The organism is Pseudoalteromonas sp. EB27 (assembly GCF_001974875.1).
In the GTDB taxonomy this organism is placed as follows: Bacteria; Pseudomonadota; Gammaproteobacteria; order Enterobacterales; family Alteromonadaceae; genus Pseudoalteromonas.
The window spans coordinates 1-57671 of the sequence record NZ_MTQD01000002.1 but is presented as its reverse complement, the minus strand read 5'-3'; the positions used below and the strand labels follow the sequence as shown (position 1 = coordinate 57671).

Sequence of the window (57671 nt, the reverse complement as noted above, 5' to 3'; positions counted from 1 at the left end):
ACTTTTTAACACCTAAGTTAAGTGTAAAATCACCAAGCGCCATTGAATCTTGCGCATACCATTTTAGAGTGTCAGTTTCAAAAGTGTTTTTGTATTGTGTCCAGTATGGAGTGCTATCAAAGTGATGATAAATACGCGCATCAATTACCTTGTGCCAATCACGAGATTCTTCACGGTCACTTTGTTCATACCATAAACCTGCTTCTATATCATGCATACCAAAAGTGGCTTGGTAGTTTGCCGTTAAACCAAGGCGGTCTTTTTTGTAATGCGTATGGCGATACGACATAACAGGTGTTGCTGTATCGTCGTAACACGCAGGGTTTAAACCAGGACCCGATTCCCATGGCCAGCTTAAACTTGCCGTACATTCTTCGTTTGGTGCAAGCGGATTCCCTTCACTATCAGCAAATCCGTAAGAGCCGGCATTTGTTCCGCCCTCAGTTGTTGGATTACCATTTTCATCAACAGGGGTTGTTAAATACGGTGGGATCCAATCCCCACGCCCTGAATTTTTATGATAATACGGGCTAACGGTAATAAGTGATGTTGGAGAAAGTGCATATTCCAATTTTAAATACGCTAGAGTGTTTTCGCGAAGCGTACCCCAGCCTTCTGCAAACATTTGGTCAAAATGTGGGACCCCAGTCCAATTCCATGTCAGCTGATCCCAATCTGGTGTTTGCTCAAACTGCTCAATACTTACACTATTGTAGTTTGTCTCGCTTACATCATCATAAGATAAACGACCAGTAATGGTTAAATCCGTAAGCGTAGTTACAAATTTAAGCTCAGCGTGTTGGTTATCTTTCCCGCCATTACTACCTGAGCCAATCCAACGGCTTGTATCGGTTTGCGAGTAACTTACATACGCTTGTGTATTATCAAAAATCGTACCTGTTTCGTGCTTAACGTAATAGCGTGTGGCATCGTGACTGCCTGAGGTATAAGCAAAAGTGGTGCTTTTATCTAAACTTGGTGCTTTACTTACAAAATTAAATGTACCGCCAAGCGCTTCAAGTGAAGCCGATTTAATGTCAGACGTCCCTTGACCAACCTCTACCGTTGCTAAATTTTCGCTCTCCAAGTAACGATTAGCTTTAGCACCGCCACCATAATTAGAACCACCATTGGGAATACCATCAACAGTCATACCTAATTGTTGTTGGTTTGAGTCAATACTAAAACCACGCATTGTAATAGTCGTTGACCAATCATCGCCACCAAATGCATCACCTTCGTTAATACTAATACCCGGTAAGTTATCAATAACCGATAATATGCTCGATACCGAACTTTGTTGCTCAAGCATTGCAGGCTCAATAACATTGTTTGCGTAACTTGTTGGTTTTGCCGTTACTGTAATTTCTTCAATTTCGTTATCGTTTGCGTAAGCGGATGTTGATACAGCCATGGCAATAGCAATGCTCAAAAGTGATTTGTTTTTTAAAGCGTACATTGTTGTCCCGTTTGATTTTAATTATGAAATATGAAAACGGACACAGTATGAATTTTAAATATGACAACGAGGATGAACTTTATTTACATAAAAGTTAAACAAATATGGGAGATTTATGGCGGGGATATGTACAAAAAAAGACACTCAAAGGTTTTATCTTGAGTGTCTTAATTATTTTCTAAACTTTTTACAAATAGTACTTTATTTTAGTTCGGCAAGCATTTCATCACTGTACGGAACTAGTTCTTCACCGTTTGCAATTTTGTTAACGTAATCAGGATTCGCAATAAGTGGACGACCAATCGCTATTAAATCAAACTTAGCGTCGTTAATGGCCTCTTTTGCTGTCTCAAAACTATAACTGCCTACACCTACTAATGTACCTTTGTAGCCTGCACGTAAAAATTCAGATGTAGTTTTACCCTCAAGTGACTCAAACGCTGTACTGTCGTCAAAAATACCGCCGTGTAAGTACGCTAAATCTCTTTTTTCTAGTTCTGGTAGTAAGTAGTCAAATACCGCTTTATCACGGTTGTCTTCACTCATATTAAAGTAAGCACCCGGTGTTAATCTAAGTGCAGTACGCTCGTTGCCAACAGCTGCAATAACCGCATCTGTTACTTCTAATGCAAAGCGCGACATATTTTCAGGCGTTTGACCGTATTCGTCGCTGCGTGTATTTGCAGCATAATGTAAAAACTGGTCAATTAAATAACCGTTAGCGCCGTGAATTTCTACACCATCAAAACCTGCTTCAATTGCGTTTTCTGCCGCTTTTGCGTAATCAGCTACTAAAGATTTAATGTCATCTGTAGTGGCTGCTTTTGGAGTGATGTAGGTAAGCTCACGCATGCGCGGTACAGAACCTTCAACACCAATTGCAGATGGTGCCAGTACATCGCCATCAAAAAAGTGAGGATGTGCAACACGACCAACATGCCAAAGCTGTGCAAACATTTTGCCGCCGTTAGCGTGTACTGCATCTGTTACTTTTTTCCAACCTTGAATTTGCTCACTGGTAAATAAACCCGGAGTATTTGGGTAACCTTGCGCGTCTGGGCGAATAATAGTTGCTTCACTAATAATTAAACCGGTTTCGGCACGGCGAGCATAATATTCAACCATATCTTGTGTTGGCACTAAGTTATCGTCAGCCATGCAACGAGTTAGTGGCGCCATAAGTACACGGTTTTTAAGCTCAATTGTGTTATTTAGTTTAAACGGAGCAAGTAAATCAGTAGTCATTTTTCAATCCTTCATTAAGTATATGCTTAATACAATGTGGCCTTTTTACAAACATTCAAGCTTATTTTGAATGATCGCTCAAATTAGTGAGGAGTTATACTGCTCAATATGTGAATTAGATCTGCATTAATGAAATTAAATAATAACTTTTCAACACTCTGTCATATAACTCGATATACTTGTACGCTATATATTAAATATCGATAGCAACGAGAGTGAGCCAATCATGACGAGCGAAAATGCAACCGAACAACAAGCAGTAATTTTAGGCCTTGGGGCAAAAAAACGCTTAGCTTACATGTTCGAAACCGTGCAAAAATTTAAGCAAGTATGGATTTTAAACGACGACGATGGCTGCGTTATGCTTGCCAATGAAGACGACGATTGCGTGCCTGTTTGGCCAACTCGTGAATTTGCAGAAGCGTGGGCTACTGGCGAATGGGCTGGCTGTAGCGCTAAAGCAATACCACTTGCAGATTGGTTTAGTCGCTGGACGCCAGGTCTTGAAGAAGATGATTTACTTATTGCCGCATTTCCTACTGAGGAAGACGACGGTACAATATTGTTTTCAGATGAATTTGAAAAACAGTTAAAAGCGCCAAAGAAAAAGTACTAAGGTGTAAAGCCTAAATACTCAGAGTTCTTTAATTTATAAGCGCGGCACTTAATTTAGTAGCCGCGTTTTTATTACCCGTTTCTAAAACTCAAATACGCCTGCGTTATAGCATTTGCATCTTCTACTTGTGGATAATGGCCAAGCTCTGAGAACTCTTTAACACTCGCGTTTGGTATTAACCGTTTGTAATGCTCAATCATGTGCTTACCAGAAATCGGATCTACTGCACCTGCTATAAACGTAAGTGGTATATGGCTATTTACAATAGCACCAACCCAGCGTTCTCGGTTTTGCTGCCTCTGCATTATATAACTAATGAGTTTAGGCATAACGGCTAAGCCATCTTTGTAAATCAGCAGTTCCCAAAGTGTGTCTATTACCTGTGTTGTAGGCTGTGTATTTTTGCCAAAAATAGTCACTAGATTATTGGTAAATTTTTGTTTATTCATTAATTTTGGCACTATCCAACCAAGCCTTGAGAGCAAAAGCTTTTGTATAAACAATGGTTTATGCACCTCAGGAAATAACCCACCGTTTAAAAAGCACACGCTGTTAATTTGTATCTCACTTTGCGAAGCTACTTGCCTTGCTAATAACTCTTGAGCGACTGTATCGCCATAATCATGGGCTAGTATATGCACATCATTAATATTTAAACGCTTTAAAAATTGTGTGTATAAATCAGCTTGTTCTGTAATTTTATAGTCTGCATTTTTTGGTTTATCTGATAAACCAAAACCTAGCATATCGAGTGTGATCACAAAATAATGATCGCTAAGCGTTTGCCACATACCTTCCCAGTCCCAACTGGCGCTAGGAAAGCCATGTATTAAAAGCAGCGCGGGGTTTGTTACATCCCCGGCTATTTTAGTAAAAATTTGATGGCCATTAATTTTGGTGAATGAACCCTGAGAACGCCAATGCTGTAGAGAAAACATGTATTAACTTAATTGTTATTATTTATTTGTCAGTTTTATCATAGTAATCAGAAAAAAAACCAGTGCATAAAAATAGCATTGGTTTTTAAAAGTCATTTAAAATTTAATAGTGTAATCCATATATACTCGATGGTCTGCTCTGTCACCTTTAACACCGTCAACACTGCCTGTTTTATCGGTTATATAATCTAAAAACAACCAGCGTAAGCTTAAACCTTTTATTGCCTCAACCTTATAACGTGTATCTAAAGCCCAGTACTTTTCTTCGGCTTCACCGCCTATTTGACCTAAAGCTGAATTTTCGGCGCCCGTACCGCTAGTGTAATAAAACTTAGTACTGAGCCCTGGCGATACAGCTTTTAAGTTAATACCCAAGCGTGCCTGCCATGATGTTTCATTTTGGTTTGTTAAATCGGCACCAATCAGGGAGCGCGTCGGGAATGGATTTGTTCCATGATCGCCACTAAAGTTATCTTCAATCCAAGCATCACTTACTTTCGTAAATGCAGCACCTGCGCTCCAAATATCTTTTTTCCAATCAGCATCTAAGTAATAAGCAAATCCATCGTTTTCACTTTTAGTTAAGCCTGTTAATGCTCCAGGTGTATCTTCATCATCTAAATCGCCGCCCTCTGCGCCTGTTACAAATAAATCACCATCATCTTGTGAGGTAAATATACCACTTGAAAGTGTTAACTTACTTTGTTTAAGTTTAATATCATAACTGATTTTTAATCCCATTTTACTTAGATAATTCTGGGACTTTAAATATTCAGCCTCTAATGTTAGATCGTCTTTTTTGTGCGTAGCACCTACGCCCCAAATTACACTAATAGCGCCAGTTGCCGATTGATCGGTAGAAAAATCTTCCCATCTATCATCGTGTCGTCGGCTCCATTTATCATATACATAACCATATACCTTAGTGTTGCCAATTTTATAGTCGCCAAAAACACCTCTAAAGGTATTAGGAATAGCCCGACTCCCAGAGCTTTTAAGCAACATACTTTTAGTTTTTTGCCCGCCCACTTTAACGTGACCGTTGTTACCCAATTTAAAATCTAAAAAATATTGACCAAATTTAGAAAAGCTATCGTCAACTCCACCGCTCTCATTACCTGCTGGTAAAATATTACCTGCGGCTGAACCTGTAGAATTAATATTCATCACGGTGTAGGTCGATACACCCACACTAACTAAGTCGTTTATATAACCAGAGGTGTAATTGAGTTCTATACCTTGAGCGAAGGTTGAATCGTCGCTTGCATCGTTATCGTAGTCACGATCAAAATAGATTGACCTGAGTTTTATATTAAACACATCTTGTTCTGTCAGTCCATTAACAGCGGCATACGAAGGAATAGAAAAACATATTAATACTGCGCTTGTTGCCACAAGTGATTTAGAGAACCGTTGAGCCATAGTTGTCTCCGTTACCTTGTTTTGTTTAAATTTTGACTGTGTAGTGCTTAACAGCGTGTATATTTTGCGACCTACACGGCAAACATGTAATAAGGTAATTAAATTTCACGCAATGACTTTTCTTTCATGCACTAAATATAGAACAATATGAGTTTTTAATGATTTAATTTTCATATTATAAAATATTAAATATTTTTTTGTGTCGGATGAATACAAAAATGACAGAGAAATTGGTTATACAACTCCTACTAGTTGTATAACCAATTTACTTTCAGAATATCATGACTACGATTTCATCTGACTCAGCTTACACTTACCAAATTTATATTATAAAGAACTGCTTAAGCTATTAGGTTGAAGCGTGCATACAGAAATATATGGTTTATGGTTTTATTATGGCCCTGAAGAAAGCTATATTTATTAGATACATACTTAAGTCATTTAAATATCGTAATATATCGGCAGTGTAATCTTCAAATATTATTGCACTGTAATAAAAAGCTAACCGACATTGTTATGTGGATCGCAATTATCAGTAAAAGATTAAAAAGCATGGAAGGTTTAACACCTTAAACCAATACTTTTTCGCTAGTTCTAAAATAATAGAAAGCATATAAATCATTAGCTTTATATACACTCTCTATTTACTCATAAAACTCAGAATTAAATTTCCTTTCACTCTCGAGCTCTAAACCTCTATAAAATATATATATTCTAATTATGAACAAAGTTGTATCCTGAATAATAAGTGCTATATTTATTTTGATAATAGAGGTAGATACGCACTCAGCATATTAATAATAAAGGATGAGTTAATGTTCTCAGGACGACTGGTTAGGAAAGGGTTTTTAGTCTCTATACTTGCTCATGCCATTTTTCTTATCAGCGGTATTGTCTTAACTTTCTTCGCTCACATTAAACACCAAAACGCACTTAACTATAAAATAAACGAAGCACTTAACAACCGCCTTTCTACGCTCTCAACAGGCGTAACGAATAGAATCGACTTATATAAATATGGGCTCTTCGGTTTAAAAGGGTTTATACACGGTATAGGCGTTAATAATTTAAACTACCAAACATTTGCTAATTACTCTAATAGTCGTAACTATGGCCAAGAGTTCCCCGGTGCAAACGGGATTGGTTTCATTCGAAAGGTAACATCTAAGAATCTAACCCAGTTTTTACATACTGCAAAATATGATAGACCCACACAAACATTTAACTTTAATCAGCTTAATAATGGTAATAATGAACATTTTATTATTCAGTATATTTTTCCTGAACATAAAAATTTACAAGCAATAGGTTTAGATATTGGCTCAGAGAGCATGCGTAAACAAGCAGCATTAAATGCAGCTTCTCACAATAAGGCTCAACTCACGGGCCCTATAACTTTAGTACAGGCTAATGAGCAATCACTGCAAGGGTTTTTAATTTTACTGCCAATTTATAAAAGCATTACGATTGCGGATAATAAAGAGCAACGCATTAATGAGATCTTAGGCTGGGCATACGCTCCATTATTAATAAATAAAATTTTAGACTCTCTCTCGCTAGTTGATGAGAATAAGCTAGTCATTAGCGATATAGCTAACAACGCTAAAACTGACTTTTTTAGCTACGGTATTCAAAGTAATTCAGCTAATTACCAGTTAACTAAAATAATTAAAGTGATGGGAAGAACATGGGAACTCACGCTTAGTGCTTCAGACGCATTTATTGAAACATTGCATTTGCCGGGTAAATATCAAGCTATTGTCAATGGTATTTTTTATACTCTTATTTGCATGTTTATAATTTTATTACTACAGCTATTTTTTTACCGTAGGGCACAACGAACGCAGCGAAGAATTGTCAAAGCTAAACAAAATAAGCATATGCTTCAGCAAACAAATTTAAAATTAGAAAAAGAAGTAAAACTACGCACTAAGGAAATTGCCGATATTAGTATGCTTCAACGAAGTATTTTAAATAGTGCCAGTTATTCAATTATTGCAACCGACATAAACGGCTTAATTACTTTATTTAACCCCGCCTCTGAAAAGTTATTAGGTTATAAAGCGCAAGATGTTATTGGAATTGAAAACCCTGCAATTTTTCATTTAAAAGAAGAAATAATAAAAAAAGCGAACCAGCTTAGTACTGAATTAAATAAAGCTGTACCGCCTAGTTTTGAAGTCTTGATTTTAAAAGCAACGGCTACAGAGCCTGATATCAATCAGTGGACATACATTTCCTCTACAGGCGAGCACATACAAGTTAATATAAGCGTCACCTCTTTATTAAATAATGAAAATGAAATCGTTGGCTATTTAGGTATTGCTTATGATTTAACAGAGCAAATTAATCACGAACAAGCTCTAGGACACGCTAAAGAACTAGCTGAACAAGCATCTCAGGCTAAATCTGAGTTTTTAGCAAATATGAGCCACGAAATACGAACCCCAATGAATGGCATACTTGGCACATTACAGTTATTGCAAGAGCAGCCCCTCAATGAAAAGTCAAAAGAGTATTTAAAAAAATCACTTTATTCGACCCGCTCACTCACAACTATTATTAATGATATTCTCGATTTTTCTAAAATTGAGGCCGGTAAGCTTTCATTAGAGCATAAACCTTTTGATCTTTTTGAACTTATTCATCACCTAGAGTCCGATCTTGGTCTGCAAGCTAGCGATAAAAACATATACCTTAAATTTGTTATTAATATTAAGCATAAGCATTGGGTGGGCGACCCTGTTAGGCTCAGACAGGTGTTTTTAAACTTAATATCTAATGCGATTAAGTTTACATCGAAAGGTGGCGTTACAGTAACGTTTAGACTAACTGATGAAAACAAAATATGTTGCAGTATATCAGACACCGGAATTGGAATTTCTGAGAAGGCAATAGAGCGATTGTTTGAGCGCTTTGAACAAGCTGAGCAATCAACTACGCGTGAATACGGTGGTACAGGGCTAGGCTTACCTATCACTAAATCATTAATAGGCTTAATGAATGGTGAAATAAAAGTAACAAGTCAATTAGGTTCAGGCAGCCAGTTTTATGTTTACTTACCACTAGATCAAGCACAGATTGATGAAAATATATTAACAGCAAAAAATGTTGAGTTTCCTGATTTAACTGGCAAAACCATTTTATTAGCAGAAGACAACAAAATAAATCAACTGGTGGCTTCTGCAATGCTTGAACCAACTAAAGCCACCATTATTATTGCAAATAATGGGTTGGAAGCAGTTTCGTTATATGAGTCACACAAGCCAGACATTATTTTTATGGACATTCAAATGCCAAAAATGGATGGCCTTCAGGCATGTAAACAAATTAAGGCGCTTGATAGCGAGCAAATTATTATCGCGTTAACCGCTAATGTTTTTACGGAACAAAAAGAAATATACAGGCAGTTATTTGATGGTTACGTTTCAAAGCCAATTGAAAAACATGAGCTTATAGGCATGTTATCAACACTCTATTTAGTTAATACCTAATTTAGGCATTAAAAAACCCAGTTACTAATACCTTTCAATATTAGTAACTGGGTTCTAAGAATAATGGTGGAGGGAGAGGGATTCGAACCCTCGTTAGGGATAAACCTAAACACACTTTCCAGGCGTGCGCCTTCAGCCACTCAGCCATCCCTCCACAGTGCTGCGATTGTGTAATGCAACAGCGCGCTATAGTATGAAATAGACCCTTAAGGTGCAAGGCATTTTTAAATATGAGCCTTTAAATGCTTACTTATCAAGCAATAGTTTATCTATAGGCACAAAAAACGGCTAAATCTAAGACTTAACCGTTTTAATTTATACTTTTTAAAATTACTTAGACATGCTCGCAGTAAATTCAAGCATGCGATTAAGTGACTTAAGTGCGCCTTCGCGTAAATCCATATCAACGAATACTTCTTTACCTTTAGGGCTTATGAGGGCTTCCTCAATCGCTTTTAAGCCATTCATCGCCATCCAAGGGCAATGAGCGCAACTTTTACATGAAGCGCCCTCACCTGCCGTTGGAGCCGCAAAAAACTCTTTATCTGGACATAGTTGCTGCATTTTATAAAAGATGCCGCGATCGGTTGCTACAATAAACTTTTTATTGTCCATTGTTTGCGCAGCTTTAATTAATTGGCTCGTAGATCCAACCGAATCGGCAAGTGCAACAATTTCTGCTGGTGACTCAGGATGAACTAATACGCCTGCATCTGGGTGTAGCGCCTTCATATCTTTTAAGGCTTTAGTTTTAAATTCGTCATGTACGATACATGCACCATTCCACATAAGCATATCAGCACCGGTATTTTTTTGAATATAGCTACCAAGGTGCTTATCTGGGCCCCAAATGATTTTTTCGCCTTGCTCATCAAGGTGCTCTACTATTTCAAGTGCACATGATGAAGTTACAATCCAATCTGCACGCGCCTTAACTGCGGTAGAGGTGTTTGCATACACAACCACTTTACGGTCAGGGTGCTCATCACAAAACGCTGAGAACTCGTCTATCGGACAACCAATATCTAGCGAACACGTCGCTTCAAGTGTTGGCATTACAACCGTTTTATTTGGCGTTAAAATTTTGGCTGTTTCGCCCATAAATTTCACGCCCGCGACGATGATCATATCTGCATCATGACGTGCACCAAAACGCGCCATTTCTAGCGAGTCGGCAACGCAGCCGCCAGTTTCTTCAGCAAGTGCTTGAATTTCAGGATCGGTATAATAATGTGCAACAAGTACTGCATTTTTATCTTTTAGTAATTGTTTTATACGCGCTTTATATTCGCCTTGCTCGTCATTTGTTAACGGTGCTGGCTTAGGGGGGAAAATATAACCTTCAGGCATAATAGTTTGAGCTAGACTCATGTTCTCGACCACTTATCTACAGTGCATTAATTAGGGCGAATTATACGAGAATATAAACACAAATAACAGCAAACTAGTAAAGCTGTTTATAAAAAATAGAATGGGAATTTAAAAAAGAATATAAAGGAAAGTATTAGAGAGTGGTGGGTCATGATGGATTTGAACCATCGACCAATTGATTAAAAGTCAACTGCTCTACCAACTGAGCTAATGACCCGCTCTAATGTAAATCTGCTTTGAAAAAGCTACGTAAATCCGCCGATTAAAACTTTCATAGAATGGTGGGTTATGATGGATTTGAACCATCGACCAATTGATTAAAAGTCAACTGCTCTACCAACTGAGCTAATAACCCGCTCTATGCACTTATTCAATTAAGAATGCAGCTTACGTAAATCCGCCGATTGATGCCATACACTATTCACAAGGAATAAAGAATGGTGGGTCATGATGGATTTGAACCATCGACCAATTGATTAAAAGTCAACTGCTCTACCAACTGAGCTAATGACCCGCTCATGCGCTTATTCATTTTGAATAAACTTACGTAAATCCGCCGATTAAAACTACTCATAGAATGGTGGGTTATGATGGATTTGAACCATCGACCAATTGATTAAAAGTCAACTGCTCTACCAACTGAGCTAATAACCCGCTCTATGCACTTATCCAATTAAGAATGAAGCTTACGTAAATCCGCCGATTGATGCCAAACGCTATTCACGAGGAATAAAGAATGGTGGGTTATGATGGATTTGAACCATCGACCAATTGATTAAAAGTCAACTGCTCTACCAACTGAGCTAATAACCCGCTCTATTGTTGCGTTTAAATGCAACTAACTACTTTACGTAAATCCGTCGATTGGAACCAATCACTATTCAAAGGAATAAAGAATGGTGGGTTATGATGGATTTGAACCATCGACCAATTGATTAAAAGTCAACTGCTCTACCAACTGAGCTAATAACCCGTTCCAGTTGCTAACTTATTTCTAAGTTAAAGCCTGCGTAAATCCGCCGATTGATGCCAAACACTATTCACAAGGAATAAAGAATGGTGGGTCATGATGGATTTGAACCATCGACCAATTGATTAAAAGTCAACTGCTCTACCAACTGAGCTAATGACCCGCTCTGACGTTGCGTTTTATAACAACTTAGTATTCTACGTAAATCCGCCGATAAAAGACCATTCAAAGAATGGTGGGTTATGATGGATTTGAACCATCGACCAATTGATTAAAAGTCAACTGCTCTACCAACTGAGCTAATAACCCGCTCTTTTTGTCGCATTTCGAGTGGGGTAACCATTCGTTTGCTGCGGGCGCTTATAATACTTATTTATAAAATGAGTGCAACCGAAATTGTCTCTTTTTTTAAGTTTTTATGTCTAGATGCACAAAATTAAACCGTTTGTGCTCAAACTACATGCAAATCCAAGATTCTTCGAGAGTTTCCATGTAGTTTGCTCGCCTTAACTAAAATTTAGTCGCTAGTTACCTAAACGATCAGTCGCTAGTTTTGCAGCGGTTGTACTTGGGTATTGATTGATAAGATCACTCAATATTTTTTGTGCTTGCTCCGCCGAACCTTGATCTTGTAAAAGTGTACCTAACTTTAGCATTGCATCTGGACGTTTGTTAGAATTTGGAAATTCGTTAACGACGACTTTAAAGTGCTCTACCGCTTTTACACCATCATTCTTAATTGTAAGCAACTGCCCTAACCAATAATGCGCATTAGATGCATATACAGAGTTTGGATACGTAGTTAAAAACGTTTGAAATTCAGGGATCGCTTGATCGTAGCGTTTATCTTTCATTATTAACGCAACAGCGCGCTCATACGCTTCGTTTTCAGATAAGTCACTGCTATAGGTCTGTGCGTCGTTTGGCTGTGCCTGATCGGCTACCGGAGCTGCTGGCTGTGTATAAGCCTGGCTAACGCGGTTTTCGATTTCTTGGTACAACTCACGCTGACGCTGCAGTACTTTTTCAAGCTTGTAGCTTTGCTCTTCTGTTACACCTCGAATTTGGCTTACTTCGTCTTGTAATAAGTTGAGCTGTTGTTGTAACTCTACTTGCAAAAAGTTACGCGACTGCATCATATTTTCAAGTGACGCTAATCGCTTCTCAATACTTGATTGTGAACTCGCAGCTTCTGAAACAGGAGCGGGAGCAGCCATTAACTGGGTGCTCCCGCTCAATATCATGGCTGCCAAAATAATTTTCGGCTTCATAATATCTCTTATCTTAGTAAACTAGTACCGCACGGCGGTTTTTAGCGAAAGCTGATTCAGTGCGAGACTTAACCATTGGCTTCTCTTCACCGTAGCTTACCACTGACATTTGGCTAGCTGAAACACCTAAGCTTAATAAGTATTTTTCAACTGCTTGGCCACGGTGCTCACCTAGTGCAATATTGTACTCTGGAGTACCGCGTTCATCTGCGTGGCCTTCAATTAGTACTTTAACTGATGAATTTTGAACTAAAAACTCAGCATGTGCACGAAGTAAATCAGCGTATTTGCCTTCAACTGTCGCTTTATCAAAATCAAAGTAGATTACCTGCTCTTGGCGAAGTGCTTCGTACTTTTGACGAAGTTGCTCTTCTGCTTGTTGCTCAGGAGAGATTGTAGCTACTTCAACTGTATCAGTGTTAGTTGATTGCTCAACAACGCCTTGATTTGATTGGTTTGCAGCACCTTCATCAATATCTGAAGATGAGCTACAAGCTGCTAATGTCATTACTGGCACAGCAATTAGCAGGCCTTTAAGTATTTTGTTAAGTTGCATTGAGTAGATTCCTATTTTGAGTAAACCAGTAATATTACTGTAAGTATGGCGACCAAGCTGGTGCCTTTACTTGTCCGTCTAGCACAGGTAACCGTGCTTTAAAGCGGCCGTCCATCGATACTAGCGCAAGTACCTGTTTATTATTATGAAGCGTGCTATATATAATCATCGAACCGTTTGGCGCTATGCTCGGTGATTCATCTAGGCGTGTTCTCGTTAATACTTGGAACGCACCTGTAGCCAGCTCTTTCTTAGCAAGATGGTACTGCCCGTTGGTACGGTTAACCATCACTAATTCTTTTCCATCTGGTGTTATAGAACCAGCAAGATTCATATCACCATCAAAGGTGAGTCGTTGTGACCTACCTGTTTTTAAATTTAACTTATAAATCTGAGCATTACCACCCCTTTCAGATGTAAACACAATATCTTGACCATTAGGATGCCAAGATGGTTCAGTATCTATGCTACGGTGATTTGTTAAGCGCGTTTCTTTGCGTGTAGCCAGGTCAAGCAAGTAAACTTCTGTTGCACCCGTCTTGTCTTTAGAAAGTACTAATAATAGCTTTTTGCCATCTGGCGAAAACTGCGGTGCGCCATTAATACCACGGTAGCTTGCGATTATTTCGCGCTTACCCGTGTAAATATCTTGAATATAAATTTGGCTTTGGCGGTTTTCAAACGTTACATACGCTAGCTTAGTACCATCTGGTGACCACGCTGGCGACATTAATGGCTCTTTTGAGCGAAGCAAAACTTGCTCATTAAATCCATCATAGTCTGCAACAACTAATTGGTAAGGCTTTTCATCATTATCGCGCACTATTACATAAGCAATTTTAGTCAAAAATGCGCCTTTCTCACCAGTAAGTTTTTCATATATAACGTCACTGATTCGATGAGAGTAACGGCGAAAACCGCTTTCACCAATAACACTTTCACGCGCTTCTAAAATATGATCTTGGCTTTTGATTAACTTACCATTACTCATCATTTGTGTGTTGCCACCAGTAATTTGGCCACGAATCACGTCAACTAACTCATAACGCACTAAGTAACGCCCATCAGTTTGCTGCTCAACTTCGCCCACTAATACAGCCTCCACACCTTTATTAACCCAAGATGCGTAATCAATTTCGCTATCTTTGGTCGGCTGTTGTGGCATTTGCGCTACATCTACAGGTTTAAACTTACCACTGCGCATTAAGTCGGCAGCAATAACACTGCTTAATTTTTCAGGGATTGGACCAACACCTTGGTATTTAAAAGGCACTATAGCAATAGGCCTTGCACCATCTACACCCTCAGTTATTACAATTTCAAGCGCTGCATTAGCAACACCCACAAACCCAAACAGTAAAACTAAACAGGCTATTTTTATTTTGTTGAACATATCATTCCTTTAAAACTCTGGCTTGATTGTTAAATTAATATTCTTAAGTTGTTCGAATACGTCTTTATCTTTAGATACCGGTAATGTGTCAGCCATGCGCACTGCTCTTAATGCAGCTTCACACACTAACTTATCGCCACCTAATGATTTAACTTGCGTTACTAAACCATTAAAGCCTAAACGAATATTGACTCGGCACTGTTGGTTTTTCATTTTTTCATCAATCAATAAGTTTTGTTGAATACGCGCCATAATTAATGCACGGTACTTATCAACTTCGCTCACCACTTGTTGCTGACGTATTTTACTACGGGCAGCCTGCTCTTTTGCAAGTTGCTCTTGTAGCATTTGCTCTTGCATCGCTTGCTGGCGTTTACGTTCTGCCTCGGCTGCACGCTCTTTTGCCTCGATTTCACGTTTTTTACGTTCAGCTTCTGCTTTTTTAAGTGCGTCTTCTTCGGTTTTACGTTTATCAGCAGCAGCTTTAGCTGCACTTTCAGCTTCTTGCTTTTGTTTTTCAGCTTGCTTAGCTTTAGCGCGCTCTTTTTGCTCAATAGCACGTGCTTTTTTAGCTTGTGCTTGAGCCTCGGCTGTTTCTTTTTCTTTAGCTTTGCGTTCTTGCTCTAGCTTTTTAATATGCCTAGATTCAGATTCGCGTTGCTCACGTGCATTTGCCGCCCTGCGTTCTAAATCGCGAATACGTTTGTCTTCAGCACTTTTTTTATCTTTTTCTTTCTTTTGAAGCTCAGCAATTTTTTGCTCAACTTGCTTTTGATCAACTGTAACAGCCGATACCGCATTATCTGGGGTGGGTATAGCCGAATTAAGCGTTACTTCCATTACTTTAGGCGCAGGTGGGTGAATGTTTGCAGACGCATACAAAAAACCACCTATGCCTAAATGAAGTACTATCGATTTTACTACTGAACTATTCATACAGCTACTTCCCCTCAAAGGATTCAGTCATTAATCCTACTGATGGTACGCCTGCATTTTTCAAAAAATCCATTAGTAATAATACTTCTTGATACGACACCTTACCAGAACCTTTAATCATTACTGGTACGTCAGGGTTTTTCATTAATTGTAATTTTATAACCGCAGCAACATCAAGTGCTTCCATAGGCTCTTCAGGATCAGTACCTACGCTCACATAATATTTACCCTCTGCATCAATTGAAGCAATAATGGGCGGAGTATCTTTAGTATCAACTAAATCAGACTCTTCCATTTTAGGTAAATCAACTTTTACACCATGTGTAATCAGCGGTGCTGTAGCCATAAATATAATTAGTAGTACCAACATTACATCAATGTAAGGTACTACATTAATTTCTGCGACCGGACGGCGCTTTTTACGCTGATACATTCGCTTGTGCCTCTATTTGTGTAGCTGCTTGACGGTGTAAAATATTAGCAAACTCTTCCATAAAGTTAATATAGTGAGACTCAAGCTTTTCAACACTGTTTGAAAAGCGGTTATAAGCAATAACGGCCGGAATTGCCGCAAATAAACCCATAGCAGTCGCAATAAGTGCCTCTGCAATACCTGGAGCTACCATTTGTAATGTAGCTTGTTTCACTTCACCAAGTGCAATAAAGGCATTCATAATACCCCACACTGTACCAAACAAACCGATGTACGGACTTATAGAACCTACTGTTGCTAAAAACGATAAGCTAGATTCAATTTTTTCAATTTCACGAGAAAGTGCAACACGCATTGAACGGTGCGTACCCTCCATAACAATACTCGCACTTTGAAATGTATTCTTTTTATGACGAGCAAACTCTTTAAAGCCTGAAGTGAATAGTGCTTCGATACCTTGAGACTGACCGCTGCGTGATGATATTTCGTTATACAATTTGCTTAAATCAATACCAGACCAAAACTTTTGCTCAAATTTCTTAGCATTTGATAGTGCATCTGATATTGCTTTTTTACGCTGAAATATAATTGTCCACGACATTACAGACATGGCAACTAGCCCTAACATTACTAATTGAACAAGCAAACTTGCTTCTAAAATTAGGTCTAAAAAATTAAGCCCTGATCCCACGTTAAACTCCTAAGTAATTTCAAAATACGGCAAATTGATTAATTTGTATAAATATGACCGCTTACAAGGTCAAAAGTTGCATCTAGTGTATCTAGTCCATTTCAAGCTGACAACGGTATTGCTATGAATAGGCAACAAAAAACGTTAAAAAAACAGCTTTAGTTGGCATTTCCCTCTGCCTCAGTATTTTATTTAATCTTTTAACTAAACTTGCTGACTACAAATATGCGTAAATATATAGGTAAAACGTCATAAAATGCGCCGTTTATTCAAAATAAGAGCATAAACACTCAAAACTTATGAGCCTGATCTTCACGTAATAGTAAAACTAATACCGAGTCACAACGAAACTCATTACTTAAGCTATAAATTTCATTAACTTATAAATTTAACGATTAATTAACGCACAAGATTCAAACAACAATAAAATTCACAGAATTAGTTTTTCTAATCTGAAAATACAAATTTTCTAGTTTGAACAAAAAAGTAAACTTACGTATTATTCTCCCATACCGAACTAGCGCACTGAATGAGATAGCTTCATTAAGCCAAGTTCTTAGTAATAGGATATTTTATCGTATTACATTGTTTTACTCTTTCTGGATAAAACCAAATTAAGTAAAACGTAGTTCCCTGGATTACTTCCTTCAACTTGTTGTTTGCCCGCATTTTTTGCGGGCTTTTTTTTGCCTGCAATTTGGTGCGCTACATACTTTATTTATAAACTAATAATTGCCCTACCTATTTTACAATAAGTAATTCGGTTACTAGTTTGAATGGTACGCAGGATAGCTTCGCGAGTCTTAACGCCCTGTGAATTAACAGTTAACTATAAAGCATATAGCTATTTTGAAATAACATATGCAACAGTGTGTTGAGGTTTTGGGTAAAATACCTGCCGGATAAATATGTCAAAGCAAGGGATAACAAGTCAGTTACCTGCTGCGCAATAAACCACAGCAAGTAATGTGTATAGGCTAGTCTTTTTTAGGAAGTAAACCGAAATGATGGTATGCGCTATCAGACACTATTCGCCCGCGTGGGGTTCGCTGAATAAATCCTTGCTGGATCAAAAATGGTTCTATCACATCTTCAATTGTTTCACGCTCTTCACCAATAGCAGCCGCTACATTGTCGAGCCCGACAGGGCCGCCCATAAATTTTTCAATTATGGCGAGTAAATATTTGCGATCCATATAGTCAAAACCACTTTTATCTACGTCAATCATGTCAAGCGCTTGCTTAGCTACTTCGGCGTTTACTGTACCGTCAGATTTTACCTGTGTGTAATCACGAACACGGCGCAATAAGCGGTTAGCTATACGTGGTGTACCGCGCGAACGCTGTGCAATTTCGGTTGCGCCATCGTCGCACATTTCTAAACCTAGATAATGTGCAGAGCGCCCTACTATATGCGACAAATCTTCTACAGAATAAAACTCTAATCGCTGCACAATACCAAAACGGTCACGTAGGGGCGATGTAAGCGAGCCTGCTCGGGTGGTTGCTCCGATAAGTGTAAATGCAGGTAGGTCTAATTTAATAGAACGCGCAGCTGGGCCTTCACCAATCATTATATCAAGCTGGTAGTCTTCCATTGCGGGGTAGAGTATTTCTTCAACTTGCGGGCTGAGTCTGTGTATTTCATCAATAAACAGTACATCGCCTTCCTCTAAATTTGTGAGCAGCGCAGCTAAATCGCCTGCTTTTTCAAGTACAGGGCCTGATGTTGTTTTAATACTTACGTGTAATTCGTTGGCGACAATATTTGCAAGCGTGGTTTTACCAAGCCCTGGTGGGCCAAATATTAATAAATGATCGAGCGCTTCACCACGGGTACGAGCAGCTTCAATAAAAATTTCCATTTGCTGCTTAACATGAGGCTGGCCCCTGTAGTCAGCTAAAAGTTTTGGCCTTATAGCACGATCTATAGAGTCTTCATTTGTTTTTTCAGTCGCGTCAATTAAGCGATCCGCTTCAATCATGGGTTACTCACAACATAGATTTTAAAGATTCTCTAATAAGAACCTCAGTAGACATATCGGGTTTGCTTATCGATTTTACTGCTTTTTGAGCTTGTGGCAATTTATAACCTAATGCAAGCAGTGCTGATACGGCATCATCGGCTGCGTTATTAGCTATTGTCGCATCGCTCATTGGCTCTATTACTGCGCTGTCGCTAAATGGCGTAAATAAATCATTACCCCAATCTTTTAGTCTGTCTTTCATTTCGAGTACTAAACGCTCGGCTGTTTTTTTACCGACACCCGGTAATTTAACTAGCGACGTTGAGTCTTCGTTATTTACACAACTTACAAATTGCTTTGCCGACATGCCCGATAAAATAGCTAAGCCAAGTTTTGGCCCAACACCATTTGCTTTTAATAGCTCTCTAAACAAGGCACGCTCAAGCTTATTATTAAAACCAAATAATAATTGAGCATCTTCACGCACTACAAAGTGGGTGTAAACAATCGCGTTTTCACCAATTTTTGGTAAATCGTAAAAACAGGTCATTGGCATTTGTACTTCGTAACCTACACCACTTACTTCGAGTAATATTTCTGGTGGCTGTTTTTCGACTAAAATACCATTTAAGCGGCCTATCATAGTTATTTCCTTAAACGTCCTCTAACGGTTTTGCTTGCGCTACCCGCTAGTTTAATTAAATTTTGTTCTGAGTGAGCGTGGCAAATCGCAATAGCGAGTGCATCAGCTGCATCGGCTTGTGGCGTGCCAGGCAACTTTAAAATATTTTTTACCATGTGTTGCACTTGTGTTTTATCTGCACCACCGTTGCCGACTACTGCTTGCTTAATTTGCCTAGCTGAGTATTCAAATACGGGTAAGTCGGCCATTGCAGCGCCAACAATAGCCGCGCCTCTAGCTTGGCCTAGTTTTAAAGCAGAATCGGGGTTATGCGCCATAAATACTTTTTCAATCGCAAAGGTTTCTGGCGAAAATTGCTCAATAAGCTGTGTAATGCCTTGGTAGATCATTTTAAGCCTAACCGGAAAAGGATGATCGGCTAACTTAATACAGCCACTGCCTAAGTATGTAAATTTAGAACCTTGGTGGGCAACAACGCCATATCCGGTCAAACGTGAACCAGGATCGATCCCTAAAATAATGGCCAAACTGCATTCTCATTATTGTTATTTTTAAATTACGCTAATAATGCCAGAGCACTGTATAAATTACCAGTACAAAGAAAACAAAAATGCCCACGTGTTAGGTGGGCATTTAATACTTAATCCAATACGTATTAAGTTAGTTTAGGCTTACCCTAGGGCACGCACTAACCCTTGGGTGTTTTGTTTAAGTGTTCGGGCAATCATTAAATAACCTAATCCTGCCACAAATACGCCACCCGCTACCGGCCCAATAACCCATATATGCGGATGCAACTTACCTGCTAGGTCAAACATTTGTTGCTGCACAATTAAAAGCGCTATATCACTAAAAAATGCCGCGACTAAACCGGCTAAACCACCGAGTAATAAAAACTCATACAGGGTCGCATTTTTAATTAATCGGCTTTTAGCGCCAAGCGTTCGCAGTATTACAATTTCTTGCATACGTTCACCCAAGCTAGCTTGCACTTGCGATATAAGTACAAGTGCCCCACACAGCACAACAATAGCCAGTACAAAGCCAATGGCGAGCGATACTTGCGAAATAGTTGTTTGTATTTGCTTAACAAAGTTATCAATGTCAATGGCTGTAATAGTAGGGTAAGTACGCAATAACTGGCTAAAGTCACGCTTTTGCTCTGGGTTTATGCGTACCGACGAAATATACGTCGCCGGAAAATCTGCAAGTACATCTGGGCTTAAAATAATAAAAAAGTTAGGTTTTAGCGTGGCCCAATTAACTTTGCGCACACTGGTGATTTTAGCGTCGAACGACTGCGAACCAATTAAAAATGTAAGCGTATCGCCTATTTCAACATCTAAACGCTCAAGCATCGACTCCTCTACTGAGGCTTCGGCTGTTGCATTTTCACCAAACCACGCGCCTTGTGTTACTTCGTTTTGATCTGGTACATCTTTAAGCCATGTAAGGTTCAGCTCACGGCCAATACCTGCACGGGCTTCTTCGTCTTTTTTCTCGTTGTCTTGCAGCGATACAGAACGTGCTACCAACTCGCCGTTTACCGCATTTACACGCCCACGAATAGTTGGATAAAACTCTGATACCTGAATATTTTTTTGAGCTAAATATTCATTAATTGGCTCAAGCTCATTTTGCGTAATATTCACTAAAAACGCATTAGGTGCATCGTTTGGTAATTGCGATTGCCAATCAGATATCATGTCGTTTTTAAGTACCACTAAAAACAGCAGTAATTTAATCGCTAACGAAAAACTAATTAACTGGACCGCGTTCACATTTGCACGTTTTTGAATAGACGCAATTGCAAGCGACCAACTGTTACCTGGCTTTAAGCCAAGCTTTCGACCGCCACCAAATATTAATTTGGATACTAAAAACAGCACACCAATTAGCGCGAGTGTTGAGATAAACAAAATAAGCGTTATTTTTATGTTGTTACTAAATAACCACATTAATAAAAACACAGTTAGCGCACTCATTGCCAAGTGCACACGACTTACGGCTAATTTATCACCTAAGTTACGGCGCAGCACTCTAAGCGGTGGAATATCAAATAAATCAAATAACGGTTTAATAGAAAACATAACAGCACAAATTACGCCAGTACTAATAGCCACCAGCCACGGCTTAAAACCACCTAAAGGTAGCTCTGTGCCCATACTTTTTGATAAGTAACTTGTTGCTATTTCTTGCAAGCCATAACCAATTAATAGCCCAATACTTACCGCCATTGCACATACAAGCAATAAATGAAGCATGTATATTTTGCGGATCATTGAACGGCTACCGCCTAGTGTTTTCATCATTGCTACTGGGTCGTATTGGCGTTCACAATAACGTTTTGCTGAAACAGCGATAGCCACTGCAGCTAAAATAATACCCAATAAGCCGGCAAGTAATAAAAAGCTCTCTGCGCGGTTTAAGCTATTTGAAATAGGTGATTGGCGGTCTTTAACACCATACCATTGTTGGTTTTCTTTTATTTGTGGTTTAAGCCACTCGTAAAAGCTATTTATATCGGCCTCACTACCGGCATAAAGCTGGCGATAATAAACACGACTACCCGGCTGCACAACTTCGGTTTTTGCCACATCGTCAATATTAATAAGCACACGACGGCTGCTCGAAAACACATTAAATGGCGCATCGGGCTCTTCTACAATAACTTTTGAAACATTAAATAATGCAGCGCCAAGCTCTACTTGCGCGCCTATATCAATATTTAAACTGTAAAATACAGATTCACTTAGCCACACATTACCAGGCGTTGGTCCGCTATTAGCAACCTTAGTTTCACCTGTAAGGGTATCTTTAACTTTTAACTGCCCTTTTAGCGGGTACGCATTAGATGCCGCTTTTACTGAGCTAAACTGCATTTCATCATCGGAAAACAACATAGTGTCGAAGTACACCATTTGAGCCGTTTTTAAATTTTGGCTTTGTGCTTGAGTAATAAAAGCGGTATCGAGAACATGATCGCTTGCAAGAACGCGATCAGCAGCAATAAAAGCACTACTTTTTTGCGCAATACTTTGCCCTATTCGCTCAGTAACCATCGACAGTGTAAGCACGGTTAAAACAGCAAGCGCGATAGCCGCACTTATAACAGTTAGCTCACCACGGCGAAATTCTCGCGAAAATAATTTAAGCGCTAACTTAACCCACATTAGCAACGTCCTCTACTTGGCTTTTTACTAGTAAACCCGCTTCTATTTGAATAATGTGCTCACATTTTTGTGCAAGCCCTTCATCGTGAGTAACCAAAATAAGCGTAGTGCCGTGTTGCGTGTTTAAATCAAATAACAAGGATTCAATCATTTTACCGTTTTTGCTGTCTAAGTTAGCCGAAGGCTCATCAGCAAACAGTATTTTAGGTGTACCAATAAATGCTCGCGCAATAGCCACACGTTGTTGCTCACCGCCAGAAAGTTGCGACGGGTAATGATCAACACGATGGCTCAAACCTACTTTTTCAAGCAAGGCAATTGCTTGCTCTTTCGCATCACTCTCGCCAGCAAGCTCTGCTGGTAGCATAACGTTTTCAAGTGCCGTTAAGCTTTGTACTAACATAAACGATTGAAACACAAACCCAATTTTAGCGGCGCGCAGCGCAGCGCGCTCTTCTTCATCTAAATTGTGTAACGGCTCGCCATCTAAAAATATTTCACCACTGCTTGCGGTATCCAGCCCTGCTAATAAACTGAGTAATGTTGATTTACCAGATCCCGACGTGCCAACAATAGCAACAGACTCGCCATGCTTGACATTAAAGCTGATGTCGCTGAGGATGGGCAGCTCACCTTCAAAGGTAGAGACTACTTTAGACAAACCATTAACCTGAATTATATTTAATTGAGAAAGCGCTGACATATGACTCATTCAATCCTTCGTTTAGTATTCATTTTATTTTTAGTTATCAAACCGCTGAGCGCAGCAGCCAACAACACGATTTTAATACTCGGTGACAGTTTAAGCGCAGCCTACGGACTTCAACAAGAAGAAGGCTGGGTAAAATTGTTACAAGATAAATACGATGACGAACAAGCCGACATTGAACTTATCAACGCCAGTATTAGTGGCGAAACATCTGGTGGAGCCCTACGCCGTTTAGATGCATTGCTTGAGCAATACGAACCCACTCATGTACTTATTGAGCTAGGTGCTAATGACGGTTTACGTGGTTTTCCAGTCAAAAAAATGCAAACTAACTTAACGTCTCTTATTCAAAAAAGCCAAGCAGCTAATGCGATGACCGCCTTAATGGAGATTTACATTCCCCCTAATTACGGCCCGCGTTACAGCAAAATGTTTACAGACACTTTTACACATGTTAGCGAAGAAACAAACGCGCATTTAATGAACTTTTTTATGCTAGATATTGCCAGCCAACCTGAGCTGATGCAAAACGATAGTTTACACCCTAACAAAAAAGCTCAGCCATTAATACGAGATGAGATGTATGACTCGATCAAAAAGTGGTTAAATAAAGACTAGCCAATTAATACACCGCAAGAGTGCTATTTTAGGCCTCTTGCGTAATAAACACCCAAACAAACAATCGCTTATTGATTTTTAAAAAAATACACGTACTATTGCATACAAAGTCGGTATGTGGCGCAGCTTGGTAGCGCACTGTCATGGGGTGGCAGGGGTCGAGAGTTCGAATCTCTCCATACCGACCATTTAATTACCCCTGTATTAATAAGTTAAACTTCTCTTCAAAATGTAGCCAAAATTTACCTGTATTAATTCTACAATTTATCTGTAGCACTACCTTATTTATCAAAGCACACTTAATAAAACAGAATTTACCTAGTAAGTCTTGTAGTTTTTGAGTGGGTTGTATTTAAATGTTATTACCTTGAAGTGGCCTTTGTGGAATCTATATAAAGCCATTTGATTTCAATTTTATTGAAATTAAAATAAAAAAGCGCTCTAAGCGCTTTTTTTATTAAAGTACTAGTGCTTGCGCCCTACACCATTTCGTACCATGTCTTGCCCTGTTTGGAATACGTCTTCTGTAATCATGCGTGCTAAAAGTAGCTTTTGATTATCGTCAAACACAGCAACAAAACGGCTGCCATCTTTGTTATTAGTAGCCATGCCAACACCAGCAACACCTTTAAGTCCAAAGCCACCGTTTTCGACATCTATTAAAAAGCTTTCTAGTGCGGCTAAAGTATCAATTACGTCATTTTCATTATTCATTTTAAAACTCTTTTAGTAAGGCTTTTAAATCATTATGGTGGCTATTTTATAGAGAAGAGCCAAAAACTTAAACCCTTGGCTCAGGTTAGTCACTAAATCGACTTTATAACTAACTCTAAATTGCTTAGCGCACAACCAAACTCTTTGGCATTTACGCGATGATACTGTGTGTCACTCGTTGCTGTAAGGCTAATTATAAACTCGTCTTGTTGAGCGACCGCACTTTGCTCTTGGCTTAGGCACATAGCTTGAGTAAGTGAGCGAAGCTTTGAATTTGTTAAAATTGAGCTAAAACGCTGCACAGGCAGTGGAGGTATTTTTATAGCCGGTAACGCTTGCTCTATGGTGCGCTCGCTTAGAGTAAACGTGTTATTGGTAATATCAATTACGCTACTAGCAGGCCAGTACGAATAACGATAGTTATTACTATCAGCTAGAGGCTTACCTTGCTCAGTTAAGTGCACAACACCACTTTTACCTATTACGGTCATTAAACTACCTTCTGGCGATTTAATAACAACCAAAGCTGTATTTTCATCAATACCAAAACCATGTTGGATCTCTGTTTTAGTATTTTTCACTTCGTTTTTATTTAGCGTTGCTGCAAGCCTAAACGTGCGGTTTTGTTCGCTAAATTGAGTATCTATAACACCAAAATTAAAGCTAGCAAGTCCACCAGCGTTAGCGTTAGCATTAGCGTTAGTTTCACTTTTACGAAGAGCCTCAAGGCTTGTCGTATTTGTCAGCATGCCCGTCACTTTACTCTGGATTGCAGCGCCCGCTCCCTCACCTACAATTACTGGTCGAGTTTGCAATGCTTGCGTCCACGGGTATGGGTTATTGTTTTGATCAAATAATACTTTGTGAGTTAATGCTGCATTACCGCTATTAAACATTACACCGGTACTATTTTTAATAAGTGATACAAGTGCATTAGTGCCACTTTTGCATAAAGCGTATTCGACCTTTGTGTACTCTGGATAAATCACTTCACGGTTATACACATTCATTAATGTATTTCTAAGTGCGGGCAATTCATCGCACGAGTTACTCGTTATAGCTTTAGCAAGCGCTGGGGTTAGTGCTAACCATTGAGTGCTTATATTTGATTGTGCTAAAAGACTCTGCGCTACATCTGCCGACTCATAAGGGTCGCGGCTCGATGCCGTAATAGCAAGCATAGTGGGTTTTGCGTTATTAACCTTTAAACTGCCCGACACAAATTGTAAAATATTATTAGTCGCGACCTCAATATTAAAATCGGTATTTACTTGCTCTTTTAAGCGCTCATCGTTTTTATTAAGTAGCGGCACTTCTAGCATATCAAATACAAAGTTGTATTCTTGCTGAGTCAGGCTTTCTAATTGCTGGTTATTTATATCGCGCCATAGCCATAATAAATCTGTTTTAGATACGCTATTTGACGATTTACCTAGCAAGGTTTTAAGTGTTTTTAATACAGCCGTTTTTGCCTCAACGTTATTATTAGGCCAGTGCTGCGTGATATTTTTTATTTGAGCGTTGCTAACAGCATATAAATTATGTGACTTACCATCAATAGCAGTCTCTTTTTGGCAATTGTTAAGCTTTGCGCTTGTACAGGTAGTTAGCTCTGAGCCCACTAAAATTAAAGTTTGGCTTTGCTCTTGGGCCACTGAATTTATTGAAAAAGCAGCACTAAATAATGAAACTACCATACTCAACAATTTTGGTTTTTGATTGCGTAAAAATGCACACATCGTAGTGTAAACTCTAATAAATTTATAAAAATAATGTGTTGTAGTTTAACAGCTAGCCACTTGAGCCTAAATATATTTTTATAAGTGTTAAATAATTCAAGCCTCTGAAAAGCGATAGCGTTAATAATTTATCAAAATAAGTTGTTTAGTTTGCATGCTTGTCTTTATAAATATTTACTAAACAAATTTAAACAGAGCATTTATTGATCAAACTCATTGTTTAAATTACGGTGGTGCATTGTTTTATGTAACTAGGGTGAAATATGGACTTTTCTAATGAAGAGGTAAATTTTTTAGCTGAGTTATTCAAACCAAATACAAAGCAAAGCTCTCCTCGCGATCATATACTGACAATGAAAAGCTCAGTTCCTGCTAGCATAGCGCGCCTTCTCACTCATGCTAATTTAACTTTGCTTGCTGAAGTTGCTAATTACCAACTTTGGTTTCCCTTGCAATTAAAAATTGATGAGTTAGGTGTAATTAACCCCACTTTAAGCGCACCAGAAGTAATTGATACAAAGGGCACTCAACGTAGTTGGCGCTGGAGTGAGCTAAATATTAAAAGCCAAGGTTTTAATATTGAATCGATTTCCAGTACGGGCATATTTTTAAAACCATTAAAAAGTGGAGAGAGCTTAAAAAAATTACAGCACATGAGCTTTACCTTACCCAACAAAGAAAGCATATCGATAGATGTAGAACCCGTTAGGCAAAGTAGCCTAGGGATTGCAGCAAAAATAACTCAGATTCATAGCGGGCAAGAGCAATTACGCGCCTATCTGTTTGAAGAACATAAACGTCAATATGCTAAGCTGTACGAAGATGGACAACTAATAGAGCAGTTAATTTAGTCTCTTTTAAACACTCACATGCACTTCACTTAGCTTTATTTAACCCCCTCTCAATGTTAATCTGTACCGCTATTAATAAATCATAAGGATATGACAATGCCAGGTGCTTTTGCGCACATCACTGCCGTTAATATTGCAACGCAAACCAAATCACTCGCTAAAATGGATATGCCTAAAAAGGCAAAACTTATTTTAAGCCAACGCCAAGCATATCTCGAACTAGGTTGTGTAGCCCCCGATTATCCTTACTTAGCTGTAGCGCAGCCTAGCCAAAATGCATGGGCCGACCTAATGCATTATGAGCACACAGGCGATTTACTTAAAGCAATGATTGAATACTGCAAAACACTTGAAGGTGAAGCATTTGAAAAGTGTTTTGCTTGGTTATGCGGTTATATGGCCCATGTTGCTGCGGATATAACAGTGCATCCGGTTGTTGAATTAAGAGTAGGCCCGTATGAGCAAAACCAAACGGCGCACCGTGCCTGCGAAATGAACCAAGATGCATTTATTTGGCAGCGTTTAAATTTAGGTGAGTTAGGTTATGCTGACCGCGTGCAACAAAATATTGGATCTTGTACTAACAAAGACGATAATTTTGATACCGATATTGCAAAAATTTGGCGACATGCTTTATTAACGGTTCACCCAAGCTACGCAGCACAACACGCTCCTAACTTTAATTCATGGCATAACGGTTTTCAGCTTGTAGTAAATAATGTTGAAGAAAGCTATCGATTATTTGCCTGTGCACGCCATGTTGCTGCTGATTTAGGCTTGTTTTATCCTCGCCCAAACGAAGTAGACCCCACTTTTATTGAACATCTAAAAACGCCGCACGAGCCTATGCATTACAACGATATTTTTGACTTTGCCGTTAGTAACATTCAGCACTACATAACCATTATTGCCAATGCCGTATTTTTAGAGACTGATTACAGTGCAATTAAAAATTGGAACCTAGATACAGGCTACGATGAACACAACACGATGACGGTATGGAGCAAATAAAATGAAACACTTACTTTATATAAGCCTCATAGTATTACTTAGCGGTTGCTACACTCCTAAAAAAAACAATCCAGAAGTGATGGCCGACTTAGCCTCACAATTAAAAGATATTGCTACAGCCGTTGATGGCACACTAAAATTTAGTGAAACATCCTATTCAACAACTGATGAGTTATTAAAAGCCGCTGTTAATAACGATTTAAGCAAACTTGCACCTTTTGGGGAATACACGCTTATTGTAAACGTACAAGATGATAACGCAGTGCTACTTTTATGTGATGCCAATACGGCTTTAATTGAAGATGCAGGCTGTACTGCTCAATCAGATATACAGCATTGGGGAGCAGGAGTTATTCATCAGTGCGAAATAACTATAAACGCCCAACAGCTCTGTAACTAGGTAATAAAATACCTGCTATACATTTAAAGTTGAGCCGTCATCTCTTTGGGGTTAAACACTAAGCCATGGCGGCTAACATGCTCTGCAAAATTTTCGGCTGACATTGGTTTCGCAAAGTAAAAGCCCTGAAATTCTTTACACCCCATTTGCGCCATTATTGCTACTTGCTCTTGGGTTTCTACTCCTTCGGCTACACACTTAATATCAAGCTCTTCACACATAACGTGCACCGCTTTAACTAAACTTTTTTGACGCGTAGAGCTTGTTACTTGGCTGATTAATGAGCGATCTAACTTGAGCTTGTTAATAGGGTAATCGGCAAGGCGTGCAATATTAGAATACCCCACTCCAAAATCATCAACCGAAATAGTAAAACCCCACGATTGCAGTGTTTGCATAAGCTTTAGCGAATGCGCTTGGTTTGCCTCAAGAGAGGTTTCAGTCAGTTCTAACTCTATTTGAGGTGGCTTTACGTTGAAGTCGGCAAGGTATTTAACCAGTTTTGACATAAAATCGGTTTGGCTAAAATCAATTAGAGATATATTTATTGCCACCGGCACACTCGGTAAACCCGCCTTAGTCCAATTGGAAATTTGAGCGCAGACTTTTTGAATAATCAGATCGGTTAACCTACTGACCATTCTGTATTCTTCGGCAATAGGAATAAATACCACTGGCGACACATTACCTAGTATAGGACTGTTCCAACGCGCTAAGGCTTCAAGCCCTATACATTGACCCGTTGCATCTACTTTAGGTTGATAGTGCACCGACAAATCGCCCTGTAGAAGCGCTTCATCTAATAACATTGAAATTTCGTATTTTTCGATAAAAGCTTGTGATTGCTTTTCGTTATAACCACTAAGGGGCATATTACAATTTGCTAGTTTAAGTGCTTCGCATGCATTGCTAAGTACTGTTGTGCTGTTTTTTCCATGATCAGGATACTTTGCAAAACCAAATAAAAATGATTGCTGACACTTAGTGCCAAATACATTATATGTTTTATCTAATGTATTTTTTATTTGCATTAATAGCTTCTCTTCAAGCTCGTTTTGCGAGTTTGCCCCAATTATAAAAGCAAGCTTTCCTACTCCTATATGAGCACACAAAAGAGGCCCATCTGGCATCGCTTTTAAACGCTTGTACGCGTTAATAAGTAATGCTTGAGAGTCGGCTTTAGTGAGCTTCAAATTTAAGTATTCACTATTTGCACTTTGCGCAACAACGATATAAAAACCTTTTTGGTATTTGCTTGTTAATCTGTCGCATTGCAGCTCAAACCATTCTCTATTAGGTAGTTTTGTTTGCGAGTCTCTAAAGCGCAAACGTTTATTTTCTTGTTCCATCATCGATAAATTTTGTTTAATGAGCTGCTCTTGCGTGCAATCGTAAAAGTCATATACACGGTAGTTTGTACTCATTGTTATTTGCTGATAACTGGCTTTAAAATAACTTTTTTTGTACTTCACAGTTTTATTTTGAGCATTAGAGTCGTCAAAGACTAAAGTAGGAAATAAATGAGAAAGATTAACGCTCCTTTCTTTTAATTCTTTTTTTATACCAAACATATCAATAGCATGTTGATTAAAATCAGTAATGACAAGATTTTCGTCAACAATAATTTTGGCTTTATTTGATTCGGTGAACAGGCTTCGATAAAGTTCATTTTTATCTTTAAGGTGTGTATTAGCGCTTATCATTGTTTTGTTTAAACGCTTAGCAGCCACAATTGTGCGCGCCACAGCAAGGGGAATACAAATGTTAAAAAATAAAAATATAAGCCCTGTAATGTATAAGTCAGCATCGGGAAGTTGTTGAGCTATGCCGGTTAAACCCGAGACATCAACGTTATTGATGATCATATAAAACGGCGCAATATTTAATACGCCATAAGCAAGAGCTGTTCTATAACCAAGTAGCATAAGTGCTATTATCGGGCAAGAATACATATACATAGAGCCCACTTTAGCAAGCTCTAAGTCTGTTAAAAATAAGTTCATTGACACGCTAGCAGCTACAATAGCTATTAAAAGTGCATGAGCGCTAAAGTGATAAAAACGCTTACTTGCTATAAGTAAACCACATGCAGTAGCAAGAAAGCTGCTTGTTAATACAACAATATAAATTAAGTTAAATTCAATAGCGCTTGTGTACGTGTGGCACGCCACAGCAAAACATAACACCATTACTAAAGATAGAATAATGCGCAGTGCACTTATTCGCCAATTAGCAACCTGACCAGGGGCTGAATAATGGTCATTTAATAAAAAGAATTTATTGAAAAAATGCATAATAAACAACAGTTAAAGCTCATTCTTCTATTAGACATTGATAGCTTGTTAAAATCAATCAAATGAATATAATTTCTATTTACATTGTTCTATAAAATAGACAGGTGTAAACCTAATTGTTAGCCGTTAAGCATTTATTTTTCGAGTGTTTTTACAGTTATCTTCTTTAAGAGCGAAACCACTGCACCCTAAAAATTCACCGTGCTTAGATTTGCGTTTACGCATTTCGCGCCCGCACTCCTCACAAATTGGGTGCTGCATTTTACATTCTGTATTCACACATTGTGAGTATGTGTTTTTATCAACCGATGGGCCACTACAGCTTTTACACACTCGTAATTTAGTTTCGCAAATTTGCGTGTTAGTACAACTATAATAATCACCATATTGACCCGTTTTTGGCACAATTAAACCGTCGCTGCACGTACTACACTCTCTTTGCTTTAGTTGCGACTTATTAAATAACGTTGAGCCAATTTGAATGGGATAATTGTCATTTACTAATTCTTTTACAAACGCTGAGCATGCATAAGGGTCTGCAATTAAATACACTTTATGTTTAGCGCGTGTAATACCGACATAAAGCAAACGCCTTTCCTCTGAGTGAGTGAATTCATCTTGCTCTGGTAATAGCGCCTCCACCAGCACATTATTTTGGTTATCGCTAGGAAACCCTAATTTACCTTGTTCAAAACCAATGATAATACAGTAATCGGCTTCAAGCCCTTTGGCACTATGCAATGTCCAAAAATAAAGAGTGTTTGTATGCTTTTTATCTTTTAAATGCTGCTGCACGCTATTTAACATGTATCTATATCGACTAAGTATGGCAATGCTCGCTGATGCATCGTTTTTTTGAATCGTGCTTATGCTCTGCTGTACTTTTATTTCTATCGATTTAGTACCTTGGTATAAATCGTCTAATAAAATAACTTGTGGAGTAGTTACTTTTGTATGTGTGCTGATCTGCTTTTTATATTGCTCAGGGTTTTGCATTACAAAGCGCCCAGCTACATCGCTAATGCTATTATTATATCTGAATGTTTTTTGCAGCATAGTGAGAGAGTGGCTACCCACTAACTCATTAAAGCGCGTAGTAAGCGCTAAATTACCACCCGAGAACCGATAAATTGCTTGCCAGTCGTCACCAACAGCAGTAAAGCGTATTCCTTTGGCATGTTTTAATATGGCACTTAAAAAAGCCATACGCGCGCTTGATATATCTTGAAACTCATCAACTAAAATGTGGCTCCATGGAATATTAAAATCTCCGCTTACTATCGCCTTTGTTGCTTGAATAATCATATCGTCAAAATCAATGGCACTTTGCGCGTTTAATTCATTTATATAAGCATCATGAATTTGCACTAACAAGTTTGCATATTGCTGGTAATTTTTAATACCACTTTGCTTAATGCGCTGTTCTATTTGCTTATTACTTAGTTGCTCGACTCGAATAGCTTGTAAACATTTTATGTACTTATCAATCCCTTGCTGTAACTGCCCTGAGTTATTTAAAGTATGAAATATTTCATCGTTACTTAAAGGTGTTAATTCAACATTATGCTGCTTTAATTGCTTTGCGAGGGTTGGCTCTAGCTTTCCTTCTACCCAGTTGTAATGAAAGGTCTCGAGTAAGGTGGTGCCATTTTGTTTATGCAGTTTGCGCTTAAATGCAACTTGCTCGTTATAGTGTTTTTTATCTATATCGGCACGTGTATTCCCTTGCCTATCAATGCCAAAGTGCTCTAGGTAAATATCATATTGAGGTATATAAAAATCAGGCTTATATTGCCCACTTAGCTCTGCGCCTTGGCTAAAGTGATAATTCACCTCATAACTATGCGGTACGCAATTCAAATGTAGCCAGTTTGAAATTAACACCTCCTGATAACTTTTTACTTTATGACCCGCAAGGCTACGGTATTCGTTATCGCGTACGTACCGCTCGTACTGTGCATTATCTTTAAAGCTAAATATATCAACCGACTCATGGAGTAAATCTATAAATGCTTTTAAAAACTGTGGCTCGGTTTGTATTTTTTTACTTACCCATCCAGTTAACCAACTATTTAATTGAACTGGGTCAGTTGCAAATTTTGACAACTCGATTGGCTTTTTAGCACTTTGTAATAATTTAAGCCCAAGCGCATGAAACGTTAAAATAGTGGGTTCTTTGGTATGCAATTTTGCATGCGTGGCGCGTTTAATAAAGCGCTCTTTAAGCTCATTTGCTGCTGTTTTATTATAGGCCAGCACCAAAATTTGCTCAGGCTTGGCAATATTGCATGCTATTAAATTTAAAGACTTTGCTACCATCACAGATGTTTTACCTGTGCCTGCTGCCGCTAATACTAAATTTTTATCGTTATCGCGTATTACCGCTAAGCGCTGCTCGGTTGTTAATGGATTTGACTCTACTTGATTAAAAAAGTCATTTTTAAGAGTTAGTTGTTTTTTTTCATATTTATGGCGCAACTGTGCAATTGCATCGTGAGTATTGGGTGTGGTGCTTAGTATATTTAAAAATTTAATACTACTTGGCGATAAGTGTTGTTGCCACACACTTGTACTTTTAGCGTACTGCTTGGTAAGCAAAAACACATCATTCTTAAGTGTTTTTATGGAACTATCACGTAAAAACTCATCTAAAGCATAGCGCTTGAGCGAAATCTTTGCGTTATTTACCTTTTGCTCAAGCAGGGCTGAAAACCGCGTGTTAAGGGCTGTGTTTAAAGTGTTCGCTTGTGCTTTGTTTAAAAAACTAATTGATGTATTGCTACTGTCGCACAAATTAATTTTGGCGCTAAATAAACGGTTTTTAAGTATTGAGTAATTATAAAAGTCCTTAATTAAAAATGTCCGCGCGGGAGCACTTCTAAAATGAACAACAAGATGCTCTTGCTCAATAGTTACGTGTTTAATACGGGTAAAAAAACGGCCTAGCCAACTTGGGGTAGCAATATACTGCGCCATAATACTCAATATGAAGATATGCTTTACCTGATTGTAACATACTCTTTTATAATACATTTAGCGCTAATTCGATGCTTACTTAGCAAACAATTTAATTAGTAAGTTAGTTTTTAAAACTTAGCGCTTAATAATTTATTTACAACCGTTAACAAATTTAAACATTTACAGATAGCGTGTTGTGTAACAATGCACACATACAAACTTATACTTCATATAATTGTTAGGTATATCCCCTATTAAACAATTATTTACAGCCTAATTTAGTGGTTTAAAGGAGCTAACATGCTTAAAAAATGCATTACCACAACGGCTTTAATTTTAGCTCTATGCGCTTGCACGTCAGAAACAGAGTCGGATTTAGTAAAAACAAAAGGTATTTGGGCAGGTTTTGAACTGGTTTCTGACGGTAACCGCACGCGTGTTAACGCAGAACTAAATGCAGGCGACGCTAATGGCTCTAACATTGTTTTAAGCGATAGCGACTCATTACAAGCTGTTGTTAATAGCACCGCTATTGTACTTACAAAAGATACCGACTTTTTAGACGTTGATTACCAAGCATATATAAATACCACTGACGACGACCAACAGTTTGATATAAAATTTAAACGGGACGATGGCATAAATGCTAATTCGAGCGTTGAGTTGCCTTTAAATTTTATTATTTTAACCCCAAGTAACGATCAAAATTTTGATATTAATAGTCCCCTTACAGTCCAGTTAGATGGCACTGATCCTAATAGTACTAGCCAAGTAGAACTGAGCAGTAGCTGTACTAACAATAATAATGAAACACTTTTACAATCAACACTTTTTGCGCTTAACACTTCTTACCTTGAAATAGATTTGCAAAGTTTAGATATGTTTAGCAGCTCGCAAGTAGATCAAAGTAAAACGTGTGATTTAACGATTAGTGTAAAACGCGATCGATTCGGTAGTATTTCGGGTGAATACGCAAACCAAAGTTATATTAAATCCCAGCAATCGCGCGCTATAAAAAATATGACATTAACGTTTTAATTTGCACGCTAATTTACTCAGCGTTAAGCTACACCTTTATTAAGTAACTCTACCAATTGTAATTGCCCTCCTTATTTATAGGGGAGTTAATAAAAATTGATATAAAGGTTTATTATGACTAACAGCACATACCCCATTGGCACACCTGGCAAAAAATGGAATAACAACGATAAAGCCCTGTGGTTAGCACGCCAAAACATTAAACGCAGTTACCAAAACGAAGTCGTAACGCTAATTAATGACCTTAAAAACACCTTGGATATAGAGCAATACGGCGAGCTTAATTACGCCGCTGGCACTTACCCATTATATATATTAAAAACGCCTAACTTTAATACTAATAAACCAACTGTTTTAATCACCGGTGGTGTGCATGGCTACGAGACCAGTGGCGTACATGGCGCACTTAGGTTTGCTAAAACATCGGCTATGCAACACTCAGAGCAGTTTAATATTATTGTTGCGCCCTGCATTAGCCCTTGGGGGTATGAAACAATAAACCGTTGGAACCCAGATGCTATTGATCCTAACCGCTCATTTTATGAGGGCAGCCCAGCTCAAGAGTCAGCAGCTATTATGGCGTTTGTAAAATCATTAGGTACTGACTTAATCGCTCATATTGATTTACACGAAACAACAAATAGCGATAACAGTGAATTTAGACCCGCACTCGCTGCGCGTGAAGGCACTACAAATACTAACTGGAACATACCTGACGGGTTTTATTTAGTTGCAGATACCAAAAAGCCTGAGCCGGAGTTTCAAAAGACCATTATAGAAAGCGTTGCAAAGGTGACCCATATTGCACCGAGCGATGAAAATAACCAACTAATCGGCGTACCTCAAGAGCAATTTGGTGTAATTAACTATGCAGCTCGAGAGCTAGGTTTATGTATGGGCTTTACTGATGCACCCTATGTAACCACTACCGAAGTGTACCCAGATAGCCCAACTGCCACCGATGAAGAATGTATTTTGGCACAAGTCGCGGTTATAACTAGCGCGCTAAATTACATTACAACCTCTACAAAAGATTAACCACTATTAAAGAGCGGGTACTCATTAAATTAAGTACCCGCCCAACCAAGAAACAATCTGATAACAAAAAACAACCCAAAAGAACTGGTTTTATTGAATTTAAAGGTATAAGGTTAGCCTTCCCTCAAATTCAAGGAGTATACATTGGGGTTTAAAAACAAATATGGACAGGTAAGCCTTTACACTGAAAATAACGTTGTTATCGCTCACTTTGCGGGATACATCACCTCAGGGCTTCTTCGTGCGTTTAAAATTGAACTATGCGAAAAAATAAAATCACTCAACAATCAGCCTTGGGCCTATATTAGTGATTCTTTTGATGTTTTAGCTGCAACGCCTGAGGCAGAAAAAGAGATGATAGATATTAGCCATTTAATGAAAGCAAATAACTGCCTGAGTAGTGCGTTTGTACTCACTTCAGCTATCGCTATAAATCAAATGAAACGCATTTTAGAGTGCGCAAAAAGAAACGTTAATTTTAGTTAGTGCCTATTTACAGATTTAGATAGCGCTAAACAGTTTATTTCTCACAACTTAAAAAGTAAGCAAGGCCAACTGATATAAAAATCGTTGATCTTGCTTTATCAATCTTAGTTTTTGTAAAACTGACTGTCTTTGGTTATCGTAATGCTGGCGTTTTCTTGCGCTGTTACAATAAATTGTAACTTACTCACTTTACGTTCAATATCGTAACCATCGGCTGTTACAGTAACGGGAACTCTTTTCATCGCACCCGGTTGTACAAGCGTAGATTTCGGACTTGAGAGCGTTGCCCCAGGCAACCCCTCTATGGCAATACTGTAATGCAGTGCTTGCTGCGTTTTATTAATAATAGTAAGTGTGTAAGGGTTTTCTACTAGGCCCTCGTAGTTCACTCTATAAAGCGCATTCCTATCGCGTAGCACAGAGGCTTCTATTGGTGTACGTTGCAGCATCCATGCAAACATCGAAATGATTAACAAAGCCGTTAATGCGCCATACCCTACTAGCTTTAACCTAAATGGATTAGTTTTTTTACCTTCCATTTGTTTCTCACTGGCGTATTTAATCAAGCCTTTCTCGTAACCAAATTTCTCCATGGTATCGTCGCAGGCATCAATACATAAGCCACAATTTATACATTCATATTGCAATCCATTTCGAATGTCTATTCCTGCAGGGCATACCTCTACACACAAGTTACAGTCTACACAGTCACCTAAGTTAAGCTCTTTGGGGTCAGCTTTGCGTTTACGTGGTCCTCGGCTTTCACCTCGCTCGTTATCATATGTAACAAGCAACGTATCTTTATCAAACATAACAGCTTGAAAACGAGAATAAGGGCAAGCAATTGTGCACATTTTTTCGCGTAAAAACCCTGCATTGCCATAAGTACAAAAAGCGAATAAAAACACCCAAAAGCTCGTAATACCTGACCATTCAAACGTAAGCATTTCCATATACAAACTTTTAGCCGGAATAAAATACGCCATAAACGAGGTGGCAGTTAAAATAGAAATAACAATCCACGCACTGTGCTTAGTTATTTTTTTTCGCCAAGTGCTTAGCGTCCACTGTGATTTATCTAATTTAATTCGCTGATTTCGAGTGCCTTCTATGCGTTGCTCTACCCACGAAAACATGAGCATCCATATTGTTTGCGGGCATGTATAACCACACCAAACCCGACCAAGCCAGTTAGTTACAAAAAATAATGCAAAAGCCCCCACCATAAATAGCAGGGCTAAAATCATAAAATCTTGAGGAAGGAGTGTTAAACCAAAAATAGTAAAGGTTTGCGTTGCCACATCAAGCAGCACAGCTTGTTGACCGTTATATTGAATCCACGGTATTGCAATAAAAGTTAGCATTAACAGCCAACCTAAATTACGGCGTATGCGCTGAAAAAATCCTTTTTGCTCGCGGATATAAATTGGCCCTTCGGTGTTATAGGGCTTAATGATCATGTCTTCTTCTTTTATATCAAACTTCATAGTACTTGCTTAATAATGACGGGTATTAAGCAAGTATTTGCAACTTTCAGACCAAGCTGAAACTTTAATTACTTCATTGATATTAAAGAAATTATTTTAAAAAACAAAAACCGAGCTCGCGATATAAAGCGAATATCGCGATATATCACGATTTTTTAGTGATTCCCAACTTTCGCATTTTTGAGCGTAGTGTACTCTCAGGTAAGCCCAACTTAACTGCCGCCCCTTTATCGCCCGATATTTGCCAGTGCGATAACGCAAGAACAGAAGTTATATGCTGTTTTTGCGCTTCATCAAGCGTAAGTGAAGGGTTAATAACTACTTCGCCACCCGCTTGCAAAGGCTGGCTTAGCTGAAGCACAGCCTGATTAGATAAAATAGCTTCGCGTTCCAGTACATTTTGCAGCTCTCTAATGTTGCCTGGCCAATCATAGGCTTGCAGTTGTGTAATTGCTTTTTTACTTAGCCCCTTTAAATGTTTACCCAATCGTTTATTTAGCTGCGCAATCAAATTAGTGCACAAATAAGGAATGTCTTCTTTTCGATCTTTAAGGGACGGGACTTTAATAGGAAATACATTGAGCCGATAATACAAATCAATTCTAAACGTGCCTTTTTGTACCATTTCCCACAGGTCGCGATTAGTCGCTGCAATTACTCTAATATTTACTTTTAGCGTATTGCTGCCACCTACACGTTCAAACTCTTGTTCTTGCAGGACTCTAAGTAGTTTACTTTGCGCCTCAAGTGGAAGCTCTGCTATTTCATCTAAAAACAAGGTGCCTTTATCAGCAAGTTCAAAACGCCCTTTACGGCGTTCATTGGCACCTGTAAATGCGCCTTTTTCATGGCCAAAAAGTTCCGATTCTAGCAAACTTGGGGTAAATGCGGCGCAATTTACTTTTATAAAGGCTTGTTCGCTACGCTTGCTTAGTCGATACAAATTACGGGCTACTAATTCTTTACCCGTGCCATTTTCGCCAAGTATAAGAACTGTGCTGTCGGTTTCACTTACCAATTTTATTTGATCTAACATGGTTTGAAATATATGACTTTGTCCAACTAGCCCTGAGTCTTGCCAATCTTCGTTAAGTTCTGCAATTAAGTAGTTGTTTTCATCTTTTAGCTGCTCACTTAAATGCTTTACTTGCTCAAGTGCCTCTTGCAGTGCATTTTGTGTTTGCTGTTGCAGTGATATATCGCGAAATACCGCTACAGCACCAATTAACTCATCATTTTGATAAACCGGTGTTGAGGTGTATTCCACTGCAAATGAGCTACCGTCTTTACGCCAAAAAACTTCATTTTTAACTTCACGACGTTTGCCGTCAAACATGGTGCAATATATTTGGCATTCATCAGCGGGATAAGGTGTGCCATCAGCATGAGTATGGTGATGATATTGGTGTATTTTTTTACCTAATAACTCGTCTGCTCGCCAACCTGTCATGCGCTCAGCGGCAGGATTAACAAACACCGCATTACCCGACAGGTCAAAACCGTATATGCCCTCACCTACTGCGTTTAGTAATAATTTAGGATCGTTTAAAAATTGTTTTATCATAAATGCGCCTCGCGAAATATCGCGAGCATTATGACAATTTTACACACTAAGTGCACTCATTACTTAAAATGCACTCACGTGCCCATTAAAACGCTATAAATAGTGCTGAAATAGCGTTTTCACATCTATTTTTGCACCTAGCCTTGCGGCTATTAAATAAAGCCCTGCAAGTTTTCGGTGAATAAATAGGGCATCAACGGGCGGTGTGTGCCATTGCTGAGATTGCGAACTAAGGGCAAGCCCTGCATTTTTAATTTTGAGCGCCAGTTCGCTGTTTTTAAAATCAAATTCCCCTTCTGCTCTTAGTGGCTCGCACGCCATTAAGAATAAATCAATGACGTTGTTTTTATACTCATCAACTAAGTCATTTTTAAAATAACCAATATGTGAAGCCGCTTTAAGTACACCTTCTCTGTTGTTTTCACTACCCGCTTTAAATAAAGCTAAATACGCTAAGCTAAGCTCTGTTGATATTTCTCGCGTTGCGCCAAAATCAAATAAAACAATTTTTTGTGTATCAAGCTGATAATGAAAGTTGGCAAAGTTAGGGTCGGTTTGAATTAATTTAAATTCAAACATTTCTTTAAAAAACAAATCGATTAGTTGTGCTGCAACAAAGCTTTTTTGACTATCAGGTAGCTCTGTAATGCTCTCAATGGGCTCTGCTTTTATATATTCCATGGTAAGTACTTGTTGTGTGCTGTGCTCTGGATATACGTTGGGTACTTTAAAATGGGGATTAGTTGCTAATGCATTTTTATAACGTATTAAGTACTGAGCCTCCCGCTTATAATCAGCCTCGGCTAATAACTGTGCTTTAGCCTCACTAATAAGTGGTTTAATATTAAGATCTTTTGGCAATAATCGAGAAATCGTTAATAAAGAAATAACGTTATCTACATCACTTACTACACTTTTTTCAATACTAGGGTATTGAATTTTAACAGCAAGCTGATCGCCATTTTCTTTATAAGCTAAATGAACTTGCCCTATAGAAGCCGCTGCAAAAGGTCTTAATTCAATATGAGAAAAACGCGCTAGCCACTCATCCCCCCATTGCTCTTTTAACACTTCAACAAGCTGCTTATGAGGCATTGGATTCGCATCTGAGCGTAGTAAAGCAAGTAACTGAGCCAATTCAGGACTAAGTAAATCACCGGTATCCATTGAAAGTAATTGCCCGAGCTTCATTGCAGCGCCACGTAAATGAGATAGCTGTATAGCTAGTTTTTCAATGTTTTTAGGTTGTAGCAGTAAGCTTTTATTGTCCCAACCTTTACCTGTTAGCGCGCTCTTAGCGCCATCAACTAACATGTTGGAAGCAACACCTGTGGCAAGTGAGCCTAATTTTGCAAAGCGAGAAAGCCTAGAAGTGGGAACAGTACGAGGAGCCGCCATAATATTAAAACCTAATTAGCCTGAAAGTCAGGCTAATTGATACGTATATTATAAGTAGGTAGATCTACTTATAGACGAGGTACTAGCTTAATTGCACCTTCAACCACTTTCATATCAAGTGGAAGCTTACTAAGTAGCATCATTTTAGGGTCATCCATATTTAGAGTATAAACAGGGTTAACCGCTAAAAAAGCATTAATAACATCCATTGCTTGGCTATCAAGCGCACCTAAATTACCTTTAAAACCACCGGCATCTACACTCGAATCAAGTAATTTAATATTACGTAAAAACACTGCTTTTTTCTCACTGTCGTAAAATGGGCTACCTTCAATTTGCAGCTTTAAACGCACAGGGTATTTAAGTGCGAATGCATTAATTTCAGCGCTCGAATCGGCACCAAGCACAACAACATCGCGGCTATCAGGTCCAATATTTACACTTAAATCGTTTACATCAAACTGAACCGGTAAACCCATTAAGCTTACTTTTTCACTTAACTTTGGTAATTGCTTACCCAGTACAGACTCAACCTCAGAGTTAGTAAATGAATATACTGATATGCCTTGCGTGGTATTACAGGCTGTTAAAAATAACGCTGCAATAATAACTAAAATTCTCATGAGAACCCTTTTGTTTATAAATTAGTGGTACATAAAAAAGCCGCTATTAAAGCGGCTTATTAAAATAGTAACCAGCATATATTACGCTGGTTTTATTAAGCTGCAAGTGTCGCTTTAAGTCGCGTTAGTGTGTCAGGTTCAACTGAACCAGCACTGAGCGCTAATAACTGTTTTAAATAATAGTTTAAATCAGCATGTTCGCCACGATGTTTGTCATCTAACATGGCTACTTGTTCTGCCATTCTAAGTGACTTATCAGTTGAACTTACGTTCGCTAGTATTTCCATGCGCGTAATAAGTTGATCTGTATTTAATGCTGTTTTAAGCGGTGCTTGGTACTGACTTGGTAACGCTTCATTGTTTTCAAGTGCTGTAATTAACGCATCTCGATTAGCTTGCTCTGATTTGCTTGTAAGCAATGCAAGTTTATCGTCAATAGCTGCTAGCAACTTACTAACCTTTGGCGCTAACGATCTAAATTGCGTGTACCCTTTCACTTTTGTTTCTAGGTCGTGCAACTGTGCTCTTTGATTTACGTCACTAAGTGCTGCTTCAAGCTCAGCGAGTTCTGCAACTGCTTGCTTATCTGACTCGTTTTGCTCAAGTTTTTGCTGCTCAAATTCACTACTACGTTTAGTAAATGTTTCATCGTTAAATTGACGAAATTTTTGCCATAACGCATTTTCAGCTTTTAAACCTGCAAAACCAATTGTTTGCCATTGCTGCTGCATTTGCTTCAACTCTTGGCATGCAGCGGCTAAATCATCGCTTTGTGATAATTGCTGCGCTTTTTCTACTAACTCATTTTTAAGTGCAGCATTACTTTTATGAAATGCGTTTAATAAAGCCAGTACTTGTTGTTGCTCGCTTTTATAACGATCGTTTAGTGTACGGTATGTTTTAGGGTCAACTTTACCCACACTGCGCCACGCTTTGTTTAAACGGTTGTATTGGCTTTCATATTGCTTCCAATCAAAGTCATCCTTAGCCGTAGGTTGAAAATGAAGCGCGTGCATGTCGCTAATAATACTCTCGCGTTGTGCTTTTGAGGCCTCGCGTTGTACTTCTTGCTCTGCAAAGTAACTACGACAAGGTGCAAATAACAGCTCGATTTTTTCATCAAACTGTACGCCTTGTTGCTTTTCTTCATCTGTATCTAAACGACCTAACTCATTCCAACGCTTGCGTAGCACTTTTACTTGCTCTGCGCGTTGTTGTGGGTCAGTACACTCTTCACTTACTAATGCACTTACTTCTTCTAATAAAGCTTTACGCTTTGGTGCTGCTGCGTATTTTTGCCAATCTTTTGCATCTGCAAGTTGCGCTTCAAGTTCCGCTTTTATATTTACAAGCGGCTGTTGATATTGCTCAGTGAGTGTATTAAATAACTCTTCAAACCCTTTAAACACGCCAAAGGCAACATTAAAACGGCCTTCCTCAATCAGGCGTTTAACATCACGAGCTTTGCGTTTTGCTTGGCTTTGGTTTTTTTCAAGTGGCTTAACTAGCTCACTCATTGGTGCTAAAAATTGCTTTTTATGCGCATTTAACTGCGTTTTAAAGGTACTTTGCAATGCACCATCTAAAATATTTAAATGACTACGCGCTGCTTTAAAACCATTATTAAATTCAGTTAGAATTGCATCGTATTGTGCTAAATCTTCTGCTGGCTTAATTTCGCATAATGCTGCAAAAGCGAGTTTGTACTCTTTAATAGCAATTGTTAGCTCAGGTAACTTAGCAACTTGAGTAAATAGTTTTTCTAACTTGCTTACAGCCAGTTTAGATTGTGCATTATTAGCTAATTCTGTTTCGCTAATAGCTTGCTTAGCTTGCGCTACTTTTGCATCAAGCCAATCTTGTTGAATTTGCTCTGGTGTTTCAAGGCCTAGCTGTAAGGCGTTTTCAATTTCTTCAGTTAAAGCTTCAAGCGTTGCAAGTGCTAGCAATTGACGCTGCTGTAGCGCTAATTTCTGCTGCTCTTTATCATGTACCGCTTTTAGCTGTTCAATGTGTGCATCTAACTTAGTTGTGATTGAAATATATTTTTCGTCAAGAAGCTTAACGCGTTCATCACTCAGCCATTTTAGCTCAAGTGCTTGCCACTGGACCATTAATTCGCCGGCTTGTGGATTTACAACACCAAAATCTGTTTTTTCGCGTAAGGCATTTAACTTAGCTAAAATAACACGTGTTGCACTTTCAACCTGCAGTGGCATTTCAATTGCTAAACGCTCATTTTCAATATGCGCTTCCATTGCTGCTTTTGCATTGCCCTTTGCATGCTTTAATAATGGCTTAATTAATTGATGCGTAATAACAAGTTCAACTAATTGAGCTTGTAGCTCTTCGCTACCTTCTTTAAATGCTTTTTCTACTAGTTTTGGATTTGCTAAACGTTTCAACAACTTAACGCGTACTTGCAGTTCTTTCTCTGCAAATGCTAACTTTTCGAGTGTTTTAACGGGTGCAAAACGCTCTATGTATTCACTTTTAATTTGCGGTGTTAGTGCACTTTCGCTATTTAAAACAGCATTAGATATTTGTAGTTCTGCAATATCTTTTAATGCTTGATCTTGTTTATACGCTTTCCACCAAAGTGGTAAATCGTTTACTTTTTGCAACGCTTTACGGCGTATTTCAGCTGAGCTATCTTCAAGTGCTAACGTGTTTAATATGGTTGCATCACGTTCAATATCTAATTTTTCGATAGCATCAAGACGTACTTGTTGCTTAGGGTGTTTCCATTTCGGTGTAAAAAGGTGCTTAAAGATCATGTTCACTAAACCTAGCTATTTCGTTGTCTGATTTAAATTCTTTTTGTAGTTGAGCTTTTGTCTTTTGGATCATTTCACCATTAGCACCAATCGTAAATTGCTCGTTTGATTGAGCCACTTTTGCTTGATACAACATAACCAACTGCACTGTTTGTTGCTTTTGCTCGTCTGATAAAACAGTTCCGTCTGGCCATTTGCCAGTAGACGCACCGTATTGCAAGCGTTCGAATAATTCGGGAGTAATATTTTGTACAAGATTGTCGATATTCATGTCATTTTTTCTTTTTTAGAGTCACTAAAACAATACGGTTAATAAGATACCAAATACACCCTACGCCAATTGCCGCAGTATAAGCATACCACTGAAGCGTTTTTTCTTGCGGTTGTAAAAAGTACAAACAGAAAAAACCACCTAAAAATAAGATAAGCGCTAAAAAGGAGTGATTTATAAACATCTGCTTTTTTTTAATTCGCTGTTCGCGCTGAAGTTGTAAAACTTGCTCGTCGTTTAGCTCTGCAATATTGCTTTCGCAATGCGGACATTGCTTATGTTTATCTGAAATTGATTTTGCACATTTTGGGCAACGAATGATCGCCATACTTCTCTCCATACTACGCATAAAAAAAGCGCCTTTCGGCGCCTTTATTGTACTTGTTTTATTTCTCGTTGTCTTTTTTGAATTCAAACCAATAACTGATTTAGAGACGATAATCTAACAAGTTACTCATTAAGTTTAGTTACTCAGTGTCTTTTGACTGTTTCCCTAAACGTTTTTCCCAGAAAGTGGCATTTTTAATACCTAGTTTGACAGGGTCAAATGTGATTTTTCCACCTTTTTTCTTCTGATCTTCGTAATCGCTCAAACATAGTAAAGCAGGCTTAGCTACAAAGAAAATAGCTAAGATACCCAATATGTTAATCCAGGCCATTAAACCAACGCCAATATCTCCAATAGTCCAGATATAACCTGAATTATTAACCATACCGTATGCAACCATAAACATAATCACGAACTTCACGAGGACAAGTGGGATATTGCCTTTAAAATAACGATTTAAGTAAGCAATATTAGTTTCTGCAATAAAGTAATAAGCGAGTATTGTGGTAAAGGCAAAGAAGAATAATGCAATACCGACAAATGCTTGTCCAAAGCTGCCAAATACACTAAATAAAGCCATTTGAGTAAAGGCTGCTGAACCGACCTCAGTCGCTGCATCAACATTTTGTACAATGAACTGCCCTGCTGGTAACTCACCCACAACATTGTATTGCTGCGTTATTAAAATCATGAGTGCTGTTGCAGTACATACAAAAATGGTATCAACATAAACAGAGAAAGCTTGCACTAAACCCTGTTGAGCAGGGTGATCAACCTCTGCTGCTGCTGCTGCATGAGGCCCACTACCTTGCCCTGCTTCATTAGAATATATACCACGCTTAACGCCCCAACCAATAGCAGCACCAAAACCGGCCTGCGCAGTAAATGCATCACTAATAATTAAATAGAATATATCGCCTACTTTATCTAAATTTAAAAATACCACGATTAATGCCAGTACTATGTAACCAAGCGCCATAAATGGCACTACTATTTGCGTAAAGTTCGCAATACGTTTTATACCGCCAAAAATAATAAACGCTAAAACAATAAGGATTATTGCCAAAGCGACTAACTTAAAGCTACCTACATCACCAAAACTAGTCGAGACCATATTGCCATCGCCAAATACTTGGGTAAACGCATTACCTACCGCATTCGCTTGTACACCAGGCAGAAAAACACCACATGCAATAATTGCCGAAACAGCAAATAAAACAGCCAACCATTTTTGTCCTAAACAACGGTCAAAATAATAGGCTGGGCCACCACGATATTGCCCGTCTTCTTCTGTTTTATAAATTTGGCCTAAAGTAGATTCTGCGTAAGCAGTACTTGCACCTAGAAAAGCAACAACCCACATCCAAAAAATAGCACCTGGCCCACCAAAACCGATAGCTGCTGCCACACCTGCGATATTACCAACGCCTACGCGTCCAGACAACGATACTGCAAGGGCTTGAAAAGATGAAATACCTTTATCAGACGTGTTAGGACTAAATAATAACTTACACATTTCTTTAAAATGTCTAACTTGAGCAAATCTAGTTAGTACTGAATAAAACAAGCCTGCGCCTAGGCATAAATAGATGAGTGCATTACTCCAAACAACATCATTAACAGCGCTTACAAAAGCTTCCATGGATATCCTCTATAGTTATATTTATTATTTTTTAATTACGAGACTCTGTTTTAGCTACTACGCTACATAAGCTTTACGAAATAAGATTTCACCTCTTCCGCCCCGACTCATTATTTAATTAATATTAACTTAAGTACCCCAAGGTTGTTAACACTTAATTTTCAAAATATCTAATTACACATCTGTTGCAAGGCACTATATCTGTAGTATTTAATTGAAAGTAGATTGATTTGTACCGATACGGTGATGATACGCAGCGAAGAAGCGTTGAAAACGTTTTAAGAATAAAGCTGCTATATGATTATTATTTTTTTATACAAAGGGTTTTATTAAAAGCAAAAAGGGTATCAAAACTATTGATACCCTTTTAGATAAGCGTTTTATCTTAAATCATCAACAACATTAACAATAGCCGCTAATGTATCTTGACCAAATTGATAAGAACGACGGTCTGACCAGCCATAGTCTGGATCAGGTAAATCGTTGTTGTCTTTAAATGGCATTTCAATTGTGTACGTTAATGCTTTGAATTCTTCAGCAGTAGCTGATGAACCTACCGTAAGGTTAGCTTGACCTGGCTCATCTTTTGGATAGCCATGCTCATCTTGAAACTCTGGAGTAATAGTCAAAAGCGCAGCTTTAAAGCTATCTTCAAGGCCTTTAAGACGAGCATCGTAACTTGGAATACCTTCACTGCCTGCCACAAAGTTATAAGGTATAGCTTCATCACCGTGTATGTCTAAGTGCATATCTAAGCCAGCTTCGCGCATTTTATTAAGCACTAAGTAAACCTCAGGGCTATTTTCCATACTTGGTGTTTGCCATTCACGGTTTAAGTTAACGCCTTTAGCATTAGTACGAAGATGTCCGCGTGCGCTGCCATCTGGATTCATATTTGGCACAACGTAAAACACTGCTTTTGATAGAAGCGCAGCTGCATGTGGATCCTCGTCATCAAGAAGTTTGTGCAGTAGACCTTCAACATACCACTCTGCCATTGTTTCACCTGGATGTTGACGTGCTGTGATCCAGATGTTTTTCTTATCTTCACTTGGCTCACCAATTTTAAGCACACTCATATCGCGGCCATCGAGTGTTTCACCAAGCGTTATTAATTGGCAAGCACCTTGGCTTTGTGCCCAAGACAATAAATCTAAATGGCGGTCGTAACTGTATGGTGCAAAGTAAGCAAAATAAACACTGCCGCACTCTGGTTCAATTTCAAAGCTTAATGTGCCATTTTCATAGCTTGATGGTACGCGAAACCATGTTTGACGGTCATATGATGCAACAGCTTGATACCCTTCCCAACCATCTGGGTAAGCTGATTTATCAAGCTCATTAATATTTAACTTATGCAATTGGTAAGGTGTTGTTTCAAGACGAAAGTGAAACCACTGATAAAATTCAGACTGGTGATCTTTATTAATTTCTAATTGAATATTTAAAGGATCGGTGGCTTCAATAACTTTGATATTACCACTGTCGAAATTGCTGCTGATTTTCATGGAAAAACCTTTAGGTTGAATAAGTTTATCTGTTTATTAATTCACAGAACTGACATTATTTTGTAAATAGTAAAATGAATGTGCATTTTCTTAATTAAAGCCTATCACAAGGCATACGCTTTAAAAATAATACACGACCAAAAAAGCCAGCAACATGCTGGCTTTTAAGTCACTGCAAATAAATTAGCGAGGTAAACTTGGGAATGACACTTCGGCCATATCGCGCATACAACGAACTACTTGGCAGCTGTAACCAAACTCATTGTCGTACCATACATATAAAACGATACGGTTATCTTCAACAATCGTTGCTTGTGAATCAACAACACCTGCGTAACGGCTACCTACTAAATCGGTAGATACAATTTCCGTTGATGCGGTGTAATCAATTTGGTCACGTAAGTCTGAATGAAGTGCAGTATCGCGTAAAAATGCGTTTAGCTCTTCAACTGATGTGCTTGTTGCTAAGTTAAGATTTAAAATAGCTAGCGACACATTAGGTGTAGGTACGCGGATTGCGTTACCTGTTAATTTGCCTTCAAGCTCTGGTAATGCTTTTGAAACCGCTTTTGCAGCCCCTGTTTCAGTAATTACCATGTTAAGTGCTGCGGCACGGCCACGGCGCTCTGCTTTGTGGTAGTTATCAATAAGGTTTTGATCGTTCGTGTACGAGTGTACAGTTTCAACATGACCATTATTAATACCAAACTTATCGTTTAGTGCTTTAAGCGTTGGTGTAATTGCATTAGTTGTACAGCTTGCTGCACAAACGATTTTATCTTCAGGTAAAATATCTTTGTTATTAACACCATATACGATGTTTTTGATATTACCTTTTGCAGGAGCTGTTAATAATACTTTTGCAGCGCCCTTACACTCTAGATGCTGGCCAAGGCCCGCTTCGTCTTTCCAAATACCGGTGTTATCAACAATTAATGCATCGTCGATACCGTATTGAGTGTAATCAATTTCGCTAGGAGAGTTAGCGTAAATAACTTGAATGTAGCTACCGTTAGCTTTAATTGCATTACGCTCTTTATCAATAGTGATTGAACCATTGAAAGGACCGTGAATTGAATCACGACGCAGTAAGCTTGCGCGCTTTTCAAGATCCCCATCTTTACCGCCACGCACAACAATAGCGCGCAAACGTAAATCTGCATATGGACCTGATTTTTCAATTAATAAACGCGCTAGTAAACGACCAATACGACCAAAACCATACAATACAACATCGCGTGGTTCTTTCGCTGGTAAGTCAGCTATTTCTGCAAGTTCATCTTTTACAAATTCTTCTACTGAGCGGCCTTTAGCTGCTTCTGTGAACAAATAGCTATATGCAAGTTTACCAATATCAATACGCGCAGAGTTTAATTCCATTTTGCTGATAGCTTCTAAAAATGGAAAGCTTTCGCGCAAACGTAATTTAGTGCCTTCAAACTGAGCAACGGTTTTATGAGATTTGATAATATCAATAGTACTGGCATTTACGAGAGGACGGCCATATACAGCGATTTCGATACCACGATTACGGTAAAGTTTACCAATGATTGGTTGCATGCTTTCTGCGTAATCTTGGCGCTCTTGCCAACTATTTGTGTATTCTAACTCGTGAGATGAGGTCATTTTATTTACCTAAGTTTATCATTTTGAACGGATAGCCTTTAAAAATGCACTATATTTTGAGAGTAATGCACCTCAGGCAGGGCTATTCTAATTTAATCTGAAGTTATTCTCTACTGTTAGGCGTTAAATGATTGCGTTAGAATAGCAAGGTGGATATTCATTTGGGGTTAAGGGATGCTTAAAAAAGCAAGTGTACTATTGGGTTTGCTAACGTTGACAGGGTGTGAAGAACCGTTGACACTCGCACAAGTGTGCAAAGAAACACCTGGCTTTTGTAGCGACTTAAACAAAGACAGCCACTGCAAGGATGAGCGTTCTGATGTGATTATCAAACGTTACATAGAATACAAAGACCCTACTGATGAAAATAAATACCAATTACTCAAGGACTTTGAATCCTATAACCAATGTATAACTGTGGCCGCTAAAATTGAACATATTAAGTTAAAAGCTAAAAAAACGTCACGTATTGACGGTCAATTAACGAGCATTAAAGAAATGACTCGCTTATATCAAGATACCCAAAATACAAACCATCCAGGTTTGCTCTACTACCAATGGTCACGAAATAATAACCAAAGTGCACTGACTAAATTATTAGCGATAGAAAATGACAAAAGTGTAACGCAAAGTGCCGAAATGCAATTTTTTCTAGCATCGTACTATATTAAATTTGATGATGAAAAAACCATCGATTTGCTTTATAAAACTTTAGAACTCAATAAAAAAGGCAACGTACCGAATCCTGAAGTGTATACATCACTTATTAGTCTTTTTTATAAACATGATAAATTTAAACATGCATATATATTTTCTAAAGTAGCGCAAATGTCGGGGATTGAAAATATTGACGTGTTTGAAATTGAGCAGCAATTAATAACGAATGGTAAAAGCTTAGACAGCCTAGATGTACTTGCAGAGCAAACATTTCAGCAAATAATGGCAGGTGATTTTGTATCTCCTCGAGAGTTTTAAAAAAGTTTTCTAACGGTACAACTAAATAACTCCGCTAGAGCGGAGTTATTTTAGACAATAAAAAAGGCAGCTTACGCTGCCTCTTTTTATTTTGCTTTGCTTGTGCCCACTTCTACGCGGGTTTTAAGCTTTTGACCTGGTCGAAAAGTCACCACGCGACGTGCCGAAATAGGAATATCTTCGCCTGTTTTCGGATTGCGGCCTGGTCTTTCTTTTTTGTCTCGAAGATCAAAGTTACCAAATCCAGAGAGCTTAACCTGCTCGCCTTTTTCTAGCGCTGAGCGGATTTCTTCAAAAAACGCTTCAACTAAATCTTTGGCATCTTTTTTATTGATCCCGAGCTTTTCAAATAGGTGTTCAGCTATGTCGGCTTTAGTAAGCGCCATATCTAGTCCCTCAACGATGCATTAAACTGTTCGGCCAATTCGGCCACCACGTTATCAACTACTAGATTGATATCTTTCTCTTCGAGTGTTCTATCAACCGCTTGCAGTGTTAGAGCAATCGCCAAACTCTTATAATTTGGCTCAATACCTTTGCCCTTATACACATCGAATAAGTTTAGGTCAACCAATTGATTTCCGCCAACTTTTTCGATCACGCTTAAAATGTCGCCAGATTTAACGCTGTCTGCCACTAAAATCGCGATGTCGCGGCGATTTGAAGGGAATTTAGACACCCCTTCTGCTTGCGGTAAATTTCTTTTTTCTATTGCTGACATTTCAATTTCAAAAACAAAAGTTGCGTTGTTGATATCTAACGACTTTTGAGCTTGAGGATGTAAAGCACCAAAAAAACCAACCTTTTTGCCATCAACATATATTACAGCTGATTGACCAGGATGAAGTCCATCTGACTGCTCGGCTTTAATTTCAAAGCGAGTAACGTCATTAGTAATTGCAAGTAAGGCTTCAACATCACCTTTTAAATCGTAAAAATCAACGTTACGTTTTTCTTCAACCCAATGTTCACCATTTACAAGACCCGTGATAACGCCACCAATAACCGGTACTTGGTAAACACCATTTTCTGCACTTTCGTCGCTTATAAATTTAAGACCATGTTCGAATAAACGAATACGAGGCTGTTGGCGATTTTGGTTATACGCTACAGACGCTAATAAACCCGGCATTAAACTTACACGCATCGCTGACATTTCAATTGAAATAGGGTGCGGTAATACCATTGCTTCACACTCTGGGTGTAAAATAGCTTGTGCTTTAGGGTCTACAAAGCTGTATGTAATTGCTTCTTGATAACCACGAGTCACTAACGTATTGCGGAACTTGCTAAGCGCAATAGTTGCTTCGTTATGCGTCGTCATTTTAAGTTTTGCAGTTGGTGCAACATTAGGAATGCTGTTGTAACCGTAAACACGTGCTACTTCTTCAATTAAATCTTCTTCGATGCGAATATCAAAACGGTAGCTTGGTACGTCCGCACTCCAGCTTTCATTTTCTACTTTAACATCAAGACCTAAACGCGTAAGAATATCTGTTACTTTAGCATCTTCAATATGATGACCAATAACACGGTCTAAACGAGCTCGACGAAGACGTACTTCAGTCACTTTTGGTAGTTTGTCAGCCGCTACAGCTTCAACAACTGGGCCTGCTTGACCGCCTACGATTTCAAGAAGTAGCGCTGTTGCACGTTCCATTGCATCATGTTGCAGAGCAAAATCAACACCGCGTTCATAACGGTGTGAAGCATCAGTGTGTAAACCGTAGCTACGTGCTTGCCCTGCAATTGCTACAGGATTAAAAAATGCGCTTTCAAGTAATATATCAGATGTTTTATCTGTAACACCTGATTGCTCACCACCAAAAATACCCGCTATTGCAAGTGCTTTGTTATGATCGGCTATCACAAGTGTAGTGTTGTTTAATTTAGCGGTGTTACCGTCTAATAAAACAAGTTCTTCATCTGCGTTTGCACTACGTACTTTAATACCACCTTCAATCGCATTTAAATCAAACGCGTGCATTGGGTGACCAAGCTCAAGTAATACATAGTTTGTAACATCAACTACTGGGTCGATTGAACGTACGCCACTGCGGCGTAGCTTTTCAACCATCCAAAGCGGTGTTTCTGCATCAAGGTTAATGCCTTTGATCACACGACCAAGGTAACGAGGACATGCATCTTCGTTCACTAATTCAATCGATATTTTATCGTCAATTGTTGGGGTAACCGCTGGAATATCTAATACATTTACGTCAATACTGTTTAAAACGCCTACTTCACGAGCAAGGCCTTTAATGCCTAAACAGTCACCACGGTTTGGTGTTAAATCAACATCTATAATATTATCATCAAGACCTAGGTAGTCACGTAAATCAGTGCCTACTGGTGCATCGCTTGGCAATTCCATAATGCCGTCGCCTTCTTCGCTAATACCTAGCTCAACAAAAGCACATAGCATTCCGTTTGAAGGTTGACCGCGTAGTTTGGCTTTTTTAATTTTAAAGTCACCAGGAAGTACAGCGCCCACAGTCGCAACAGCAACTTTAATACCTAAACGACAATTTGGTGCTCCACACACGATATCAAGTAGCTCATCGCCACCGACGTTAATTTTGGTAACACGCAGTTTATCTGCATCAGGGTGCTGCTCACATTCAACAACTTCACCAACAACTACGCCATTAAATTTGGCAGCAGCAGGCTCAACACCATCAACTTCTAGACCAGCCATTGAAAGCTGTTCCGAAAGAGCTTGCGTATCAATAGCAGGATTAACCCACTCTCTTAACCACTTTTCACTAAATTTCATTTTATTGTTTCACTCTTAACGGAACTGGTTCAGGAATTTTAAGTCATTTTCGAAAAATGCACGTAAATCGTTTACGCCATAGCGCAACATGGTTAAACGCTCTACACCCATGCCAAAGGCAAAGCCGGTGTATTTTTCTGGGTCGATACCCACAGACTTAAGTACATTTGGATGTACCATGCCACAGCCTAGTACTTCTAACCACTTGCCGTCTTTACCCATAACATCTACTTCAGCTGATGGTTCTGTAAATGGGAAGAATGAAGGACGGAAACGAATTTCCATATCTTCTTCAAAAAAGTTACGTAAAAAATCATGCAAAATACCTTTTAGCTCAGTAAAGCTAACATCAGTATCAACCATTAAACCTTCAACCTGATGGAACATAGGTGTATGTGTTTGGTCGTAATCGTTACGGTATACACGTCCAGGTGAAATAATACGCAGTGGTGGCTGCTCAGTTTCCATAGTACGAATTTGCACGCCACTTGTTTGTGTGCGTAGTACTAATTTAGGATTGAAATAAAAGGTATCGTGATCTGCACGTGCTGGGTGGTGCTCTGGAATATTTAGCGCATCAAAGTTATGAAAATCGTCTTCGATTTCTGGACCAGATTTAACTTCAAAACCTAACTCACCGAAAAAGCTTTCTATGCGCTCAATAGTGCGCGTAACTGGGTGTAAACCGCCAGTAGGCATAACACGCCCTGGTAGAGTTACATCTATAGTTTCAGCAGCTAGTTTTTCTTCAAGTGCTTTACTTGCTAGCAATTCACGCTTTTCGTTGATAGCAGCTTGTACATCTTGTTTAGCTTGGTTTATAACTTGGCCTGCTTCTTTACGTTCTTCAGGTGCTATTTTACCTAACGTTTTAAGTAAGCTAGTGATTTCGCCTTTTTTACCAAGGTAATTAACCCTGATATCTTCTAACTGCGCTATTTCACTGGCACTGGCTACCGCCTCAAGTGCTTGCGCTAATATGTTTTCTAAGTTCATTCGATACCTGATCTTTCACAGAAGGTGATTGCTTAAGAGCGTGTTGGCCTTTCAAGATTGCTTTACAACAGTGTGGTTGGTTATTAAATAAGGTTAAGCATTGGGCTGTAGTTTCCTACATAAATCATGCAATAACGCTAAATAAAGACCAAACACATGCAGTTTGAAGTGTTTATCTCGGAGGCTACTCTCTTTGTTGTTCGGGTTTCGCATATAAATACTATGCTAAAGTCCTCACGACGTGATTAAAGCACTCTTAAGTTAAACAAATTCCAATCAGGAAAGGTAAACACGCTCTGATAATAGCTTATGATAACTGAAAGAAGGGTCTAGATTCTAGACCTACTACAGCTTTAACGTTGATTTTATAAAAGGAATAGTTAATTTTCGCTGTGCTGCCATAGATGCATGATCTAATTTGTCGAGTACATCTAATAAAGCACGCATATCACGGCTTAAACGGGTTAGTAAAAAGCGTGCACACTCATCACTTAATTCAAGACCGCGCATATGAGCGCGCTTAACAAGTGCTTGTGCTTTATCGTCATCACTCATAGAACGAATTTGAAAGGTTGTCCCCCACGTTAAACGAGACTCTAAGTCAGGCAGCGAGATATTGAGCATGCTAGGAAGTAAATCGGCAGTTACTACTAACATTTTTCCGGGTTCGTTAAACCGGTTAAAAAAGTTAAATAGTGCTTTTTCCCATGCATCATTCCCTGCAACTAAATGCACGTCATCAATACATAGAACATCAAGCGCTTCTAAACCGTCTAATACCATAGGTCCAAAGTCAACTACTTCGCGCATAGACAGCAGCATATTAGATAGGCCACGCTCTTGTGCTTTAATACAGGTTGCATACAAAAGGTGAGACTTACCCGAATCACCTAACCCACATAAATAAGTATACTGAAACTTTTTAGCTAACTTCGAAAAGCTATCTTTTAAATGGTTAACCTCTAACGAATCTTCCCCACCAAAGTACGATGCAAATGTTTCGTCATCCGGCAAGGTAACCGGTAATGCCATTTGCATCGGCTCAGAAGTTAGCATTATGGCGTTATCCATTGATACTCTAAGCTATTTTTATCAACAACATGATAAAAAGCGCGTGGATCCTCATAATCTTTAAATGAGGAGTCTAGCCCTAACCCTTTTTTAAGATCGCTTAGGTTACCAGTGTGGTTTAGTTTAAATTCTACAAATTCTGGTGTTTTACGAACAATTTTAACTTGCGTAACAACGCTTAAATTCAATAATCTTTGCTTTGCTAATTCAATATCAACAAAACTTTGCGTGCCTTTTAATGTTAGCGTGGCCGCGGCTTGTTCATAATAAGCATTTGGATCAATAGCGTACTCGCTTGCAAGGCCTCGAGCTAAGGAATCAATCATTTGGCTCACTATTTGCTGCTTATCGCCCGTTAATCTATTTGAATCAAATTGATCATCATTAGTAAAACGCCAATCTAAAATCCAATTTTCGCTATCTGCTTCTTTATACATTCTTGCTGTAATACTTCGCTCAGCACTGTAGCGCCTAGAGGCCTCTTCTACTGGCTCTGAAAAGTTACCCCATACCTCAGGAATACCTACTAAACGTCTATCTTGTAAGTCAAGTAATGGCACAACGACAGGTAGACCACGGCGTCCTGCTTTGTCATAAATTAACTGCTCTAATTGCGGGTAACTTTCTTGTGTTACTAATTCTCTGCGCCAATTGTCCTCAATACCTAACCATATTGCGACTAACGGGCGTTGCACTCCCCATAAAGGTAAGTTTAACTCTTTGATTAACGCATTGATCTTTCGAGCTTCAAATTTAACAACGAGTTTCAATTGTCCATTTGCTCTCTCGTCATATTCAAACTTAAGCATATAATCAGAAATATCTTTAGTGCGTTGCTGTGCTAATTTATTTTGATCCGCAGTTTCATCACCGCTTACTTTCACTAAAACATTGAGCAAAGCTTTACGACTCGCAGCTAATCGAGTGTCTCGTGTTTTGTCATCCACTTTTAAAATATCTTGATATAGATCAGTTACTTCAACTGCCGACGCAGAAAAACAAAATAAAATGGATATGGCGCTAATTAATAATCTATACACAGGCTGTTAGTTCTTGGTTTTAAACTGATTTGATCCTAAATCAAAGACAGTAACAAAGCAAAATTAAATTTGTTATCTAAGGAAATGAAAGTAATTAGCTTTTATAGAAAGTAAAAAAGATTAAATATGAATAAGATAGTTGAGTGAGTTGTACGCTATTCACCTACATTTAACTTTACTACACTTTTAAAACGCGAACCTTTCGGGTTTAGTTAGATCATGAAGGTATTCAATGTAAGTAGTTGATGATGTTATGGTTTAGTTTTTTCGTTATTCGCTCGCATTTAACCTTTCTTCTGACGTAAAAAAAGCCCGACTCTTTCGATTAGGACTTTCTACAATGTGAAGTCGGTGCGCTACGCAGTAGGATGTCGGAGTGCCCACAGCGGTGGAGAGTCACGTAGCAAAGGCTGCTGTATTGGCCGACTGAGTTATTGAGGGATTTTGTTGTGATTCTAGCGTCGGGAGTCGCTGCGCTCGCTCGCCCTACGTGATGGATGTTGATGTGAGTGTCTATTAATTACACTTTTCTGCAGACGTAAAAAAGCCCGAATCGTTAGATTCGGGCTTTCTACAATTTGAGGTCGGTGCGCTACGCAGTAGGATGTCGTAGTGCCCAGAGCGGTAAAGTGTCACATAATATATGTACACTATTATTGGATCGGGAGTCGCTACGCCCGACCTACGTGCTAGGTGTTGCTGTGAGTGGATGTTAATTACGCATATTCTACTTTTCTGCAGACGTAAAAAAGCCCGACTATTTCTAGTCGGGCTTTCTACAATTTGAAGCCTGGTAATGTCCTACTTTCACATAGCAAATGCTACACTATCATCGGCGCTGTTTCGTTTCACTACTGAGTTCGGCATGGAGTCAGGTGGGTCCAAAACGCTATTGTCACCAAGCAAATTTGGGCGTTAATCCGTATCGCTACGCACTAACTGAATTTGGAAAATATCTGATAATATTTTTTAAGTCTTTCTTTAAGTAATATCTACTTTAGTCATATTAACTTCTGTCTAAACTGTCGCATAAAACGCGTTTGGCGTTGTATGGTTAAGCCTCACGGGTAATTAGTACAAGTTAGCTTAATGGCTCACACCACTTCCACATCTTGCCTATCAACGTTGTAGTCTTCAACGGCCCTTCAGAGACTT

General features: G+C 38.7%; 45 protein-coding genes, 10 tRNA genes and 2 rRNA genes (1 of these 57 running past the window's edge). 11 read left to right on the top strand and 46 right to left on the bottom strand.

The window, feature by feature from the left end; genetic code table 11:
- Together BW142_RS02875 and BW142_RS02870 are read right to left on the bottom strand one after the other, a co-directional pair.
- A protein-coding gene (locus BW142_RS02875) for a TonB-dependent receptor (RefSeq protein ID WP_076923809.1) crosses the window boundary here: on the bottom strand, positions 1-1459 show its 5' portion. 815 nt of this gene lie to the left of the window's left edge; only the first 1459 of its 2274 coding nucleotides appear in the window; its start codon is at positions 1457-1459; the stop codon falls past the left edge of the window.
- Between the two features lie 201 nt (positions 1460-1660).
- Positions 1661-2704 (bottom strand): alkene reductase, encoded by a 1044-nt coding sequence (locus BW142_RS02870; RefSeq protein WP_076923808.1) that lies wholly within the window; start codon positions 2702-2704, stop codon positions 1661-1663.
- Positions 2705-2930: 226 nt separating this feature from the next.
- On the opposite strand from BW142_RS02870, the gene BW142_RS02865 reads away from it, so the two are divergent.
- Positions 2931-3320, top strand: a complete 390-nt coding sequence (locus BW142_RS02865; RefSeq protein WP_076923807.1) for a DUF2750 domain-containing protein — start codon at positions 2931-2933, stop codon at positions 3318-3320.
- Between the two features lie 71 nt (positions 3321-3391).
- Here BW142_RS02865 and BW142_RS02860 read toward each other — a convergent pair whose 3' ends face one another.
- Both BW142_RS02860 and BW142_RS02855 read right to left on the bottom strand, forming a co-directional pair.
- Positions 3392-4258, bottom strand: coding sequence for an alpha/beta hydrolase (locus tag BW142_RS02860; RefSeq protein ID WP_076923806.1), 867 nt, complete (start codon positions 4256-4258; stop codon positions 3392-3394).
- A gap of 96 nt (positions 4259-4354) precedes the next feature.
- On the bottom strand, positions 4355-5680 hold the full coding sequence (locus tag BW142_RS02855) for an OprD family outer membrane porin (protein ID WP_076923805.1): 1326 nt from the start codon (positions 5678-5680) through the stop codon (positions 4355-4357).
- An 815-nt stretch (positions 5681-6495) separates the two neighbouring features.
- On the opposite strand from BW142_RS02855, the gene BW142_RS02850 reads away from it, so the two are divergent.
- Positions 6496-9174: a CHASE domain-containing protein gene (locus tag BW142_RS02850; protein WP_076923804.1), complete on the top strand. Its 2679-nt coding sequence runs from the start codon at positions 6496-6498 to the stop codon at positions 9172-9174.
- A 64-nt stretch (positions 9175-9238) separates the two neighbouring features.
- Here the strand turns inward: BW142_RS02850 and BW142_RS02845 are convergent.
- The 21 genes from BW142_RS02845 to BW142_RS02745 all read right to left on the bottom strand — a co-directional run bounded on the left by BW142_RS02845 (position 9239) and on the right by BW142_RS02745 (position 23281).
- Positions 9239-9328, bottom strand: a tRNA-Ser gene (locus BW142_RS02845).
- Between the two features lie 176 nt (positions 9329-9504).
- Positions 9505-10545: a quinolinate synthase NadA gene (nadA, locus tag BW142_RS02840; RefSeq protein WP_076923803.1), complete on the bottom strand. Its 1041-nt coding sequence runs from the start codon at positions 10543-10545 to the stop codon at positions 9505-9507.
- Positions 10546-10686: 141 nt separating this feature from the next.
- Positions 10687-10762, bottom strand: a tRNA-Lys gene (locus BW142_RS02835).
- Between the two features lie 62 nt (positions 10763-10824).
- A tRNA-Lys gene (locus BW142_RS02830) sits at positions 10825-10900 on the bottom strand.
- An 83-nt stretch (positions 10901-10983) separates the two neighbouring features.
- Positions 10984-11059, bottom strand: a tRNA-Lys gene (locus BW142_RS02825).
- A gap of 64 nt (positions 11060-11123) precedes the next feature.
- Positions 11124-11199 (bottom strand) — tRNA-Lys (locus tag BW142_RS02820).
- An 83-nt stretch (positions 11200-11282) separates the two neighbouring features.
- Positions 11283-11358 (bottom strand) — tRNA-Lys (locus tag BW142_RS02815).
- A gap of 84 nt (positions 11359-11442) precedes the next feature.
- Positions 11443-11518, bottom strand: a tRNA-Lys gene (locus BW142_RS02810).
- A gap of 84 nt (positions 11519-11602) precedes the next feature.
- Positions 11603-11678: transfer RNA gene (locus BW142_RS02805), tRNA-Lys, on the bottom strand.
- A 70-nt stretch (positions 11679-11748) separates the two neighbouring features.
- A tRNA-Lys gene (locus BW142_RS02800) sits at positions 11749-11824 on the bottom strand.
- Between the two features lie 215 nt (positions 11825-12039).
- A complete protein-coding gene (ybgF, locus tag BW142_RS02795) occupies positions 12040-12786 on the bottom strand; it encodes a tol-pal system protein YbgF (protein WP_076923802.1) in 747 nt (248 codons plus the stop codon).
- A gap of 13 nt (positions 12787-12799) precedes the next feature.
- Positions 12800-13342 carry a peptidoglycan-associated lipoprotein Pal gene (gene pal / locus BW142_RS02790; protein ID WP_024597677.1) on the bottom strand — a complete coding sequence of 181 codons (543 nt, stop codon included), beginning with the start codon at positions 13340-13342 and terminating at the stop codon, positions 12800-12802.
- Positions 13343-13376: 34 nt separating this feature from the next.
- Positions 13377-14735: a Tol-Pal system beta propeller repeat protein TolB gene (gene tolB, locus BW142_RS02785; protein WP_024598709.1), complete on the bottom strand. Its 1359-nt coding sequence runs from the start codon at positions 14733-14735 to the stop codon at positions 13377-13379.
- A gap of 9 nt (positions 14736-14744) precedes the next feature.
- Positions 14745-15671 carry a cell envelope integrity protein TolA gene (gene tolA, locus BW142_RS02780; protein ID WP_076923801.1) on the bottom strand — a complete coding sequence of 309 codons (927 nt, stop codon included), beginning with the start codon at positions 15669-15671 and terminating at the stop codon, positions 14745-14747.
- Positions 15672-15675: 4 nt separating this feature from the next.
- Positions 15676-16104 carry a protein TolR gene (tolR, locus tag BW142_RS02775; RefSeq protein ID WP_007580386.1) on the bottom strand — a complete coding sequence of 143 codons (429 nt, stop codon included), beginning with the start codon at positions 16102-16104 and terminating at the stop codon, positions 15676-15678.
- Positions 16091-16795 carry a protein TolQ gene (gene tolQ / locus BW142_RS02770; RefSeq protein WP_007580384.1) on the bottom strand — a complete coding sequence of 235 codons (705 nt, stop codon included), beginning with the start codon at positions 16793-16795 and terminating at the stop codon, positions 16091-16093. The genes tolR and tolQ overlap by 14 nt, the downstream gene beginning before the upstream one ends.
- 977 nt (positions 16796-17772) lie before the next feature.
- Entirely contained in the window at positions 17773-18780 is a 1008-nt protein-coding gene (ruvB, locus tag BW142_RS02765) for a Holliday junction branch migration DNA helicase RuvB (protein ID WP_007580382.1), read from the bottom strand.
- Positions 18781-18787: 7 nt separating this feature from the next.
- Positions 18788-19405, bottom strand: a complete 618-nt coding sequence (ruvA, locus tag BW142_RS02760; protein WP_076923800.1) for a Holliday junction branch migration protein RuvA — start codon at positions 19403-19405, stop codon at positions 18788-18790.
- Positions 19406-19407: 2 nt separating this feature from the next.
- Positions 19408-19932 carry a crossover junction endodeoxyribonuclease RuvC gene (gene ruvC / locus BW142_RS02755; protein ID WP_002960649.1) on the bottom strand — a complete coding sequence of 175 codons (525 nt, stop codon included), beginning with the start codon at positions 19930-19932 and terminating at the stop codon, positions 19408-19410.
- Between the two features lie 144 nt (positions 19933-20076).
- On the bottom strand, positions 20077-22578 hold the full coding sequence (locus BW142_RS02750; RefSeq protein ID WP_076923799.1) for an FtsX-like permease family protein: 2502 nt from the start codon (positions 22576-22578) through the stop codon (positions 20077-20079).
- Positions 22568-23281: an ABC transporter ATP-binding protein gene (locus BW142_RS02745; protein ID WP_076923994.1), complete on the bottom strand. Its 714-nt coding sequence runs from the start codon at positions 23279-23281 to the stop codon at positions 22568-22570. The genes BW142_RS02750 and BW142_RS02745 overlap by 11 nt, the downstream gene beginning before the upstream one ends.
- Here BW142_RS02745 and BW142_RS02740 point away from each other — a divergent pair, their 5' ends adjacent.
- Together BW142_RS02740 and BW142_RS02735 are read left to right on the top strand one after the other, a co-directional pair.
- On the top strand, positions 23282-23905 hold the full coding sequence (locus BW142_RS02740) for an arylesterase (RefSeq protein WP_024596836.1): 624 nt from the start codon (positions 23282-23284) through the stop codon (positions 23903-23905).
- Between the two features lie 111 nt (positions 23906-24016).
- Positions 24017-24093, top strand: a tRNA-Pro gene (locus tag BW142_RS02735).
- Positions 24094-24370: 277 nt separating this feature from the next.
- Here BW142_RS02735 and BW142_RS02730 read toward each other — a convergent pair.
- Together BW142_RS02730 and BW142_RS02725 are read right to left on the bottom strand one after the other, a co-directional pair.
- The gene (locus BW142_RS02730; RefSeq protein WP_024600470.1) at positions 24371-24619 is read right to left on the bottom strand and encodes a hypothetical protein; all 249 of its coding nucleotides are present in this window, start codon (positions 24617-24619) and stop codon (positions 24371-24373) included.
- A gap of 92 nt (positions 24620-24711) precedes the next feature.
- Positions 24712-26316 carry a cyanophycinase gene (locus tag BW142_RS02725; RefSeq protein WP_076923993.1) on the bottom strand — a complete coding sequence of 535 codons (1605 nt, stop codon included), beginning with the start codon at positions 26314-26316 and terminating at the stop codon, positions 24712-24714.
- A 305-nt stretch (positions 26317-26621) separates the two neighbouring features.
- Here BW142_RS02725 and BW142_RS02720 point away from each other — a divergent pair, with 305 nt between their 5' ends.
- The 3 genes from BW142_RS02720 to BW142_RS02710 all read left to right on the top strand — a co-directional run bounded on the left by BW142_RS02720 (position 26622) and on the right by BW142_RS02710 (position 28620).
- Positions 26622-27209 carry a hypothetical protein gene (locus tag BW142_RS02720; RefSeq protein ID WP_024600468.1) on the top strand — a complete coding sequence of 196 codons (588 nt, stop codon included), beginning with the start codon at positions 26622-26624 and terminating at the stop codon, positions 27207-27209.
- Positions 27210-27305: 96 nt separating this feature from the next.
- The gene (locus BW142_RS02715) at positions 27306-28220 is read left to right on the top strand and encodes a zinc dependent phospholipase C family protein (RefSeq protein ID WP_076923798.1); all 915 of its coding nucleotides are present in this window, start codon (positions 27306-27308) and stop codon (positions 28218-28220) included.
- A 1-nt stretch (position 28221) separates the two neighbouring features.
- Entirely contained in the window at positions 28222-28620 is a 399-nt protein-coding gene (locus BW142_RS02710) for a hypothetical protein (RefSeq protein WP_002960664.1), read from the top strand.
- A 23-nt stretch (positions 28621-28643) separates the two neighbouring features.
- Here BW142_RS02710 and BW142_RS20525 read toward each other — a convergent pair whose 3' ends face one another.
- Together BW142_RS20525 and BW142_RS02700 are read right to left on the bottom strand one after the other, a co-directional pair.
- Complete coding sequence (locus BW142_RS20525) at positions 28644-30914, bottom strand: EAL domain-containing protein (protein ID WP_083707549.1); 2271 nt, start codon at positions 30912-30914, stop codon at positions 28644-28646.
- Positions 30915-31040: 126 nt separating this feature from the next.
- A complete protein-coding gene (locus BW142_RS02700; RefSeq protein WP_076923797.1) occupies positions 31041-33890 on the bottom strand; it encodes a UvrD-helicase domain-containing protein in 2850 nt (949 codons plus the stop codon).
- 282 nt (positions 33891-34172) lie between these two features.
- On the opposite strand from BW142_RS02700, the gene BW142_RS02695 reads away from it, so the two are divergent.
- The 3 genes from BW142_RS02695 (at position 34173) to BW142_RS02685 (ending at position 36434) form a co-directional block, all read left to right on the top strand.
- Positions 34173-34910, top strand: a complete 738-nt coding sequence (locus tag BW142_RS02695) for a hypothetical protein (protein ID WP_076923796.1) — start codon at positions 34173-34175, stop codon at positions 34908-34910.
- A 114-nt stretch (positions 34911-35024) separates the two neighbouring features.
- Positions 35025-35948: a M14 family metallocarboxypeptidase gene (locus tag BW142_RS02690; RefSeq protein WP_076923795.1), complete on the top strand. Its 924-nt coding sequence runs from the start codon at positions 35025-35027 to the stop codon at positions 35946-35948.
- 144 nt (positions 35949-36092) lie between these two features.
- On the top strand, positions 36093-36434 hold the full coding sequence (locus BW142_RS02685; RefSeq protein ID WP_253188791.1) for a hypothetical protein: 342 nt from the start codon (positions 36093-36095) through the stop codon (positions 36432-36434).
- A gap of 104 nt (positions 36435-36538) precedes the next feature.
- On the opposite strand, the gene ccoG is transcribed toward BW142_RS02685, so the two are convergent.
- The 10 genes from ccoG to BW142_RS02635 form a co-directional block, all read right to left on the bottom strand.
- The gene (ccoG, locus tag BW142_RS02680; protein ID WP_076923794.1) at positions 36539-37921 is read right to left on the bottom strand and encodes a cytochrome c oxidase accessory protein CcoG; all 1383 of its coding nucleotides are present in this window, start codon (positions 37919-37921) and stop codon (positions 36539-36541) included.
- A gap of 145 nt (positions 37922-38066) precedes the next feature.
- Complete coding sequence (locus BW142_RS02675; RefSeq protein WP_076923793.1) at positions 38067-39485, bottom strand: sigma 54-interacting transcriptional regulator; 1419 nt, start codon at positions 39483-39485, stop codon at positions 38067-38069.
- A gap of 93 nt (positions 39486-39578) precedes the next feature.
- Complete coding sequence (locus BW142_RS02670) at positions 39579-40883, bottom strand: AarF/ABC1/UbiB kinase family protein (RefSeq protein WP_076923792.1); 1305 nt, start codon at positions 40881-40883, stop codon at positions 39579-39581.
- Between the two features lie 68 nt (positions 40884-40951).
- A complete protein-coding gene (locus BW142_RS02665) occupies positions 40952-41506 on the bottom strand; it encodes a DUF1439 domain-containing protein (protein WP_076923791.1) in 555 nt (184 codons plus the stop codon).
- A gap of 95 nt (positions 41507-41601) precedes the next feature.
- Complete coding sequence (locus BW142_RS02660; protein ID WP_076923790.1) at positions 41602-44283, bottom strand: DUF349 domain-containing protein; 2682 nt, start codon at positions 44281-44283, stop codon at positions 41602-41604.
- Positions 44273-44554 (bottom strand): DUF1315 family protein, encoded by a 282-nt coding sequence (locus BW142_RS02655; RefSeq protein WP_007378333.1) that lies wholly within the window; start codon positions 44552-44554, stop codon positions 44273-44275. The genes BW142_RS02660 and BW142_RS02655 overlap by 11 nt, the downstream gene beginning before the upstream one ends.
- Before the next feature lies 1 nt (position 44555).
- Positions 44556-44882, bottom strand: a complete 327-nt coding sequence (locus BW142_RS02650) for a hypothetical protein (protein ID WP_007580349.1) — start codon at positions 44880-44882, stop codon at positions 44556-44558.
- A gap of 139 nt (positions 44883-45021) precedes the next feature.
- Positions 45022-46524 (bottom strand): alanine/glycine:cation symporter family protein, encoded by a 1503-nt coding sequence (locus BW142_RS02645; protein WP_024600457.1) that lies wholly within the window; start codon positions 46522-46524, stop codon positions 45022-45024.
- A gap of 380 nt (positions 46525-46904) precedes the next feature.
- Entirely contained in the window at positions 46905-48032 is a 1128-nt protein-coding gene (locus tag BW142_RS02640) for a M14-type cytosolic carboxypeptidase (protein ID WP_024600456.1), read from the bottom strand.
- A gap of 183 nt (positions 48033-48215) precedes the next feature.
- Positions 48216-49658 (bottom strand): glyceraldehyde-3-phosphate dehydrogenase, encoded by a 1443-nt coding sequence (locus BW142_RS02635; protein WP_024600455.1) that lies wholly within the window; start codon positions 49656-49658, stop codon positions 48216-48218.
- 174 nt (positions 49659-49832) lie between these two features.
- Between BW142_RS02635 and BW142_RS02630 the strand changes: the two genes are divergently transcribed.
- Positions 49833-50633, top strand: a complete 801-nt coding sequence (locus BW142_RS02630; RefSeq protein ID WP_024600454.1) for a DUF2989 domain-containing protein — start codon at positions 49833-49835, stop codon at positions 50631-50633.
- Between the two features lie 86 nt (positions 50634-50719).
- Here the strand turns inward: BW142_RS02630 and ihfA are convergent, their stop codons facing one another.
- The 7 genes from ihfA to BW142_RS02595 all read right to left on the bottom strand — a co-directional run.
- On the bottom strand, positions 50720-51019 hold the full coding sequence (ihfA, locus tag BW142_RS02625) for an integration host factor subunit alpha (RefSeq protein WP_002960690.1): 300 nt from the start codon (positions 51017-51019) through the stop codon (positions 50720-50722).
- Between the two features lie 2 nt (positions 51020-51021).
- The gene (pheT, locus tag BW142_RS02620; RefSeq protein ID WP_076923789.1) at positions 51022-53409 is read right to left on the bottom strand and encodes a phenylalanine--tRNA ligase subunit beta; all 2388 of its coding nucleotides are present in this window, start codon (positions 53407-53409) and stop codon (positions 51022-51024) included.
- 15 nt (positions 53410-53424) lie between these two features.
- Positions 53425-54405 carry a phenylalanine--tRNA ligase subunit alpha gene (pheS, locus tag BW142_RS02615; RefSeq protein WP_002960692.1) on the bottom strand — a complete coding sequence of 327 codons (981 nt, stop codon included), beginning with the start codon at positions 54403-54405 and terminating at the stop codon, positions 53425-53427.
- A gap of 345 nt (positions 54406-54750) precedes the next feature.
- Positions 54751-55461: a DnaA regulatory inactivator Hda gene (gene hda, locus BW142_RS02610; RefSeq protein ID WP_024600452.1), complete on the bottom strand. Its 711-nt coding sequence runs from the start codon at positions 55459-55461 to the stop codon at positions 54751-54753.
- Positions 55461-56516, bottom strand: coding sequence for a DUF2066 domain-containing protein (locus tag BW142_RS02605; protein ID WP_076923788.1), 1056 nt, complete (start codon positions 56514-56516; stop codon positions 55461-55463). The genes hda and BW142_RS02605 overlap by 1 nt, the downstream gene beginning before the upstream one ends.
- Positions 56517-57304: 788 nt before the next feature.
- Positions 57305-57419: ribosomal RNA gene (rrf, locus tag BW142_RS02600) — 5S ribosomal RNA — on the bottom strand.
- 147 nt (positions 57420-57566) lie between these two features.
- Positions 57567-57671, bottom strand: a 23S ribosomal RNA gene (locus BW142_RS02595); the annotation flags it as partial.

Bases quoted from the DNA above. Each gene is read 5' to 3' on its own strand.
- BW142_RS02870 (WP_076923808.1), bottom strand. From the start codon at position 2,704: ATGACTACTGATTTACTTGCTCCGTTTAAACTAAATAACACAATTGAG.
- BW142_RS02865 (WP_076923807.1), top strand. From the start codon at position 2,931: ATGACGAGCGAAAATGCAACCGAACAACAAGCAGTAATTTTAGGCCTT.
- BW142_RS02860 (WP_076923806.1), bottom strand. From the start codon at position 4,258: ATGTTTTCTCTACAGCATTGGCGTTCTCAGGGTTCATTCACCAAAATT.
- BW142_RS02855 (WP_076923805.1), bottom strand. From the start codon at position 5,680: ATGGCTCAACGGTTCTCTAAATCACTTGTGGCAACAAGCGCAGTATTA.
- BW142_RS02850 (WP_076923804.1), top strand. From the start codon at position 6,496: ATGTTCTCAGGACGACTGGTTAGGAAAGGGTTTTTAGTCTCTATACTT.
- nadA (WP_076923803.1), bottom strand. From the start codon at position 10,545: ATGAGTCTAGCTCAAACTATTATGCCTGAAGGTTATATTTTCCCCCCT.
- ybgF (WP_076923802.1), bottom strand. From the start codon at position 12,786: ATGAAGCCGAAAATTATTTTGGCAGCCATGATATTGAGCGGGAGCACC.
- pal (WP_024597677.1), bottom strand. From the start codon at position 13,342: ATGCAACTTAACAAAATACTTAAAGGCCTGCTAATTGCTGTGCCAGTA.
- tolB (WP_024598709.1), bottom strand. From the start codon at position 14,735: ATGTTCAACAAAATAAAAATAGCCTGTTTAGTTTTACTGTTTGGGTTT.
- tolA (WP_076923801.1), bottom strand. From the start codon at position 15,671: ATGAATAGTTCAGTAGTAAAATCGATAGTACTTCATTTAGGCATAGGT.
- tolR (WP_007580386.1), bottom strand. From the start codon at position 16,104: ATGTATCAGCGTAAAAAGCGCCGTCCGGTCGCAGAAATTAATGTAGTA.
- ruvB (WP_007580382.1), bottom strand. From the start codon at position 18,780: ATGATTGAAGCGGATCGCTTAATTGACGCGACTGAAAAAACAAATGAA.
- ruvA (WP_076923800.1), bottom strand. From the start codon at position 19,405: ATGATAGGCCGCTTAAATGGTATTTTAGTCGAAAAACAGCCACCAGAA.
- BW142_RS02750 (WP_076923799.1), bottom strand. From the start codon at position 22,578: ATGTGGGTTAAGTTAGCGCTTAAATTATTTTCGCGAGAATTTCGCCGT.
- BW142_RS02745 (WP_076923994.1), bottom strand. From the start codon at position 23,281: ATGTCAGCGCTTTCTCAATTAAATATAATTCAGGTTAATGGTTTGTCT.
- BW142_RS02740 (WP_024596836.1), top strand. From the start codon at position 23,282: ATGACTCATTCAATCCTTCGTTTAGTATTCATTTTATTTTTAGTTATC.
- BW142_RS02730 (WP_024600470.1), bottom strand. From the start codon at position 24,619: ATGAATAATGAAAATGACGTAATTGATACTTTAGCCGCACTAGAAAGC.
- BW142_RS02725 (WP_076923993.1), bottom strand. From the start codon at position 26,316: ATGGTAGTTTCATTATTTAGTGCTGCTTTTTCAATAAATTCAGTGGCC.
- BW142_RS02720 (WP_024600468.1), top strand. From the start codon at position 26,622: ATGGACTTTTCTAATGAAGAGGTAAATTTTTTAGCTGAGTTATTCAAA.
- BW142_RS02715 (WP_076923798.1), top strand. From the start codon at position 27,306: ATGCCAGGTGCTTTTGCGCACATCACTGCCGTTAATATTGCAACGCAA.
- BW142_RS02710 (WP_002960664.1), top strand. From the start codon at position 28,222: ATGAAACACTTACTTTATATAAGCCTCATAGTATTACTTAGCGGTTGC.
- BW142_RS20525 (WP_083707549.1), bottom strand. From the start codon at position 30,914: ATGCATTTTTTCAATAAATTCTTTTTATTAAATGACCATTATTCAGCC.
- BW142_RS02700 (WP_076923797.1), bottom strand. From the start codon at position 33,890: ATGGCGCAGTATATTGCTACCCCAAGTTGGCTAGGCCGTTTTTTTACC.
- BW142_RS02695 (WP_076923796.1), top strand. From the start codon at position 34,173: ATGCTTAAAAAATGCATTACCACAACGGCTTTAATTTTAGCTCTATGC.
- BW142_RS02690 (WP_076923795.1), top strand. From the start codon at position 35,025: ATGACTAACAGCACATACCCCATTGGCACACCTGGCAAAAAATGGAAT.
- ccoG (WP_076923794.1), bottom strand. From the start codon at position 37,921: ATGAAGTTTGATATAAAAGAAGAAGACATGATCATTAAGCCCTATAAC.
- BW142_RS02675 (WP_076923793.1), bottom strand. From the start codon at position 39,485: ATGATAAAACAATTTTTAAACGATCCTAAATTATTACTAAACGCAGTA.
- BW142_RS02670 (WP_076923792.1), bottom strand. From the start codon at position 40,883: ATGGCGGCTCCTCGTACTGTTCCCACTTCTAGGCTTTCTCGCTTTGCA.
- BW142_RS02665 (WP_076923791.1), bottom strand. From the start codon at position 41,506: ATGAGAATTTTAGTTATTATTGCAGCGTTATTTTTAACAGCCTGTAAT.
- BW142_RS02660 (WP_076923790.1), bottom strand. From the start codon at position 44,283: ATGATCTTTAAGCACCTTTTTACACCGAAATGGAAACACCCTAAGCAA.
- BW142_RS02655 (WP_007378333.1), bottom strand. From the start codon at position 44,554: ATGAATATCGACAATCTTGTACAAAATATTACTCCCGAATTATTCGAA.
- BW142_RS02650 (WP_007580349.1), bottom strand. From the start codon at position 44,882: ATGGCGATCATTCGTTGCCCAAAATGTGCAAAATCAATTTCAGATAAA.
- BW142_RS02645 (WP_024600457.1), bottom strand. From the start codon at position 46,524: ATGGAAGCTTTTGTAAGCGCTGTTAATGATGTTGTTTGGAGTAATGCA.
- BW142_RS02640 (WP_024600456.1), bottom strand. From the start codon at position 48,032: ATGAAAATCAGCAGCAATTTCGACAGTGGTAATATCAAAGTTATTGAA.
- BW142_RS02635 (WP_024600455.1), bottom strand. From the start codon at position 49,658: ATGACCTCATCTCACGAGTTAGAATACACAAATAGTTGGCAAGAGCGC.
- BW142_RS02630 (WP_024600454.1), top strand. From the start codon at position 49,833: ATGCTTAAAAAAGCAAGTGTACTATTGGGTTTGCTAACGTTGACAGGG.
- ihfA (WP_002960690.1), bottom strand. From the start codon at position 51,019: ATGGCGCTTACTAAAGCCGACATAGCTGAACACCTATTTGAAAAGCTC.
- pheT (WP_076923789.1), bottom strand. From the start codon at position 53,409: ATGAAATTTAGTGAAAAGTGGTTAAGAGAGTGGGTTAATCCTGCTATT.
- pheS (WP_002960692.1), bottom strand. From the start codon at position 54,405: ATGAACTTAGAAAACATATTAGCGCAAGCACTTGAGGCGGTAGCCAGT.
- hda (WP_024600452.1), bottom strand. From the start codon at position 55,461: ATGCTAACTTCTGAGCCGATGCAAATGGCATTACCGGTTACCTTGCCG.